Annotated in this window: 70 protein-coding genes and 2 tRNA genes (1 of these 72 running past the window's edge); 61 read left to right on the top strand and 11 right to left on the bottom strand. The window is 31.9% G+C overall.

The annotated features are described in order from the left end of the window. Positions 1 to 35 precede the first annotated feature (35 nt). Complete coding sequence (locus tag L8X24_RS03765) at positions 36 to 734, top strand: class I SAM-dependent methyltransferase (RefSeq protein WP_263663701.1); 699 nt, start codon at positions 36 to 38, stop codon at positions 732 to 734. A 9-nt stretch (positions 735 to 743) separates the two neighbouring features. On the opposite strand, the gene pyrC is transcribed toward L8X24_RS03765, so the two are convergent. From pyrC to L8X24_RS03785, 4 genes are read right to left on the bottom strand one after another with little or no spacing between them, the layout of a single operon-like run. Further along, positions 744 to 1736 carry a dihydroorotase gene (gene pyrC, locus L8X24_RS03770; RefSeq protein ID WP_263663703.1) on the bottom strand — a complete coding sequence of 331 codons (993 nt, stop codon included), beginning with the start codon at positions 1734 to 1736 and terminating at the stop codon, positions 744 to 746. Between the two features lie 8 nt (positions 1737 to 1744). After that, positions 1745 to 1975: a helix-turn-helix domain-containing protein gene (locus L8X24_RS03775; protein ID WP_263663705.1), complete on the bottom strand. Its 231-nt coding sequence runs from the start codon at positions 1973 to 1975 to the stop codon at positions 1745 to 1747. Further along, positions 1960 to 2331: a diacylglycerol kinase gene (locus L8X24_RS03780; protein ID WP_263663706.1), complete on the bottom strand. Its 372-nt coding sequence runs from the start codon at positions 2329 to 2331 to the stop codon at positions 1960 to 1962. Before L8X24_RS03780 ends, L8X24_RS03775 begins: the two co-directional genes overlap by 16 nt. After that, positions 2331 to 3863, bottom strand: a complete 1533-nt coding sequence (locus tag L8X24_RS03785) for a phosphoethanolamine transferase (RefSeq protein WP_263663707.1) — start codon at positions 3861 to 3863, stop codon at positions 2331 to 2333. The genes L8X24_RS03780 and L8X24_RS03785 overlap by 1 nt, the downstream gene beginning before the upstream one ends. A 98-nt stretch (positions 3864 to 3961) precedes the next feature. On the opposite strand from L8X24_RS03785, the gene L8X24_RS03790 reads away from it, so the two are divergent. The 7 genes from L8X24_RS03790 (at position 3962) to dcuC (ending at position 10735) form a co-directional block, all read left to right on the top strand. Next, entirely contained in the window at positions 3962 to 4720 is a 759-nt protein-coding gene (locus L8X24_RS03790; protein WP_039640473.1) for an exodeoxyribonuclease III, read from the top strand. Between the two features lie 69 nt (positions 4721 to 4789). Further along, positions 4790 to 4864 (top strand) — tRNA-Glu (locus tag L8X24_RS03795). Positions 4865 to 5074: 210 nt separating this feature from the next. Then, positions 5075 to 5689: a BspA family leucine-rich repeat surface protein gene (locus L8X24_RS03800; protein ID WP_263663709.1), complete on the top strand. Its 615-nt coding sequence runs from the start codon at positions 5075 to 5077 to the stop codon at positions 5687 to 5689. A 131-nt stretch (positions 5690 to 5820) separates the two neighbouring features. Next, complete coding sequence (locus L8X24_RS03805) at positions 5821 to 8100, top strand: anaerobic ribonucleoside triphosphate reductase (protein ID WP_263663710.1); 2280 nt, start codon at positions 5821 to 5823, stop codon at positions 8098 to 8100. Beyond that, positions 8072 to 8581: an anaerobic ribonucleoside-triphosphate reductase activating protein gene (nrdG, locus tag L8X24_RS03810; protein ID WP_263663711.1), complete on the top strand. Its 510-nt coding sequence runs from the start codon at positions 8072 to 8074 to the stop codon at positions 8579 to 8581. The genes L8X24_RS03805 and nrdG overlap by 29 nt, the downstream gene beginning before the upstream one ends. A 67-nt stretch (positions 8582 to 8648) precedes the next feature. Continuing rightward, complete coding sequence (gene sodB / locus L8X24_RS03815; protein ID WP_263663712.1) at positions 8649 to 9302, top strand: superoxide dismutase [Fe]; 654 nt, start codon at positions 8649 to 8651, stop codon at positions 9300 to 9302. Between the two features lie 59 nt (positions 9303 to 9361). Continuing rightward, positions 9362 to 10735 (top strand): C4-dicarboxylate transporter DcuC, encoded by a 1374-nt coding sequence (gene dcuC, locus L8X24_RS03820; protein WP_263663713.1) that lies wholly within the window; start codon positions 9362 to 9364, stop codon positions 10733 to 10735. Between the two features lie 25 nt (positions 10736 to 10760). Here dcuC and purM read toward each other — a convergent pair whose 3' ends face one another. Continuing rightward, positions 10761 to 11750, bottom strand: a complete 990-nt coding sequence (gene purM / locus L8X24_RS03825) for a phosphoribosylformylglycinamidine cyclo-ligase (protein ID WP_263663714.1) — start codon at positions 11748 to 11750, stop codon at positions 10761 to 10763. 58 nt (positions 11751 to 11808) lie between these two features. Between purM and coaE the strand changes: the two genes are divergently transcribed. From coaE to L8X24_RS03840, 3 genes are read left to right on the top strand one after another with little or no spacing between them, the layout of a single operon-like run. After that, a complete protein-coding gene (coaE, locus tag L8X24_RS03830) occupies positions 11809 to 12402 on the top strand; it encodes a dephospho-CoA kinase (protein WP_263663715.1) in 594 nt (197 codons plus the stop codon). Next, on the top strand, positions 12399 to 13148 hold the full coding sequence (gene dapF / locus L8X24_RS03835; protein ID WP_263663716.1) for a diaminopimelate epimerase: 750 nt from the start codon (positions 12399 to 12401) through the stop codon (positions 13146 to 13148). Before coaE ends, dapF begins: the two co-directional genes overlap by 4 nt. Then, on the top strand, positions 13123 to 13830 hold the full coding sequence (locus tag L8X24_RS03840) for a glucosaminidase domain-containing protein (protein ID WP_263663717.1): 708 nt from the start codon (positions 13123 to 13125) through the stop codon (positions 13828 to 13830). Before dapF ends, L8X24_RS03840 begins: the two co-directional genes overlap by 26 nt. Here L8X24_RS03840 and L8X24_RS03845 read toward each other — a convergent pair. Beyond that, positions 13827 to 14888, bottom strand: coding sequence for an ATP-binding protein (locus L8X24_RS03845; RefSeq protein WP_263663718.1), 1062 nt, complete (start codon positions 14886 to 14888; stop codon positions 13827 to 13829). The two genes, L8X24_RS03840 and L8X24_RS03845, sit on opposite strands and share 4 nt — an antisense overlap. A gap of 18 nt (positions 14889 to 14906) precedes the next feature. Next, a tRNA-Ala gene (locus L8X24_RS03850) sits at positions 14907 to 14982 on the bottom strand. A gap of 226 nt (positions 14983 to 15208) precedes the next feature. Between L8X24_RS03850 and rpsJ the strand changes: the two genes are divergently transcribed. From rpsJ to map, 30 genes are all read left to right on the top strand, one after another. Continuing rightward, positions 15209 to 15520: a 30S ribosomal protein S10 gene (rpsJ, locus tag L8X24_RS03855; protein ID WP_012660810.1), complete on the top strand. Its 312-nt coding sequence runs from the start codon at positions 15209 to 15211 to the stop codon at positions 15518 to 15520. 9 nt (positions 15521 to 15529) lie between these two features. Then, entirely contained in the window at positions 15530 to 16105 is a 576-nt protein-coding gene (gene rplC / locus L8X24_RS03860) for a 50S ribosomal protein L3 (RefSeq protein ID WP_012660811.1), read from the top strand. Beyond that, positions 16102 to 16716 carry a 50S ribosomal protein L4 gene (gene rplD / locus L8X24_RS03865; RefSeq protein ID WP_039617137.1) on the top strand — a complete coding sequence of 205 codons (615 nt, stop codon included), beginning with the start codon at positions 16102 to 16104 and terminating at the stop codon, positions 16714 to 16716. Before rplC ends, rplD begins: the two co-directional genes overlap by 4 nt. Before the next feature lies 1 nt (position 16717). After that, positions 16718 to 16999: a 50S ribosomal protein L23 gene (locus tag L8X24_RS03870; RefSeq protein ID WP_039617139.1), complete on the top strand. Its 282-nt coding sequence runs from the start codon at positions 16718 to 16720 to the stop codon at positions 16997 to 16999. A 1-nt stretch (position 17000) separates the two neighbouring features. Further along, the gene (gene rplB / locus L8X24_RS03875) at positions 17001 to 17831 is read left to right on the top strand and encodes a 50S ribosomal protein L2 (RefSeq protein WP_039617141.1); all 831 of its coding nucleotides are present in this window, start codon (positions 17001 to 17003) and stop codon (positions 17829 to 17831) included. Position 17832: 1 nt separating this feature from the next. Next, positions 17833 to 18114: a 30S ribosomal protein S19 gene (gene rpsS / locus L8X24_RS03880; protein ID WP_039617142.1), complete on the top strand. Its 282-nt coding sequence runs from the start codon at positions 17833 to 17835 to the stop codon at positions 18112 to 18114. A 9-nt stretch (positions 18115 to 18123) separates the two neighbouring features. After that, positions 18124 to 18498, top strand: a complete 375-nt coding sequence (gene rplV / locus L8X24_RS03885) for a 50S ribosomal protein L22 (protein WP_039617143.1) — start codon at positions 18124 to 18126, stop codon at positions 18496 to 18498. Position 18499: 1 nt separating this feature from the next. After that, entirely contained in the window at positions 18500 to 19201 is a 702-nt protein-coding gene (rpsC, locus tag L8X24_RS03890; RefSeq protein WP_039617145.1) for a 30S ribosomal protein S3, read from the top strand. A gap of 2 nt (positions 19202 to 19203) precedes the next feature. Further along, entirely contained in the window at positions 19204 to 19629 is a 426-nt protein-coding gene (gene rplP, locus L8X24_RS03895; RefSeq protein ID WP_012660818.1) for a 50S ribosomal protein L16, read from the top strand. Then, complete coding sequence (rpmC, locus tag L8X24_RS03900; RefSeq protein WP_012660819.1) at positions 19616 to 19801, top strand: 50S ribosomal protein L29; 186 nt, start codon at positions 19616 to 19618, stop codon at positions 19799 to 19801. The genes rplP and rpmC overlap by 14 nt, the downstream gene beginning before the upstream one ends. 9 nt (positions 19802 to 19810) lie before the next feature. Then, positions 19811 to 20062 (top strand): 30S ribosomal protein S17, encoded by a 252-nt coding sequence (rpsQ, locus tag L8X24_RS03905; RefSeq protein WP_039617148.1) that lies wholly within the window; start codon positions 19811 to 19813, stop codon positions 20060 to 20062. Continuing rightward, positions 20062 to 20430 carry a 50S ribosomal protein L14 gene (rplN, locus tag L8X24_RS03910; RefSeq protein ID WP_012660821.1) on the top strand — a complete coding sequence of 123 codons (369 nt, stop codon included), beginning with the start codon at positions 20062 to 20064 and terminating at the stop codon, positions 20428 to 20430. The genes rpsQ and rplN overlap by 1 nt, the downstream gene beginning before the upstream one ends. Next, positions 20430 to 20657, top strand: coding sequence for a 50S ribosomal protein L24 (gene rplX / locus L8X24_RS03915; protein WP_012660822.1), 228 nt, complete (start codon positions 20430 to 20432; stop codon positions 20655 to 20657). Before rplN ends, rplX begins: the two co-directional genes overlap by 1 nt. A gap of 1 nt (position 20658) precedes the next feature. Next, positions 20659 to 21204: a 50S ribosomal protein L5 gene (gene rplE, locus L8X24_RS03920; protein ID WP_039617150.1), complete on the top strand. Its 546-nt coding sequence runs from the start codon at positions 20659 to 20661 to the stop codon at positions 21202 to 21204. Between the two features lies 1 nt (position 21205). Then, entirely contained in the window at positions 21206 to 21391 is a 186-nt protein-coding gene (locus L8X24_RS03925; RefSeq protein ID WP_012660824.1) for a type Z 30S ribosomal protein S14, read from the top strand. A gap of 12 nt (positions 21392 to 21403) precedes the next feature. Beyond that, on the top strand, positions 21404 to 21799 hold the full coding sequence (gene rpsH, locus L8X24_RS03930; RefSeq protein ID WP_039617152.1) for a 30S ribosomal protein S8: 396 nt from the start codon (positions 21404 to 21406) through the stop codon (positions 21797 to 21799). Positions 21800 to 21877: 78 nt separating this feature from the next. Beyond that, positions 21878 to 22414: a 50S ribosomal protein L6 gene (gene rplF, locus L8X24_RS03935; protein WP_039617154.1), complete on the top strand. Its 537-nt coding sequence runs from the start codon at positions 21878 to 21880 to the stop codon at positions 22412 to 22414. Positions 22415 to 22423: 9 nt separating this feature from the next. Continuing rightward, positions 22424 to 22780, top strand: a complete 357-nt coding sequence (gene rplR, locus L8X24_RS03940) for a 50S ribosomal protein L18 (protein WP_039617157.1) — start codon at positions 22424 to 22426, stop codon at positions 22778 to 22780. 16 nt (positions 22781 to 22796) lie between these two features. After that, the gene (rpsE, locus tag L8X24_RS03945; RefSeq protein WP_039617161.1) at positions 22797 to 23240 is read left to right on the top strand and encodes a 30S ribosomal protein S5; all 444 of its coding nucleotides are present in this window, start codon (positions 22797 to 22799) and stop codon (positions 23238 to 23240) included. A gap of 3 nt (positions 23241 to 23243) precedes the next feature. Beyond that, entirely contained in the window at positions 23244 to 23636 is a 393-nt protein-coding gene (gene rplO, locus L8X24_RS03950; protein ID WP_039617163.1) for a 50S ribosomal protein L15, read from the top strand. Further along, a complete protein-coding gene (secY, locus tag L8X24_RS03955; protein WP_263663719.1) occupies positions 23636 to 24898 on the top strand; it encodes a preprotein translocase subunit SecY in 1263 nt (420 codons plus the stop codon). Before rplO ends, secY begins: the two co-directional genes overlap by 1 nt. Positions 24899 to 24939: 41 nt before the next feature. After that, complete coding sequence (murI, locus tag L8X24_RS03960; protein ID WP_263663720.1) at positions 24940 to 25680, top strand: glutamate racemase; 741 nt, start codon at positions 24940 to 24942, stop codon at positions 25678 to 25680. 115 nt (positions 25681 to 25795) lie between these two features. Then, positions 25796 to 26827 (top strand): type II asparaginase, encoded by a 1032-nt coding sequence (locus L8X24_RS03965; protein WP_256374651.1) that lies wholly within the window; start codon positions 25796 to 25798, stop codon positions 26825 to 26827. 83 nt (positions 26828 to 26910) lie between these two features. Beyond that, a complete protein-coding gene (locus tag L8X24_RS03970; RefSeq protein ID WP_012660833.1) occupies positions 26911 to 27558 on the top strand; it encodes a ferritin family protein in 648 nt (215 codons plus the stop codon). 54 nt (positions 27559 to 27612) lie between these two features. Further along, on the top strand, positions 27613 to 28086 hold the full coding sequence (locus L8X24_RS03975; protein ID WP_263663721.1) for a DNA-deoxyinosine glycosylase: 474 nt from the start codon (positions 27613 to 27615) through the stop codon (positions 28084 to 28086). Beyond that, entirely contained in the window at positions 28086 to 28637 is a 552-nt protein-coding gene (locus L8X24_RS03980) for a ribonuclease HII (RefSeq protein WP_263663722.1), read from the top strand. Before L8X24_RS03975 ends, L8X24_RS03980 begins: the two co-directional genes overlap by 1 nt. Before the next feature lie 226 nt (positions 28638 to 28863). Next, the gene (locus L8X24_RS03985) at positions 28864 to 29892 is read left to right on the top strand and encodes a tRNA-dihydrouridine synthase (protein WP_263663723.1); all 1029 of its coding nucleotides are present in this window, start codon (positions 28864 to 28866) and stop codon (positions 29890 to 29892) included. A 99-nt stretch (positions 29893 to 29991) separates the two neighbouring features. Further along, positions 29992 to 31275, top strand: a complete 1284-nt coding sequence (locus L8X24_RS03990; protein ID WP_412175141.1) for an aromatic amino acid transport family protein — start codon at positions 29992 to 29994, stop codon at positions 31273 to 31275. An 11-nt stretch (positions 31276 to 31286) separates the two neighbouring features. Next, positions 31287 to 32654, top strand: a complete 1368-nt coding sequence (locus L8X24_RS03995) for an L-serine ammonia-lyase (RefSeq protein ID WP_263663725.1) — start codon at positions 31287 to 31289, stop codon at positions 32652 to 32654. A gap of 90 nt (positions 32655 to 32744) precedes the next feature. Next, complete coding sequence (gene map / locus L8X24_RS04000; protein WP_263663726.1) at positions 32745 to 33500, top strand: type I methionyl aminopeptidase; 756 nt, start codon at positions 32745 to 32747, stop codon at positions 33498 to 33500. 16 nt (positions 33501 to 33516) lie between these two features. Here the strand turns inward: map and L8X24_RS04005 are convergent, their stop codons facing one another. The 3 genes from L8X24_RS04005 to L8X24_RS04015 are packed head-to-tail and all read right to left on the bottom strand — an operon-like array spanning position 33517 to position 37569. After that, positions 33517 to 35319 (bottom strand): methyl-accepting chemotaxis protein, encoded by a 1803-nt coding sequence (locus tag L8X24_RS04005; protein ID WP_263663727.1) that lies wholly within the window; start codon positions 35317 to 35319, stop codon positions 33517 to 33519. Then, positions 35303 to 36226: a cytochrome-c peroxidase gene (locus L8X24_RS04010; RefSeq protein ID WP_412175326.1), complete on the bottom strand. Its 924-nt coding sequence runs from the start codon at positions 36224 to 36226 to the stop codon at positions 35303 to 35305. The genes L8X24_RS04005 and L8X24_RS04010 overlap by 17 nt, the downstream gene beginning before the upstream one ends. A gap of 53 nt (positions 36227 to 36279) precedes the next feature. Beyond that, positions 36280 to 37569, bottom strand: coding sequence for an MFS transporter (locus L8X24_RS04015; RefSeq protein ID WP_263663729.1), 1290 nt, complete (start codon positions 37567 to 37569; stop codon positions 36280 to 36282). A 132-nt stretch (positions 37570 to 37701) separates the two neighbouring features. Between L8X24_RS04015 and infA the strand changes: the two genes are divergently transcribed. The 18 genes from infA (at position 37702) to flgE (ending at position 51463) form a co-directional block, all read left to right on the top strand. Beyond that, positions 37702 to 37920 carry a translation initiation factor IF-1 gene (gene infA, locus L8X24_RS04020; protein ID WP_012660842.1) on the top strand — a complete coding sequence of 73 codons (219 nt, stop codon included), beginning with the start codon at positions 37702 to 37704 and terminating at the stop codon, positions 37918 to 37920. 173 nt (positions 37921 to 38093) lie between these two features. Beyond that, a complete protein-coding gene (rpmJ, locus tag L8X24_RS04025) occupies positions 38094 to 38207 on the top strand; it encodes a 50S ribosomal protein L36 (RefSeq protein ID WP_002781429.1) in 114 nt (37 codons plus the stop codon). Between the two features lie 3 nt (positions 38208 to 38210). Further along, positions 38211 to 38576 carry a 30S ribosomal protein S13 gene (rpsM, locus tag L8X24_RS04030; RefSeq protein ID WP_012660843.1) on the top strand — a complete coding sequence of 122 codons (366 nt, stop codon included), beginning with the start codon at positions 38211 to 38213 and terminating at the stop codon, positions 38574 to 38576. A gap of 9 nt (positions 38577 to 38585) precedes the next feature. Further along, the gene (gene rpsK, locus L8X24_RS04035) at positions 38586 to 38978 is read left to right on the top strand and encodes a 30S ribosomal protein S11 (RefSeq protein ID WP_012660844.1); all 393 of its coding nucleotides are present in this window, start codon (positions 38586 to 38588) and stop codon (positions 38976 to 38978) included. A gap of 30 nt (positions 38979 to 39008) precedes the next feature. Further along, positions 39009 to 39635 carry a 30S ribosomal protein S4 gene (rpsD, locus tag L8X24_RS04040; RefSeq protein WP_039617184.1) on the top strand — a complete coding sequence of 209 codons (627 nt, stop codon included), beginning with the start codon at positions 39009 to 39011 and terminating at the stop codon, positions 39633 to 39635. Positions 39636 to 39649: 14 nt separating this feature from the next. Then, positions 39650 to 40663 (top strand): DNA-directed RNA polymerase subunit alpha, encoded by a 1014-nt coding sequence (locus tag L8X24_RS04045; protein ID WP_263663730.1) that lies wholly within the window; start codon positions 39650 to 39652, stop codon positions 40661 to 40663. Between the two features lie 3 nt (positions 40664 to 40666). Beyond that, positions 40667 to 41020, top strand: coding sequence for a 50S ribosomal protein L17 (rplQ, locus tag L8X24_RS04050; RefSeq protein ID WP_012660847.1), 354 nt, complete (start codon positions 40667 to 40669; stop codon positions 41018 to 41020). A 118-nt stretch (positions 41021 to 41138) separates the two neighbouring features. Then, complete coding sequence (hisG, locus tag L8X24_RS04055; protein WP_039667846.1) at positions 41139 to 42038, top strand: ATP phosphoribosyltransferase; 900 nt, start codon at positions 41139 to 41141, stop codon at positions 42036 to 42038. A 9-nt stretch (positions 42039 to 42047) separates the two neighbouring features. Next, positions 42048 to 43328 carry a histidinol dehydrogenase gene (hisD, locus tag L8X24_RS04060; protein WP_263663731.1) on the top strand — a complete coding sequence of 427 codons (1281 nt, stop codon included), beginning with the start codon at positions 42048 to 42050 and terminating at the stop codon, positions 43326 to 43328. Then, positions 43325 to 44392, top strand: a complete 1068-nt coding sequence (gene hisB / locus L8X24_RS04065) for a bifunctional histidinol-phosphatase/imidazoleglycerol-phosphate dehydratase HisB (protein WP_263663732.1) — start codon at positions 43325 to 43327, stop codon at positions 44390 to 44392. Before hisD ends, hisB begins: the two co-directional genes overlap by 4 nt. Next, positions 44389 to 44970 carry an imidazole glycerol phosphate synthase subunit HisH gene (hisH, locus tag L8X24_RS04070; protein ID WP_263663733.1) on the top strand — a complete coding sequence of 194 codons (582 nt, stop codon included), beginning with the start codon at positions 44389 to 44391 and terminating at the stop codon, positions 44968 to 44970. The genes hisB and hisH overlap by 4 nt, the downstream gene beginning before the upstream one ends. Positions 44971 to 44976: 6 nt before the next feature. Next, the gene (gene hisA, locus L8X24_RS04075; protein WP_263663734.1) at positions 44977 to 45711 is read left to right on the top strand and encodes a 1-(5-phosphoribosyl)-5-[(5-phosphoribosylamino)methylideneamino]imidazole-4-carboxamide isomerase; all 735 of its coding nucleotides are present in this window, start codon (positions 44977 to 44979) and stop codon (positions 45709 to 45711) included. Further along, entirely contained in the window at positions 45693 to 46460 is a 768-nt protein-coding gene (gene hisF / locus L8X24_RS04080) for an imidazole glycerol phosphate synthase subunit HisF (RefSeq protein WP_263663735.1), read from the top strand. Before hisA ends, hisF begins: the two co-directional genes overlap by 19 nt. A gap of 10 nt (positions 46461 to 46470) precedes the next feature. Continuing rightward, complete coding sequence (gene hisIE, locus L8X24_RS04085) at positions 46471 to 47097, top strand: bifunctional phosphoribosyl-AMP cyclohydrolase/phosphoribosyl-ATP diphosphatase HisIE (RefSeq protein ID WP_263663736.1); 627 nt, start codon at positions 46471 to 46473, stop codon at positions 47095 to 47097. A gap of 5 nt (positions 47098 to 47102) precedes the next feature. Next, complete coding sequence (locus L8X24_RS04090) at positions 47103 to 47975, top strand: ATP-binding protein (protein WP_263663737.1); 873 nt, start codon at positions 47103 to 47105, stop codon at positions 47973 to 47975. A 9-nt stretch (positions 47976 to 47984) separates the two neighbouring features. Further along, the gene (locus tag L8X24_RS04095) at positions 47985 to 48332 is read left to right on the top strand and encodes an STAS-like domain-containing protein (RefSeq protein ID WP_263663738.1); all 348 of its coding nucleotides are present in this window, start codon (positions 47985 to 47987) and stop codon (positions 48330 to 48332) included. Beyond that, positions 48332 to 48847: a type II toxin-antitoxin system VapC family toxin gene (locus L8X24_RS04100; protein ID WP_263663739.1), complete on the top strand. Its 516-nt coding sequence runs from the start codon at positions 48332 to 48334 to the stop codon at positions 48845 to 48847. Before L8X24_RS04095 ends, L8X24_RS04100 begins: the two co-directional genes overlap by 1 nt. A gap of 234 nt (positions 48848 to 49081) precedes the next feature. Beyond that, a complete protein-coding gene (flgE, locus tag L8X24_RS04105) occupies positions 49082 to 51463 on the top strand; it encodes a flagellar hook protein FlgE (protein ID WP_263663740.1) in 2382 nt (793 codons plus the stop codon). Positions 51464 to 51808: 345 nt separating this feature from the next. Here flgE and L8X24_RS04110 read toward each other — a convergent pair whose 3' ends face one another. Beyond that, complete coding sequence (locus L8X24_RS04110) at positions 51809 to 53050, bottom strand: multidrug effflux MFS transporter (protein WP_263663741.1); 1242 nt, start codon at positions 53048 to 53050, stop codon at positions 51809 to 51811. A gap of 123 nt (positions 53051 to 53173) precedes the next feature. On the opposite strand from L8X24_RS04110, the gene L8X24_RS04115 reads away from it, so the two are divergent. Together L8X24_RS04115 and L8X24_RS04120 are read left to right on the top strand one after the other, a co-directional pair. Then, positions 53174 to 53443 carry a NifU family protein gene (locus tag L8X24_RS04115; protein WP_041570315.1) on the top strand — a complete coding sequence of 90 codons (270 nt, stop codon included), beginning with the start codon at positions 53174 to 53176 and terminating at the stop codon, positions 53441 to 53443. Next, positions 53430 to 53851: the 5' portion of a histidine kinase gene (locus L8X24_RS04120; RefSeq protein ID WP_263663742.1), read on the top strand. 118 nt of this gene lie beyond the right edge of the window; 422 of the gene's 540 nt are visible here — the first part of the coding sequence; the start codon lies at positions 53430 to 53432; its stop codon lies off the right edge, out of view. The genes L8X24_RS04115 and L8X24_RS04120 overlap by 14 nt, the downstream gene beginning before the upstream one ends.

Below are 53851 nucleotides of genomic sequence, written 5' to 3' on the forward strand. Positions count from 1 at the left end.
ATATTATACTATATTAGAAAAAATAAGGAGTGAAGATGAATTTATGGAATAAAAAAGCAAAAAGCTATGCAAGGTATAATCCTAGTTTAAACGAAATTCAAAAAGCTACTTTTGCAAAACTTGGATCTTTACAAGATAAAAGCGTGGTAGATATAGGCTGTGGGAGCGGTGTTTGGACTTTGCATTTAGCACAAAAAGCAAAAAGTGTTTTAGGTATAGACAGCTCTAGTGCTATGCTTGAAATTTTACAAGAAGATGCAAAAACTCATGCCATATCAAATGTAAAAACACTAAATTTAGACTTTGAAAACTTTTATAAAAACAATAACACAAATTTTGATTTAGCCTTTTTAAGTATGTCTCCTGCTTTGCAAAATGAAAAAGACTATAAAGCTTTTTTAAACTTAGCTTCTAAAAAGGTGTATTTAGGCTGGGCAAGTAGGCGTAAAAGTAGCTTTTTAGATCCTATATTTGAGCGTTTTAACACGCATTTTAAAGGTTTTTATGAAAGCGACTTACAAAGTTTTTTAAATGCGCAAAATATCCCTTACGAGGTTGAAATTTTTAACGAAACTAGAGTGGTAAAAAGAGATAAAGAAAGTGCGATAGAAAATGCTTTGTGGCATTTGAGTATGAATGGTGTTAATGCAAACAAACAAGAGTTAGAAAGCTTTGTAAAAGATGAGGTAGAAGAGCTTATAGAAGCTAAGATAAAACTTCTGATTATTAATTAAATTTCAAGGCTAAATAACCTTGAAATTTAAAGTTTTTCCCGCCATAAATGGCACTACATCGCCGTATTTTTGCGCTACTTGCCATTCTTGTTTTTCTAAAGTGATGATTTTATCTTTTTCAAATTCAAAATTATGGATTTTGCAAGCATTATCTGAAATAAATTTTTGTAAATTTGCTTCATTTGAGTGTTTTTCAAAAAGTTCAGCCAACACAGGTAAAATCACTGGCGCACTAAATACTCCAGCTGCGCACCCACAGCATTCTTTAGTGTGCAATGGATGAGGTGCGCTATCGCTTCCAAACATAGCCTTTTCATAGCCGCTAAAAGCAAGCTCACATAAAGCGTCTTTGTCTTCATAGCGTTTTGCAATAGGTTTGCAAAATAAATGCGGATCCATCTTACCGCCCACTACATCATCAAGCGTTATTATCAAATGGTGTAAAGTGATAGTTGCGTATAAATTTTCATAATCTTTTAACAAATCGCACAAAACCTTAGTGGTAATATGCTCCATTACGATTTTTAATTTTGGAAAGTTTTTAGCTAATTTTTCATAGATTTTAGCAAAATTTGCTTCTCTATCCATTACAAAATCATTTGTTTCTCCATGCACTAGCAAAGGTATGTTTAATTCACTCATAGCATTTAGTGTAGGTTTTAACTTTTCTATATCAAAGCTTGAAATTCCATTATCTGAGTTGGTAGTGATACCTGCAGGATAAAGTTTTATGGCAAAAAGCTCATCTTTAGCTTTTTCTAAAAATTTCTCATCATAGTCTTTAAAAAATAAAGTCATCAAAGGCGTAAAATCTTCATTTTTACATGCTTTTAAAATGCGTTCTTTATAAGATTTTAATGCATTTGTTTCGGTAAGCGGGGTGATTAAATTTGGCATGATAACTCCCGCTTTAAAGTCTTTTGCACTAAATGGAGCTACAAGTTCAAGCATGCTTTCATCGCGTAAATGTAAATGCATATCCAAAGGGTTTTTAAGTGTCATTTTATCTCCTATTTGAGTTTATATAAGCCGTTTTTGAGTTTTTCAAGCAAAGCTTTTTCTTCTAAAAATTTAAAAGTAGAAATGATGGTAGGTTTGCTGATGTTTAACCTTTTAGAAAGCTCTTCTATATTGACAAAGACAAAGCCATCTTCATTAGCATGAAGGGCTAAAAATTCTAAAATTTCAAAGCGTTTTTTACCAAAGATTTTTTCACATAGTATTTTTACTTTATCATCCATTCTCTAACCAAATCAAAAAGAATAAAACTCCAAGTAATTATAGCTAAAACCACGCTAAAAAACACCCCAGCGCTCGCACAATCTTTTGCTTTTTTAGCTAAGATGTGAAATTCGTTCGTGCAAAGATCCACACAAGCTTCTATGGCAGAATTTAGTGCTTCTACGATTAAAATTAGTACCAAAACAAATACAAGCACAAAATGCTCTAAAAAACTCACAGGTAAAAATAAGCTTGCAAAAATCAAAGGTAAAATAATGGCAAATTCTATCCTAAAAGCCATTTCATTTTGGAGTAAAAATTTAATTCCACTAAAGGCATAGCTTGCATTTTTAAATAAAGAATATTTCGGCTTCATTAAGGATTTTCCTTTAAATTTTTGCTAAATATATCATAATTTGCCTCATATTCTTTGCTATTTACACCAAAATACCCCAGTAAGCTTGAAAAAAGATTATCTTGAGAAAGTTTATAGTCTTTTTTGCTTTGTAAATCTTGGCTTAATTTGCTATCTTTACTCCAAAATATCATCGGTATATGCTTTTGATCTTTTGGTGCTATTAAATAAGGCATACCATGAAGATAAATTCCATTTTCACCTAAACTCTCCCCATGATCTGATAAATAAAGCAAAGAAGCTTCTTTGGTAGGATTTTGCTTAAGCATATCTATAAGGCTTTTTATAATAAAGTCTGTATAAAGTAAAGTATTATCATAGGTGTTGATGATTTGTTTGTGTGAGCAGGTATTTAGCTCATTTGTATCACATGTTGGCATAAATTTTTTAAATGCATTTGGATAACGTTTGTAGTAAGTTGGCCCATGTGAGCCTTGTAAATGTACAACGATGATTTTATTTGAATTTGTATTTTCAAGTTCTTGCTTTACAAGTTCAAGTAAGCTCTCATCATAATCTTTTGCAATGAGTTTGTGTTTTATACGATCGCAATTTCCTTTACAGCCTCCTGAGTTATTACCAAACCAAACGCTTTGTACTCCAACCTTTTGCAAGATATCTAAAACATTTTCTTCGTATAATCCATCTTCAAAATTTACTCTTTTGTGTCTTGAAAACATACAAGGCAAACTTCTTGCAGTAGCCGTTCCACATGAACTTACATCGCTAAAATACACTAAATTTGGTTCATTTTTAGTATAAAAATTCGTATCATTTGTACTATATCCACCTAAAGAATAATTACTCGCTCTAGCAGTTTCACCTATGACTAAAATCATAAGCTTAGTTGTATTGATATCTTTTAAACTTGCATCATTTGAAATGATAGTTAGTTCTTTTTTACCTGCTAGTTTTTTCTTTGTAAATTCTATGCTTGAGTATATTGGATAAAAAGGTAGATTGTACATTCTAACGATATTGTGTGATCTTAAAAAAGGCAAAAGTGTTTTTGAACTAAGAGCTACTAAAGCAAAGCAAAATACCAAAGAAGTCAAAAATAATACACTTTTTTTGAAAAAATATCTTTGATAATCAATCTTAGTAAAAATCACAAGCAAACTAGGAAAAATCACAAAGACTAAAATATACAAAGCAAAGGAAAAATTAAAATAAGAAAAAAATTCCCTATTGTCTGTTTCAACGACATTTTGTATCATATGATCATCGATTAAAACCCCATAATTGCTAACAAAATAACTACAAATAGCACAAGTACTAAGTAAAAATATGCTTAAAATTTTGGTGATATAGGGAAAATATACCAAAGATAAAACGCCCAAAACCAAGAAAAAATAAATTCCAAAAAACACACTAAAAAGCATAGTGTTTTGATCTATCTTTTCATATACAAACTCAAACAACGGGAAATTAAACGCCATGATAAAAATCGTATTAAGCAAGGTAAATTTTGTCCATGAAAGTTTTAGGTGCATTTTTTTCCTTTGGAATAAAATAAAAACTTAGTCTATTTGAATAAAATTAATAAATCACATATAAAATAGCAACAAAAGAAGATTGGTAAAGGTATTTTATGAAATTATTATCATGGAATGTAAATGGCCTAAGGGCAATTTGTGATAAAAACGCACTGGATTGGATTGAAAAAGAAGAAATCGATTTTATAGGTTTTCAAGAAATCAAAGCACACGAGGATAAATTTCCAAAAAGAATTTATGAGTATCCTTTTAAACATATGTATTCAAATAGTGCTAAAAGAGCAGGGTATTCTGGTGTAATGAGTTTGTGTAATTTTGATAGTGAAGTCAAAAAATGTGAATTTTTTGATGATGATGAGGGTAGGGTTTTAGAACATAGTTTCAAAAATGTAGTTTTGTTTAATATTTACTTTCCAAATGGTCAAAAAGATGAAGAGCGTTTAAACTTTAAAATGAAATTTTATAATGATTTTTTAGTGTATTTAGATAAGCTTTTAAAAGAAGGTAAAGAAATCATAATATGTGGAGATGTAAATACTGCTCACCGCGAGATAGATTTAACTCATCCAAAAGCTAATGAAAAAACTTCAGGCTTTTTACCGATTGAGCGTGCTTGGATAGATGATTTATTAAAATTAGGCTTTATAGATACTTTTAGACATATAAATGGCGATATTAAAGAAAAGTATTCGTGGTGGAGTTATAGAATGAAAGCAAGAGAAAGAAATGTAGGCTGGAGGATTGATTATTTTTTCATTTCTAATGGCTTAAAAGATAAGCTCAAAAATGCCTTTATAAGAGATGATATTTTTGGTTCAGACCATGCTCCTGTAGGGATAGAAATAGATATTTAAGGCATTTTTTGATGTCTTAAATAATTATTAAGTAAAAATTGCTATAATTTTGTCTTCAAACTGCAAATTGGCCCATTCGTCTAGCGGTTAGGACATCGCCCTTTCACGGCGGTAACACGAGTTCGAGTCTCGTATGGGTCACCACTCTATATTTTTCTCCACAGTATTATTTTTTTCATTTTTTATCAAAATTCATCTATTTATTTATAATTATTTATTATTTTGTAAATATATGTTTATATTAAGTTAATTTTAAATTAATAATTATTAATATTCCAAATCTTTTGTTTAATTTCATTAAATTTATATTGACTTCACACTTGTTTTTTAAAATATACAAAAAGGAGGGACAAAATGTATAAAGTTAAAAACAAAAATGAGTTGATGAATTTGGTGCACAATGAAAGAATTTCTCTAAGAGATATTGATGTTTCTTTGATAGAAGATTTTTCATTCGTTTTTTATTGTTCTACTAGAAAAGATTTTTTGGGTATTGAGCGTTGGGATGTATCTAAGGCTAAAGATATGTCTTATATGTTTTATTGTTGTGAAAGTTTTAATGCAGACTTATCACGCTGGGATGTTTCAAATGTCGAAAATATGGCAAGTATGTTTTTTAACTGCAAAAATTTCAATAAAGACTTATCAAAGTGGAATACACAAAATTTAAAAGATATGTCTTATATGTTTTTTAATTGTGTTAAATTTAATCATTCTTTATTGCACTGGAAAACCTCTAATGTAATCAGAATGGCACATTGTTTTGAAAACTGCCATGCGTATGAGCATAATGTGGCAAGCTGGGATGTGCAAAATGTAATTACCATGGCCTATCTTTTCCATAATTGTAAAAATTTTCACCACGAGCTAGATGAGTGGAATATCCAAAGAGATTGTAATACTGATAAAATGTTTGGAAATCGTGGTATTGATAAACTTTATGCTGTAAAAGGCGTGGAGTTAAAATAATCAAATTCACACATTTTTTGTGTGAATTTTTCTTTTATTTCTTTAAGTTTTTCATCAAGTTTTTGTACTAAACTTATCTTTTAAAAGTGCTATTTTATAGTGCTTAGAGATTATTTTTTAGGAAAATTTCCATGAGAATAAAATTTATTATAAAAAGAGATAAAAGCCAAGTTGCATTTGATATTTTTAAAATCAAAAATGCTATTTTCAAAGCCAATATAAATTCCACAGATGAAAAATTAAATAATGATTTTTTAGATAAACTTTGCGATGAGGTTGTAGCTTTACTGGATGAAAAACACATACAAGTAGAACAAATTCAAGATAAAGTTGAAGAAGTTTTAATCAAAAATGCCTTAGTCAATACTGCAAAATCTTATATTTTATACCGTCAAAAAAGAGCACAAATTCGCAATGGTAGCTATGATTTGCTAAGTTTGTATGATGATTTAACTTTTAAAGATTCTAAAGAAGCTGATTTAAAAAGAGAAAATGCAAATATTAATTCAGATAGCGCTATGGGTATGATGTTAAAATATGGCTCAGAAGGTGCAAAATACTATGTAGATGAGTGTATTTTGCCAAAACATATCGCAAATGCACACAAAAACGGCGATATACACATACACGATAAAGACTTTTATATGCTAACACAAACTTGCTGTCAAATAGACTTATTAAAGCTTTTTGAAAATGGCTTTAGCACAGGACATGGAAGCTTGCGTGAGCCAAATGATATCAGATCTTACGCTTCTTTAGCTTGCATTGCCTTGCAGGCTAATCAAAATGAAATGCATGGAGGCCAGTCTATACCCAATTTTGATTTTGCTATGGCAAAAGGCGTGGCAAAGACTTTTCAAAAAGAGTATAAAAAGGCTATAAATGCTTTTTTTGAAATAAAATTAGAACAAAGTTTAGATGAGCAATGCTTTAAAAATGCTAATTTTCAAGCTTTTAGCGAAAAAGAATGCTTCAAAGAGCTTTTAAGGCTTGATTTAAATAGTGATGAGAATTTTTTAAAACAAGCAAATGCTTATGCTTATAAAAGAGCATTAAAGCAAACCCAAGATGCGACTTTTCAAGCTATGGAGGCTTTAGTGCATAATCTTAATACTATGAATTCAAGAGCAGGAGCCCAAGTACCTTTTAGCACGCTAAATTATGGTACCGATACATCTTTTGAAGGGCAAATGGTGATAGAAAATTTACTAAAAGCCACGATGAAAGGTTTAGGAAATGGCGAAACGCCAATTTTCCCTGTGCAAATTTTTAAAGTAAAAGAGGGTGTTAATTATAATGAAACAGATCCAAATTATAAGCTTTTTAAACTTGCTATAGAATGTGCTTCTAAAAGACTTTTTCCAAATTTTAGCTTTTTAGATGCGAGTTTTAACGCAAAATACTATAAAAAAAATGATTACAATAGTGAAGTAGCTTATATGGGTTGTAGAACTAGGGTTATGGCAAATGTTTATGATGAGAGTAAAGAAATCACAAGTGGCAGGGGAAATTTAAGCTTTACAAGTATAAACCTTGTGCGTTTAGCCATAGAAGCCAAAGGAAATTTAGAGCTTTTTTACTCACTTTTAAAAGAAAAATTAGAACTTGTGTATGAGCAATTGCTCCATAGATATAAAATTCAAAGTCTAAAAAAGGCTAAAAATTTCCCATTTTTAATGGGCGAGGGAATTTGGATAGATTCAGATACTTTAAAAGAAAATGATAGTGTAGAGAAAGTTATCGCACATGGGACTTTGGCTATAGGTTATATAGGACTTTGTGAGAGTTTAATAGCTTTGATAGGTTCTCATCATGGACAAAGCCAAGAAGCAAGAGAACTTGGCTTACAAATAGTGCGTTTTATGCGTGAATTTGTCGATGAAAAAGCACTCAAAGATAAGCTTAATTTTTCACTCATAGCTACTCCAGCTGAGGGTTTAAGTGGAAGATTTTTAAAGCTAGATCAAAAAAAATACGGCATTTTAAAAGGCATAACTGATAAAGATTTTTATACCAATTCTTTTCATATTCCTGTAGATTTTCCTATTAGTATATATGAAAAAATTCAAATAGAAGCCCCATATCATGAGCTAAATAATGGTGGTCATATTACTTATGTAGAATTAAACGGCGATGTGAGTAAGAATTTAGAAAGTTTTGAACGCATTATAAAATGTATGAAAGAAAGCAATATAGGCTATGGCTCGATTAATTTTCCACTAGATAGGGATCCAGTGTGTGGTTATAGTGGTGTGATAGATGAGTTTTGTCCAAAGTGCCATAGAAAAGAAGATGATATTAAATTTGAACGCATAAGAAGAATCACAGGCTATTTAGTAGGAACGCTTGATCGTTTTAATGACGCTAAAAAAGCTGAAGTTCATGCAAGAATTAAACACGATTTTTCTTAGATTAGCTGGTGTTATAAAAGAATCCATAGTCGATGGCTATGGTTTGCGTTATGTGATTTTTACTCAAGGTTGCCCCCATCATTGCAAAGGCTGTCATAACCCACAAACGCATGATTTTAACAAAGGATATTTGCAAGATTTAGCGAGTTTATATGATGAGATTTGTAAAAATCCTTTGCTTCAAGGTGTTACTTTTAGTGGTGGAGAGCCTTTTATGCAAGCAAAAAATTTAAGCATTCTAGCAAAATACATTAAGGCTTTAGGGCTTGATCTTATCATATATACAGGCTTTACTTATGAAGAGCTATTACAAGAGCAAGCTATGAAAGAATTACTTATCTTAGCTGATATTTTGGTAGATGGGAAGTTTATTTTAGAGCAAAAAGACTTATCTTTAAAATTTAAAGGTAGTAAAAATCAACGCATTATCGATGTAGCAAAAAGCTTAGAGCAAGGCAAAGTAATACTTTTTGAAAAATAAAGACTCATTTAGTCTTTTTTAATTTAACTATGTTAGAATATCCATAAATTTAAAAAAGGAGAACAATATGTTTGAATTAAGAAAACTACCTTATGAAGCAGACGCTTTTGGAGACTTTTTAAGTGCAGAAACTTTTGCATTTCATCATGGCAAACACCACCAAACTTATGTAAATAACCTAAACAATCTTATCAAAGATACTGAATTTGCGGGAAAAGATTTAGTTTATATCATACAAAACTCAAATGGTGGAGTTTTTAACAACGCTGCTCAAGTGTATAATCATGACTTTTATTTTGATTGCATTAAGCCAAAAACATGCTGTGGCTGTGGCTGTTCTTTGAGTGATGAGTTTAAAGCAGCAGTTGAAAAAGACTTTGGCTCTATGGAAAATTTAAAAGAAGAATTTATCAAAGGAGCTACAGGGGTATTTGGTTCTGGTTGGTTCTGGTTAGTTTATAACACTCAAAATCAAAAATTAGAACTAGTAGCTACAAGCAATGCTGCTACACCTATCACTGAAGGTAAAGTTCCGCTTTTAGTAGTTGATGTATGGGAGCATGCTTACTATGTAGATCACCGCAATGCACGCCCTGCGTATTTAGAAAAATTCTACGCGCACATTAACTGGGAATTTGTAGCAAAAGCTTATGAATGGGCTATTAAAGAAGGTATGAACTCAGTAAGCTTCTATGCAAACGAACTTCACCCTGTAAAATAATCAAGTTTTTTTAAGAAAAACCCCGTAAAATAGACTAAATACAAAAATTAGGAGGTTTTATGGAGGTTTTTCTTTCTGTCGTGGCTACTTTATTTTGTGTATTTTTAGTAGCCTATTTTATTCTTAAAAAATACAATCCTATCTTTACTTTTTTTCTCTCAGGTATTATTATCTTAATCATCATTTCTTTAGCAACTGGTGAGTCTGTGCTAAAACAAAGCTTAGGAAATCCTGTTTTTGATGTCTTTGGTTTTGTAACTCAAACTTTTAAAACTAATTTAGCTGGTGTGGGGCTTATTATAATGTCTGTTGCAGGTTTTGCAGCTTATATGAAGCACATTAATGCTTCGGCAAAGTTAGCTTTTGTAGCAAATAAACCACTAGGCAAGATTAAAAATAAATACCTAGTTTTAAGTGGAACTTTTGTAGTGGGTATGGCTTTAAAAATAGTTATTTCAAGTTACACAGGATTGTTACTTTTATTGCTTGCTTCGATTTATCCTGTTTTAATCGCCATAGGAATTCGTCCTATCACTGCTGTATCGGTTTTATCATTAATTGCACTTGATTATGGTCCTAAAGATGGAAATTCTATAAATTTAGCAGATATGGTAGGCATTGAAAATGTTGTTGCTATGTTTTTTGAATACCAAATTTATCCTGTTATAGCTTATGTTGTTGTGATAGCTTTGCTTATTCCGTTTTATTATAGTTATATGGATAAAAAAGACTTAGCAAAAGGCGTTGTGGATAATATCGAACACATGGAAATAAAAAACCCAAATTGTCCTTTATTTTATATTTTCTTGCCTTGGCTTCCTATAGTGTTTTTATTTGGTGCTTATTTTGCAAATTTATATGGATATAAAGTGAAGCTAGATGTGGTGAGCGCCAATTTTTTAAGTATAAGTTTGGTTTTTATTTTAGAGTATGTTAGACATAAAGATGCAAAAAAACTTGCAGATGATTTGATGGTGATACTAAAAGCTATGGCAGAAATTTTTGTAAGTGTTGTTTGTATTATCATTGCAGCTTCTATTTTTGCAGAAGGTATTAAAGCATTAAAGGGTATAGAACATTTAGCCTTAGCAGTTTCTTCTATGGGGGCTTCTGCTGTGTTGCTTACTATTATAGTTTTAAGCTTTATTGTGTATTTTGCAAGTGTGATTATGGGTAGTGGGATTGCTGCTTTTAATGCTTTTGGAAGACTTGCTCCAGATATTGCTCAAAAACTAGGGATTAATCCTATCTCACTAGCTTTGCCACTTGAGATTGCTTCTTGTTTGGGGCGTGCTGCCTCGCCAATATCGGGTGGAATTTTAGCCTTAGCAGGCTTTGCAAAATTAGATCCTATAGCCATTGTTAAAAGATCTACTCCTATGTTGCTTGTAGGAATGGCTTTAAATATCCTAATAGCTTGGTATTTTGCATAAATTTAGAGTGATAGCTTTTAAGCTATCACTCTAAAACAACCCCTTCATTTAGCACAACTTCGCCTATTACATAAGCGTCTGAGCTTTCTAAAACTTTTCCTACATTAGATGGATCTACCACCATAACTAAACCCACACCCATATTAAAGCTTCTATACATTTCAGCCTCTTCTACACTTTGGCCTATTTGGTAAAAAATTTCAGGAGTTTTTAGATGATGTTTTCTGATGATTGCGCCTATTCCTCTTGGGAAAACTCTAGGTAAATTTTCCACCAATCCACCACCTGTTATATGAGCTAGTGCATTAATGAATGGTTTTAATTTTAAAAAGTCTTTTACATAAATTCTTGTAGGTTCAAGTAAAATATCGATTAAATTTTTACCATTTATTTTATCATCAAACTTAAGCTTTTGTGCTTCAAATAGTACTTTTCTAGCTAAAGAATATCCATTAGAATGAAGCCCGCTACTAGGTAGAGCTAGTAAAATATCTCCATTTTTTACAAAATTTCTTCTATCGATTTCATCTTTTTCGGCCATACCCACTGAAAAACCTGCTAAGTCAAAATCATTGCTATGATACATTCCAGGCATTTCGGCAGTTTCTCCGCCTATTAAGGCACAATTTGCTTTTTTACAACCATTAGCAATCCCTGCTACGACTTTTTTAGCTACTTCTACATCTAATTTTGCAGTTGCATAATAGTCTAAAAAAAACAAAGGCGTAGCAAAATTACAAATTAAATCATTCACACACATTGCTACTAAATCTTCACCTATGGTGTCAAATTTTTGACTATCAATAGCAAGGCGCAACTTTGTACCTACGCCATCAGTTGCTGCTAGCATAACAGGATTTTTAAAACCACTTGGCATAGCAAAAGCACCCGAAAAAGAGCCTATGCCACCTAAAACATTTTCATTAAAAGTTTCTTTTACTAAAGGCTTGATTGCTTCTACAAAAGCATTGCCATTGTCTATACTTACGCCCGCATCTTCATAGCTTATATTCATTTATCTTCCTTTAAGAATTTAAAAGGTATTTTAACTAAAAATGTTTTAAGGCTAAATTATGCAAAATGCTTATTTTGTAACTTCAAGTATAGCGGGTGGAAAGTCAAGCTTTATAAAAATAGTTCAAAATTTGGGTTTTGATACTTTAAGCGCAGATGTGATAGCTCATGAGCTTTTAAATGAAAATGCAAATTCCATAGCTAAGCTTTTTGATAACGATGATTTAATCATAGCGGGAAAAATAGATAGAAAAAAACTTGGAGCTATTGTATTTAATGACTTAAATGCTAAAAAAAAGCTAGAAGATTTTTTACATCCTAAAATCAAAGAAGTTATTTTACAAAAAGCTCAAATTTTAGATAAAAAAAACAAGGCTTTTTTTATAGAACTGCCTTTATTTTTTGAAAACAATCACTATCAAAATTTAGGAAAAAGTATATTAATTTATACTCCAAAAGAACTTTTGCTTCAAAGACTAATGCAAAGAGATAATTTAGATGAAAACGAAGCTTTAAAAAGAATTAATTTACAACTTGATATAGAAGAAAAACTAAAAAAAGCAGATTTTGTGATAAAAAATACCTCAGGTTATGAAAATTTTGAGAAAAATGTGCTAAATTTTTTAAAACACACTTTAAAGGTTGAAAAATGAAATTTTACAAGTACTGTGCTAGCGGGAATGATTTTGTGGTGTTTGCAGATAGTGAAAAAAAAGATCGTAGCGAATTAGCTAAAATTCTTTGTAATCGTTATGAAGGCATAGGCGCTGATGGGCTTATAGTAGTTGTGCCTCATGATAGATATGATTTTGAATGGGAATTTTATAATTGTGATGGGAGCAAGGCAAGTATGTGCGGTAATGGCTCACGCGCAGCAGCTCATTTTGCTCATCATTATTTAAAAAAGTCTCAATATTTAAATTTCTTAACCGGCGCAGGACTTATAAAATCTTTTGTTGATGATGATATAGTTGAAATCAAACTTAGCGGGGTAAAGGATATTAAAGAAGCTTTTGAGTATAAAGGTAGAATTTGGCAAGGCTGTAATACTGGTGTCCCGCATATAGTAACCTTTGTTGATGATTTAAACGAATTTGATGTAAATTTATGTAAAGAAGTGCGTAAAAGATACAATGCAAATGTTAACTTTGCTAAAGTAGAAGATGATGAATTTATAAGAGTTAGAACTTATGAACGCGGGGTAGAAGATGAGACTTTGGCTTGTGGTACGGGTATGGGGGCTTGTTTTTATCTAGCGTATTTAAATCAAGAAGTAAAAGATGATATTTTGGTAAAGCCAAAAAGTAATGAAAGTTTGTATTTTAGATTAGAAGAGGATCAAATATTTTTTAGAGGAAAGGTAAAGTGCTGTTTTGAAGCTGATTATAATTTTGCTTAGTAGTGTTTTATTTTTAAAAGCTGAATTTATAGCAGGTTTTGATGAGCAATATTATGCTTTAAGTATAAAAGAAAAGCGTGAAGTTTTTATCAAAAAAATCAATGCTTTATTGGATATTTCTTTTAAAGAGATAGAAAAGGAAAAAGAATTTATAGAATTTTTCTTTAAAGAAGCTATAAAGAATAATTTTAGAAAGCTAAATACTAATGCTGTGCAAAAATTATGGTCTTTAAAAGAAAAATACCGTGTTAAAAATTTATACGATCACAAAGAATATCAAATGCGTATCCAAAAGGTGCCAAAGTCTTTAGCCATAGCTCAAGCTATTATTGAAAGTGCAACTGGTACAAGTCGTTTTGCTAAAGAGGCAAATAATTTATTTGGAGAATGGACTTGGGGTGAAAAAGGTTTAGTGCCAAAGGAAAGAGGCGAGGGTAAAACTCACAAAATTCGTATATTTGATAGCTTACAAGAAAGTGTGGATTCATACTTGCTTAATTTAAATCGCCACGATGCTTATAAGGAATTTAGAGCTTGGCGGTGGGATGTGATAAGCGAAAATGAAAAACTTGATGGTAAAGAAGCGGCAAGCCACTTAGAAAAATATTCAGAGATTAAAAGTAATTACACTAAGCTTATTTTATCTATCATCGAGCAATATAAGCTTGATGAGTTAGATTAATTACCCAAAGCCCACTCATCAAAAGGTAAAATCATCACGCGCACCCCCTCAACGAAAAACTCATCTCTTTGTGAAAGCGTGATGATATAAATAGTCGAAAGTGCAAGTTGATTTTTGCTAAGGATTTTTTTGACCTTTAAGCTAAGTAAATCTTTATCTTTAAAGGGCGAGCATAAAAATGCATTTTTAAGACTTGGTAAGTAAAAATCAAAATGCTTAGTATAAAAAATTTCTTGTTTAAATTTAAACAACTCACTTAAAATTAAATTTTCAAACAAAGTACTAAAGTCTTTTTGTATGCTTAGAGAATTTTTTAGTGAAAAGTCCCAAAAATATACTTTTTTTAAATTCTTTTCAAGATTTTTTACAAAATACAAAGTGTAGTTTGATTCTAGTTTTTCTATGCTTTTATATAAGGTATCTTTGGAAATTTTTATACTATTTTTTAGAGTTTTTAATAACTCATTAACGCTAAATTCACTCCCAAGTTCTAAGGCGATTTGTTTGAGTATAGTAAGCTCTAATGGGGTATAAAAGCTTTTTAAGTATGATGAGTTTGTGTTAAAGTTGTGATTTAAAATCACATTGCGTCCCGTGTGTAAAAAATAACTTACCATGGTTTTAGTATCAGCATATTTTTTGTTTAGGCTTAAAAATTCTTCAAAGTCTAAATAATCTAAATGAAGTTCTTCAAACTGATCTAAGCAAAAATTACTATCACAAACGCTTATTATGATTTGCAAATTAAGATGTTTTAAACTAGCAAAGTCAAAATCATGAGTAAAGTTACAAAGTGCTAAAAATTTAATTTGTGGATTATAAGTTAAAAACGAATTTAAACTTATTAAAGCACTTGCTTGAAATTTTAAATCATCACAATCAATAAAGAGTATATTTTCACTTTTATACAAAGATAAAAAATTTAAAATCAAATTTTTCTTACCACTTGCAAAACCACCTTTTATGATGATGTTTTTATGGGTTTGGATTTGAATTTTTCTTTCATCAAATTTTTGAAATTTTGGGTAATTATCGTAAAAAAATTGTAGTGATTTCATAGATTTCTTTATACTAAATGGTGGAGCATAGCGGGTTCGAACCGCTGACCCCAACGCTGCCAGCGTTGTGCTCTCCCAGCTGAGCTAATGCCCCTTTAGATTTTGAAATAATACTATATTTTTTCTTAGATTTTCTTAATGCATAAAAAATCTGATAAATTTTATAAAATTTAATTTTTATCCTTTTTAAAAGGAAAATAATTAAAAAAAATGCATAAATTTCTTGACATAGCAAAGTGTGTTTTTATATAATCTCAACATCATTTTATATGGTGGTTAGATTCTTATGGGTCTAACGAGTTCTTTACAAAGGAAAAAATATGGAAAGAATCAGGCTTAAGCTAAAAGCTTATGACCACAGAGTTCTAGATCGCACAGTTGCAGCAATTGTAGAAGCTGTTAAAAGAACAGGTGCTGACATCAGAGGTCCAGTGCCAATGCCTACAAAAATCAAAAGATACACAGTTTTGAAATCTCCACACATCAATAAAGATTCACGCGAACAATTTGAGATGAGAATTCATGCTCGTATGCTTGATATTGTAGCAGCTACTCCAGATACAGTAGATTCACTCACTAAGCTTGACTTGGCTCCAGAGGTCAATGTTGAAGTAAGAGCTATGGGTAAATAAGGATAGAATATGGAATACATTGTAGAAAAAATTGGTATGAGTAGAACAATCAGCACACCAAGCATTCCTGTAACCTTACTTAAACTTGTTCAAACTAAAGTATGTGAAGTAGAAAATGGAAAAGCTTTGGTTGCTTATGTAAAAGGCAAAGCAAATAATAAATGCATTGCAGGTCAGCAAAAAAAATACAATCTTTCAGCTGAATATAATAGATTTGCTTCTTTAGAAGTAGCAAACACAGAAGCAGGCGATATTGATCTTAATCCTTTAAAAGAAGCTTCTATTTTAAAAGTAAGCTTTAATTCTAAAGGTAGAGGTTATAGTGGGGTTGTTAAAAGACACGGATTTGCCGGAGGTCCTGCAAGTCACGGTTCAAGATTCCACAGACGTCACGGATCAATCGGTAACCGCGAATGGCCAGGTCGTGTTCAACCAGGTATGAAAATGGCAGGTCATTATGGTAATGTAAAAGTTACTGTTAAAAATGAAGTAGTTTCATTTGATGAAGAAAATGGCATCTTAGTAGTAAAAGGTGCGGTACCAGGATTTAATGGTGCTATGGGTAAAATAAGGATTGCAAAATGAGTAAAGTAACTGTTTTAAATGATAAATTTGAAAAAGCTAGTGAACTCGATCTTCCAGCAAAATATGCAGAAGTTAATCCTCACAACCTTTATTTATATGTAAAATCTTATCTTGCTAGCCTTAGAGCAAACACAGCTCATACTAAAGGTAGAAGCGATGTAAGCGGTGGTGGTAAAAAACCATGGAGACAAAAAGGTCGTGGTGGTGCAAGAGCAGGTTCAACAAGAACGAATGTTTGGGTTGGTGGTGCTGTGGCATTTGGTCCTACAAACAATCGTAACTATTTCCAAAAAGTTAATAAAAAACAAAAACGCTTAGCGCTTGAAAGAGCATTGGCTGATAAAGCACAAAACAATGCATTATTCTCAGTAGATAGTTTAAGCATTGAAAGCGGTAAAACAAAAGATGCAAATGCAGTTATTAAAAAGCTTGGTTTAAAAGATGCTTTAATTGTAAAAGATTTACTAGATGAAAAAACACTTCTTGCTTTTAGAAACTTAGCAAATTGCTATGTAGTTGATATTAGCGAAGTAAATGCTTATTTAGTATCTGTATTTAATGCTGTTATCATTGAAAAAGCAGCGCTTGAATCTATCGTAAAAGAGGGTTAAAATGGCAGATATTACTGATATAAAAACAATACTTTACACTGAAAAAAGCTTAAACCTTCAAGAGCAAGGTGTTGTAGTTATTCAAACTTCTCCAAAAATGACTAAAAATGGTCTAAAAGAAGTTTTAAGAGAATATTTTGGTGTAACTCCAGTAAGAATTAATTCTTTAAAAATGGATGGAAAAGTAAAGCGTTTTAGAGGTCGTGAAGGTCAAAGAAATAGCTTTAAAAAATTCTATGTTAAGCTACCAGAAGGTGTGAGCTTAGAAAGTTCGGAGGCATAAGATGGCAATTAAAACTTATAAACCATATACTCCAAGTAGAAGATATATCACAGGTGTAAGCTCTGATGATATCACAGCAAAAGCTAGTGTGCGTTCATTACTTGTAAAACTTCCAGCTCATGCAGGTCGTAACAATAATGGTAGAATCACAAGCCGTCATAAAGAAGCAGGTGCTAAAAAACTTTACAGAATTATAGATTTTAAAAGAAGAAAATTTGGTATTGAAGGTAAAGTTGAAGCAATCGAGTACGATCCATACAGAAATTGTCGTATTGCATTAATCTCTTATAGAGATGGTGAAAAAAGATACATCTTACAACCAAAAGGTTTAAGTGTTGGCGATGTTGTTTGTGCTGCTGAAAGCGGACTTGACATTAAACCAGGTAATGCAATGAAATTAAGAAATATCCCAGTGGGTACTATCGTACACAATATCGAGTTAAAACCAGGCAAAGGCGGTCAAATGATCCGTTCAGCAGGTGCTTATGCTCAATTAATGGGTAAAGAAGAAAAATACGTTATCTTAAGACTTGCAAGTGGTGAAATGAGACAAGTTTTAGCTGAATGTATGGCAAGTATCGGTGAAGTTGGTAATGAAGAATGGTCAAACGTGACTATTGGTAAAGCTGGTAGAAATCGCCATAGAGGTATTCGTCCTCAAACAAGAGGTTCTGCGATGAACCCAGTTGATCACCCGCACGGTGGGGGTGAAGGTAAGAAAAATTCAGGCCGTCATCCAGTTACTCCATGGGGTAAACCAACTAAAGGTGCTAAAACTCGCCGTAAAAAAGCTAGCGATAAGCTAATAATTTCAAGAAGAAAAGGAAAGTAAGATGGCTAGGTCACTAAAAAAAGGTCCTTTTGTTGATGACCATGTAATGAAAAAAGTCATCGCTGCTAAAAAAGCTAACGATGGTAAGCCAATTAAAACTTGGTCAAGACGCAGCACTATTATACCTGATATGATAGGTTTAACTTTTAATGTTCATAATGGAAAAAGCTTTATCCCAGTATATGTTACTGAAAATCATATCGGTTACAAATTAGGTGAATTTGCACCTACTAGAACATTCAAGGGTCACAAAGGCTCTGTTCAGAAAAAAATAGGTAAGTAAGGGAGATTTATGAGTAGAGCGTTAATTAAATTCATAAGATTATCTCCAACTAAAGCGAGATTGATTGCTAGAGAAGTTCAAGGTATGAATGCAGAGCTTGCATTAGCTAGTTTGAAATTTATGCCAAATAAAGGTGCTAAATTTATAGCAAATGCTATTTCAAGTGCTGTAGCAAATGGCGGATTTGAAGCAAATGAAGTTGTTGTTTCAAGTTGTCGTGTTGATGCTGGTGCGGTTTTAAAAAGATTTAGACCAAGAGCTAGAGGAAGTGCTAGTCGTATTAGAAAGCCAACTTCACACATTTTGGTAGAAGTTAGTAAAGTAGAAGCAAGTGCTGAAAAAACTACAAAAGCTAAAAAAGCATCAGTGAAAAAGGAAAGCTAATATGGGACAAAAAGTAAATCCGATTGGTTTAAGACTAGGAATTAATAGAAATTGGGAATCAAGATGGTTTCCTACAAAAGCTAATTTAGCAGAAAATATTGGTGAAGATTATAAAATCAGAACTTTTTTAAAAAGAAAACTTTATTATGCAGGAATTAGCCAAATTCTTGTAGAAAGAACAGCGAAAAAATTAAGAGTAACTGTTGTAGCTGCAAGACCAGGGATTATTATTGGTAAAAAAGGTAGTGATGTTGATATTTTAAGAAAAGAACTTCAAGATTTAATCAAAAAAGAAGTTAATATCAATATCAAAGAAGAAAGAAAAGCAGGTGCTTCAGCTCAGCTTGCAGCTGAAAGTGTTGCTACTCAACTTGAAAAAAGAATTGCTTTTAGAAGAGCAATGAAAAAAGTAATTCAAGGAGCGCAAAAAGCAGGTGCTAAAGGGATTAAAGTTTCAGTTTCAGGCCGTTTAGGTGGTGCTGAAATGGCAAGAACTGAATGGTACTTAGAAGGTCGTGTTCCACTTCATACTTTAAGAGCAAAAATCGATTATGGTTTTGCAGAAGCACATACTACTTATGGAAACATAGGTATTAAAGTATGGATCTTCAAAGGTGAAGTTTTACAAAAGGGTGTTCAACCTGAAAAAACCGAAGAAAACGCTCCAGCTAAAAAAACTAGAAGAGCAAGAAGAGGTAAATAATCATGTTAATGCCAAAAAGAACAAAATATCGTAAAATGATGAAAGGGCGTAACAGAGGTTATGCCAACAGAGGGACTGAATTTACTTTTGGTGATTTTGCCCTAAAAGCAACTGAAGCTGGCCGTATCAATTCACGTCAAATCGAAGCAGCTCGTATTGCTTTAACTCGTTTTGTAAAAAGACAAGGTAAAACTTGGATTAGAGTTTTCCCAGATAAACCTCTAACTAAAAAACCTTTAGAAACTCGTATGGGTAAAGGTAAAGGTGCAGTTGAGGAATGGGTAATGAACATTAAACCAGGTCGTATCATTTATGAAATGGCAGGGGTTAATGAAGAAATGGCAAGACAAGCTTTAACTTTAGCGATGCACAAATTGCCATTTAAAACTAAGTTTGTTACAAGAGAGAGCCAAAATGAAATATACTGAGATTAAAGATAAAACAGCAGGTGAGCTTGCAACAATGCTAAAAGAAAAAAAGGTGCTTTTATTTACTTTAAGACAAAAGCTAAAAACAATGCAGCTAACTAATCCTAAAGAGATTAGCGAAGTTAAAAAAGACATCGCTAGAATCAATACTGCAATTAGCGCTTTAAAATAAGGATAGAAAATGGCATTTAAAAGAGAAATTCAAGGCGTTGTTGTTCAAATTGCTGGAGATAAAACAGCAACAATTTTGGTTGAAAGAAAAGTGGTTCACCCAAAATACAGAAAAATCGTAAAACGCTTTAAAAAATATTTAATTCATGATGAAAGAAATGAGCTTAAAGTGGGAAATACTGTAGTTGCTATTGAATGTAGACCACTTTCTAAGAGAAAATCATTTCGCTTAAAAACTATAGTATCAGCAGGAGTTGAGTAATGATTCAAAGTTTTACTAGGCTTGCAGTTGCTGATAATAGCGGTGCAAAAGAATTAATGTGTATTAAGGTTTTAGGTGGTAGTAAAAGAAGATACGCTACTGTTGGTGATGTAATCGTTGCATCTGTAAAAAAAGCTCTACCAAATGGTAAAGTTAAAAAAGGTCAAGTAGTAAAAGCAGTTATCGTTAGAACTAAAAAAGAAATTCATAGAGATAATGGTTCTTTAATTCGTTTTGATGAAAATGCGGCAGTTATTCTTGATGCTAAAAGAGAGCCTATCGGAACGCGTATTTTTGGACCAGTAGGTCGTGAAGTAAGATATGGTGGCTTTATGAAAATTGTTTCACTAGCACCGGAGGTGTTGTAATGAAATTAAAAATTAAAAAGAATGATATGGTAAAAGTTATCGCAGGCGATGACAAAGGTAAAACAGGTAAAGTTTTAGCAGTATTTCCTAAAACAAATAAAGTAATTGTTGAGGGTTGTAAAATCGCTAAAAAAGCTGTTAAGCCAAGTGATAAAAATCCAAACGGCGGTTTTATCAATAAAGAAATGCCAATGGATATTTCAAATGTAGCAAAGGCAGGAGAATAAGATGATGAGATTGAAAGAAAAATATGATCAAAATATCAAACCTGCTTTAGTAAAAGAATTTGATATCAAAAATCCTATGCTTATTCCTTTTATTGAAAAAGTTGTAATCAGTGTAGGTGCTGGGGAATTAGCAAAAGATCAAAAAGTATTACAAAATGTTGCAGATACTATTTCATTGATCGCTGGACAAAAAGCAGTTATCACAAAAGCTAAAAAATCAGTTGCTGGTTTTAAAGTGAGAGAAGGCTTCCCAGTAGGTGTAATGGTAACATTAAGAAAAGACAATATGTATGCTTTCTTAGATAAGCTTATTACTATAGCTCTTCCTCGTGTTAAAGACTTTAGAGGTCTTCCAAGAGATGGTTTTGATGGAAGAGGAAACTATAACTTTGGTTTAGATGAGCAGTTAATGTTCCCAGAAGTTGAATATGATAAAATCTTAAGAACTCATGGTATGAACATTTCTATCGTTACAACAGCAAAATCAGATAAAGAGGCACAAAAATTATTAGAATTATTTGGCGTGCCATTTGCAAAAGGAAAGTAATATGGCTAAAAAATCAATGATTGCAAAAGCTGCCCGCAAACCTAAATTTAGCGTTAGAGGGTATACTAGATGCCAAATTTGTGGAAGACCACATTCAGTTTATAGAGATTTTGGAATTTGTAGAGTTTGCTTAAGAAAAATGGCAAATGAAGGTTTAATTCCTGGTCTTAAAAAAGCAAGTTGGTAAGAGGAAAGAACCATGATAAATGATTTAATTTCAGATTCACTAACAAGAATTAGAAATGCAGGGATGAGAAGATTAGAAACTACTCAACTTTTGCATTCTAAAGTTATCGAAGCTTTACTTGGAATTTTCCAAGCTAAAGGCTATATTGAAAGCTTTAATGTTATTGAAGAGGATAAAAAGAAATTCATCAATGTAGTTTTAAAATACGATGAAAAAGGTAAAAGCGTAATTAACGAAGTTAAGCGTATTTCTAAACCTGGTCGTCGTGTTTATAAAGGCAAAGATGAGATCAAAAGATTTAAAAACGGTTATGGTACTATCGTAGTAAGCACTTCAAAAGGTGTTTTAGCTAACGACGAAGCTTACAAAGCGGGCGTTGGCGGCGAAGTTTTATGTACTATTTGGTAAGAGTTTCTACTTTTTATGGTATTCGGTATCCATTCTTATAAAGTAGTCATATCGTAGACAAGTAAAAAGGAAAAATGAATGTCTCGTATAGGTAAACAACCAGTTGCTATTCCAAGTGGAGTAGAAGTAAAATTAGAAGGTAACTTGCTAAAATTCAAAAAAGGAAATTTAGCAAAAGAGCTTGATACAAAAGCAAATGTTAATGTTGAGATTAAAGAAGGACAAATTCTTTTCTCTCCTAAAGGTGAAGATAGACAAAGTAGAGCTTATTGGGGAACTTATAGAGCTTTAGCTCAAAACATCATCATCGGTTTAACTGATGGTTTTAGCAAAACTTTAGAAATCAACGGTGTTGGTTATAAAGCTGCGTTAAAAGGTAAAGTTCTTGAACTTGCTTTAGGTTTTTCTCATCCTATCAACTATGCTATTCCAGAAGGCATAGAAATTACTGTTGATAAAAACAATGTTATTATCAAAGGTAGTGATAAACAAGTGGTAGGTCAAGTTGCTGCTCAAATTCGTGAATTTAGACCACCTGAGCCTTACAAAGGAAAAGGTGTTAAATATTCAGATGAGCGTATTATCCGCAAAGCTGGTAAGACATCTAAGAAGTAAGGATAGAATATGAGAGCAAATGTATTAAAAAGAAAAATATCTTTAAGAATTAAAAGAAAAAAAAGAATTAGAGCAAAAATTTCAGGAACACAAGCTCTTCCAAGAGTTTCTGTTTTCAAATCAAACAGAACTTTATATATCCAAGCTATCGATGACGTTAAAGCAGTAACTTTAGCAGCAGTAGATGGAAGAAAAATTGGTGTTAAAGCAAATAAAGAAGGCGCTAAAAAAATAGCAGCTGAATTTGCAAAAGTTTTAAAAGCTAAAAACATAGAAGAAGCAGTGTTTGATAGAAATGGTTATTTATACCATGGTGTGATTGCAGCTTTAGCTGAAGCACTAAGAGAAAACGGAATCAAACTATAACCCAAAAGGAAGATCGATGGAAAAATATAATAGAGAAGAATTTGAAGAAGTAATCGTCGATATCGGCAGGGTTACTAAGGTTGTTAAAGGTGGTAGAAGATTTAGATTTACTGCTTTAGTTATCGTTGGAAATAGAAAAGGTTTAGTTGGTGTGGGCTATGGAAAAGCTAAAGAAGTTCCAGATGCTATAAGAAAAGCAGTTGATGATGCTTTTAAAAACATTGTTGAAGTTAAAACAAAAGGTTCAACTATCCCTCATGATGTAGAAGTAAAATACAACGCAAGTAGAATTTTACTTAAACCAGCAAGCGAAGGTACAGGGGTTATTGCAGGTGGTTCAACACGTCCTATCGTGGAACTTGCAGGTATTAAAGACATTTTAACTAAGTCTTTAGGTTCAAATAATTCAGCAAATGTTGTGCGTGCTACTATCAAAGCACTTACAATGCTTAAAGGATAATCAATGAATTTAACAAAAGCACCAGGTTCAACACATAAAACCAAAAGAATAGGCCGTGGTCAAGGTAGTGGTATGGGTAAAACTTCTACTAAAGGTGGAAAAGGCCAAACTGCTAGAAAAGGTTATAATGAAAAAAGAGGTTTTGAAGGGGGTCAACAACCACTTCAAAGACGTTTACCAAAGGTAGGCTTTACTTCTAAATTTGAAAAACCTTATGTGATTAATGTTGAAAAAATCACAGCAATCAAAGAGCTTAGCGAAATTACATTTGAAACAATCAATAGCATTCATAAGCTTTCAAAAAATGTAAATAAAGTTAAGCTTATTGGAGCAAGCGCTAAAGATCTTGCTAGTAAAATTAAAGACGAGAAGATTACTTTTAGCGGACAAAAATAATGAATAAAACATTGACAAATAAAATTCTCATAACATTAGCTTTTTTATTCGCTTATAGAATATTAGCTTATGTTCCAGTTCCGGGGGTTAATGTCAGTGTTATCAAGGAATTTTTTGATTCTAATGCATCTAATGCATTAGGCTTGTTTAATATGTTTAGTGGAGGTGCTGCTGAAAGACTTAGCATCATCTCTCTAGGCATTATGCCTTATATTACTGCTTCGATTATTATGGAGCTTTTAGCGGCAACTTTTCCTAACATAGGAAAAATGAAAAAAGAACGCGATGGTATGCAAAAATATATGCAAATTATCCGTTATGCTACTATAGCTATCACTTTGATACAAAGTATAGGCGTTTCTATAGGCTTACAAAGTCTTCATGGAAAAGCAGGTCAATCAGCCATTATGATTGATATGAATACTTTTATCGCACTTTCTGCTATTTCTATGCTTGCAGGTACCATGCTTTTGATGTGGATAGGTGAGCAAATCACTCAACGCGGTATAGGAAATGGTATTTCTTTAATTATCTTTGGTGGTATTGTTTCTACAATTCCAGGTGCAATTAGTGGAACAGTAAATTTGGTAAATACAGGTGAGATGAATTTCTTGACTATCATTGCCATTTTAGTTGTAATTTTACTTACTATTTGGGCTATTATAGTAGTAGAACTTGGAGAAAGAAGAATTCCTATTTCTTACTCAAGAAAAGTAATCATGCAAAATCAAAACAAACGCATTATGAACTATATACCTATTAAGATCAACTTAAGTGGTGTTATTCCTCCTATTTTTGCAAGTGCGATTTTGATGTTTCCAAGTACTATTTTACAAACAAGTACAAATGAATATGTGTTAAAAATTTATGACTTTTTAAATCCAAATGGATTTTTCTTTCATATTTTAACATTCTTACTTGTTATTTTCTTTGCGTATTTTTATGCATCAATTGTATTTAATGCGAAAGATATAGCTGAAAATCTTAAAAGACAAGGTGGTTTCATACCAGGTATTAGACCAGGTGAAGGAACTGCAAATTATCTTAATGAAGTAGCGTCAAGACTTACCTTGTCAGGTTCTATTTATTTAGGGCTTGTAGCTACATTACCATGGCTTATTGTGAAGTTGTTTGGTGTGCCTTTTTATTTTGGTGGAACTTCTGTTTTGATTGTAGTTCAAGTAGCACTTGATACAATGAGAAAAATTGAAGCCCAAATTTATATGAATAAATACCAAACTTTAAGTGCAGTAGGCTTATAAGAAAGTAGATTTTCTACTTTCTTCCTTTTTAAAGGATTTTGATGAGACTAGGCGTTTTTGATAGCGGTGTAGGCGGGCTTAGTGTTTTAAAATCTTTACTTCAAGCAAAACTTTTTAAAGAATATATCTACTATGGGGATACTGCAAGAGTGCCTTATGGGGTTAAAGATAAAGAAACCATCATTAAATTTTCTCTAGAAGCTTTAGAATTTTTCAAAGAAAAAAAAGTAGATATGCTTATCATTGCGTGCAATACAGTTAGTGCGCATGCTTTAGAAATTCTAAAAGCAAATGCACCATTTCCGGTTCTTGGGGTTATAGAAGCAGGAGTTTTAGCGGTTAAAAACTCTTTAGAAGATAAAAACTCTAATATATTAGTCATTGCAACACAAGCTACTGTGGATTCTCACGCTTATAAACAAGCTTTAATTAAAGAAGGTTTTTTAAAAGTGGAAGAAAAAGCAACTGGGCTTTTTGTACCTATGGTTGAAGAAGGGATTTTTCAAGGAGATTTTTTAAAAGCTGCTTTTGAGTATTATTTTAATAAGCTCAAATTTCATCCTAATGCTTTAATCTTAGCATGCACACATTTTCCCTTAATCGCCCATTCTTTGGAAGAGTATTTTGGTAAAAACACAAAACTTATTCATTCAGGTGAAGCTATAGCTTTGCAATTACAGCAAGAATTTAACTTAACATCAATCCAAGAAGAAGCTAATATTGAATTTTATGCTTCAAGTGATGTAGAAAAACTAAAAAAAATTGCAAATTTATGGCTTTAAATTAATGGTTATTTACTAAAGTATTTTTTATATTTATAATTTATTTTTATTTAAACATAGTTGCATTATAATCTTTATCATTTCTAATGAAAGGACTAACATGAAAAAAATGTTAATGTGTGCAGCTATGGCACTAAGTTTAGGAGCAGGAATTTTGGAAGCAAAACCAAAAGTTGCGATTTTAGCTACAGGTGGAACCATCGCTGGTTCGATTGATAGTTCAGTAGCTACTACAGGTTATACAGCTGGAGTTTTGGGGGTTGATGCTTTGATTAAGGCAGTGCCTCAAATTCAAGATTTGGCAGTAATTAGCGGAGATCAAATTGCTAATATTGATAGCAAAGATATGACAAATGAAATTTGGCTAAAACTTGCTAAAGAAGTTAATAGACTTTTAAAATCTGATGTAGATGGAGTTGTAATTACTCATGGTACTGATACTATGGAAGAAACTGCATATTTCCTAAATTTAACCGTAAAAAGCGACAAGCCTGTTGTTTTGGTTGGTGCAATGCGCCCATCAACTGCAATTAGTGCAGATGGTCCTAAAAATCTTTACAACGCTGTAGCATTAGCAGCAAATCCTCAAGCAAAAAATAAAGGCGTAATGGTGGCTATGAATGATAGAATTCAAAGTGCTAGAGGCGTTATGAAAACTCATAGTTTAAATGTAAATGCATTTAGCTCACCAGATATGGGTGATATGGGTTATATAGTAGATGGAAAAGCATTTTTCTATAATACTAATACAAAATTACACACCAAAAAATCTCCATTTGATGTTAGCAAACTAAAAGAATTGCCAAAAGTAGATATTCTTTATAGTTATGCAAATGATGGTAGCGGTGTTGCAGCAAAAGCTTTGTTTGAAAATGGAACTAAAGGTATAGTTGTAGCTGGAACAGGTGCTGGTAGTATTCATGATTATCAAAAAGATGTGTTAAAAGAGTTGCTTAAAAAGGGTCTTAATGTAGCGGTAAGCTCACGCGTAGTAGCTGGTAGAGTTGCAGTAAGTGATGCTGATGCAAAACTTGGTTTTATTGATACAGGTGATATGAGTCCTCAAAAAGCTAGAGTATTATTAATGCTTGCTCTAACTAAAACAAGCGATCCTAAGAAAATCCAAGAATATTTCTTAAAATACTAAAACCTTTAACACCCAAATGCTAAAATAACATTTGGGTGGATTTTTCAATAAAAATCTTACTTAATTAATCACAAGGATATTAAATGAAACAATATGAAAGTTATAAATGCCAAAAATGTGGCAATGAAGTAGAAGTACAAAATGTAGGTGGTGGAAAGCTTAGTTGCTGTGGTCAAGAAATGGAGTGTATTACTAAAGATTTAACAGCTGTAAATTTAATGAAAGCTTTTGCTGGCGAATCTATGGCAAGAAATAAATATGATTTATTTGCAGATATTGCTCAAGAAGAAGGTTGGCATGCTATTGCAAAACATTTTAGAGAAGCTGCAGAAAATGAAAAATGGCACGCAAGAGCTGAATTTAAAGCTTATCATGAATTAGTAGATGGTAAAGCTTTAGAAGAAACTGCTAAAAATTTAATCTGCGCAGCAGAGGGCGAAAACTATGAGCATACTACTATGTATCCAAATTTTGCAAAAATCGCAGAAGATGAGGGCAAAAGAAATATAGCAAGATTATTTACAGCTATAGGCAAAGTAGAAATTGAACATGAAAGAGAATATCTAGCGCTTAAAAAAATGCTTGAAGAAGAAGATTTCTTTAATTCAGAAGTAGAAGAATTATGGGTTTGTGAAGTTTGTGGGCATATACACCGTGGTAAAAAAGCACCAAATGCCTGTCCTTTATGTAAAGCTCCAAAAGAATACTTCAAACGCGAATTTTTAGGATAATTTTAAAAACCTTGATAAAAATGATAAAATATTTTATTTTTATCAAGGTCTAATATGCAAATTCTAACTCATCCTTTCAAACCTTTTTTTGATGAAAACTCAAAAGTTTTAATACTAGGCTCTTTCCCATCTATTAAATCAAGAGAAGAAAATTTTTATTATCAACATAGCAAAAATCGTTTTTGGCGTATTTTTGAAATATTATTTGAGTGTGAGTTAAAAACAGTACAAGTTCAAAAAGCTTTTTTAAAAGCAAATCATATAGCACTTTGGGATGTTATAGCAAGTTGTAAGATAAAAAATTCAGATGATAAAACTATTTCTTATGCTAAAGCAAATGATATAAATATTATTTTAGATAAGGCAAATATAGAAAAAATTTGTGTATTAGGTAAAGTTGCAAGTAAATATTTTGCTAAATTTTATCCTGAACAAGAATTTTTTGAACTCCCTTCAAGTTCACCTGCTAATATGAATTATTCTTTAGAAAATTTAGTAGAAAAATATAGCATTATAAAGGAAAGATAATGGCTTTAGTTGGAGTAGATGAGGCTGGACGCGGGGCTTTGGCTGGAGATATGCACATAGGAGCTTGCAAGCTTTTAAAAAATATTGATGGTTTGGCTGATTCTAAAAAATTAAGCGCAAAAAAAAGAGAAGAATTATATGAGCAAATTCTTTCTAACTCAAATTTTTTAATCCTTGCTTTTTCGCCTTTGCAGATTGATACTTTAGGACTTAGTCAGTGTTTGCAATTAGCTTTAAAAATCATAAAAAAACACTTTAATCAAGATGAGATTTTATATGATGGAAATTTAAATTATGGGGTTTTAGGTATAAAAACCATGATTAAAGCTGATATGAAAGTACAAGAAGTTTCAGCAGCTAGTATATTAGCCAAGGTAAGTCGTGATCAAAAAATGTGTTATTTTTCTAAATTATATAATCATTATGATTTTGATAAACACAAAGGTTATGGTACAAAAGCTCATATAGAAAAAATTAAAGCATTTGGTTATTCGCCCTTGCACCGCAAAAGCTTTATGCTAAAGTGTTTTGAGAAAAGCTTATTCGATTAAAATGTGTGGTTTTTACACTTTTTTATTTTAAATTTTCATTTTCTTTGACAAAAAATAGAAAAATTAACATTTGAAATATTATTATTAAGATAAAAAAATATATTCAAAAAATATTTTTTTGATAATTAATTATTAAAATTTACAATATCAATTAAAAATACAATGTATTTTAAGAAAAATTAATTTTTTTCTATTATAGTAATATAAAAATATTTCAAGGGGTATTATGTCTTTACTTTTAAGCGAGCTAAAGATTGGAAATTTTTATGTAAAAAATCGCATTGTAATGCCCCCTATGGATATGTATGAAACACAAGTTTTAGATGGTAAGATGAATCAATTTCACCTGATACATTATGGAGCCAGAGCTTTGGGTGGTGTTGGGCTTATCATAGTTCAAGCTTGTGCGATTAATGAAAATGCAAAAATAGCTGATAATGATATTGGTCTTTGGGGAGATTTTCAAATTCAAGGACATAAAGAGCTTGTTGAGCTTTGTCATCATTTTGGTGCTAAAATTGCCATTCAGCTAAATCACAGTGGCCGTAAAAATTCGTGTAAAGAAGCCATATCAAAAGCCCCAAGCAATATAGCTTTTAGTGAAAAATTTTCCAAACTTCATGTTTTAAGCAAAGATGAAATTTTACAAATTGAGCAAGAATTTATTCAAAGTGCTAAAAGAGCTAAAGAAGCAGGTTATGACGCAGTAGAGCTTCATAGTGCTCATGGATATTTGCTTAGTTCGTTTTTATCGCCTTTATCAAATCAAAGAGATGATGAATATGGTGGTAGTTTTGAAAATAGAATACGTCTTTTGTGTGATATTACTAAGCGCATAAAAAAAGAAGTTGATATTGCTTTATTTGTAAGAATTTCAGCTACGGAATGGCAAGAAGGTGGTTGGAATTTAGAAGATAGTAAAAAACTTGCCTTGATTTTAGAAAAATTAGGCGTTGATATGCTAGATGTTTCAGCAGGAGGAAATATCAATAAACCTTCTTTGGTGCCAAACATAGCACCACTTTATCAAGCTCCTTATGCTAAGGCCTTAAAAGAAGCTACTAAAATTCCTATATCTTGTGTAGGTCTTATAAATAGTGCTAGTGAAGGCGAGGCTTTGCTTTTGGGTGGGGTGTGTGATTTGGTTTGTTATGGTAGAAAATTACTAAGAAATCCAAATTTTGCAAATGAAGCCGCAGTTGCTTTAAATGAAAGAGAAAAAATTATGCCAAATTATACTAGAGCATATTTGTAAAATAATACAAAAAGTTTTTTAAGTAAAAGCTTTTTTTATTATTTTTTACAAGGAGAAAATGTGGATAATCTTAAGTGGAATTCTTTTGATACGCGTTGGATGCTTTCTCTTTTTGGGACTGCAGTTGGTGCGGGGATTTTATTTTTACCTATTAAGGCAGGTGTTGGTGGTTTTTGGCCAGTTGTTGTGATGGCTTTGATTATTTTTCCAATGGTGTATTTAAGCCATAGAGCCTTAAGTCGTTTTGTGTGTCAAGCAAATGGTAATGATAAAGACATTACTCATGCGGCTGAAGAGTATTTTGGTAGAAAAGTAAGTATTTTTATTTCTGTGCTTTATTTCTTTGCAATTTTCCCAATTTGTTTAGCATATTGTGTAGGTATAACTAATACTTTTGAGAGTTTTATTTATAATCAATTCTTACCACTTTTAGATCCAAATGGTTCTTTTGCAAGTGCAATTAGTGCTATGTATCAAACAAGTGTTAATGAGCAAGGAAAAACTATAGCTAATTTACTTCCTTTTTATAGAGCAGTTTTTGCTTTTGTTTTGGTAAGTATTTTTATGCTTATTATGCTTTTTAGTGAAGAATTAATCACTAAAGTATGTGAATGGCTTGTATATCCTTTATGTGCTATTTTGTTTTTATTTTCTTTATATCTTATTCCACAATGGTCATTTGAAAGTTTTAGTGCTATTCCTGGTACGAAAGAATTTATCACTATAGTGTGGCTAACTTTACCAGTTTTAGTGTTTTCGTTTAATCACTCACCGGCTATTTCTACTTTTTCTCTAAGTGTAAAAAGAGAATATCCTGAAAATTCGGTACAAAAAGCAAATCAAATTTTACTTAGAACCTCTGTAATGTTGCTTGCTTTTGTTATGTTTTTTGTGGTATCTTGTGTGCTTTCTTTAACTCCAGCTGAACTTGCTGAAGCTAGAGCGCAAAACATACCTGTGCTTTCTTATTTTGCTAATAAGCTTGATAATCCATTTATTTCTTATGGTGGTCCATTAATCGCATTTTTAGCAATTTCTAGTTCGTTCTTTGGGCATTATTTTGGTGCTAGAGAAGGTGCTTATGGTATAGTTAGAAAATGTTGCAAATTAGCAGGTAATGAAAACCCTGATTTGAAAAAAATCGCAGTTTATTCTACTTTAGTAATGTATATTGTTATGTTAATTACTGCTTATGTAAATCCAAGCATTTTAGGTTTTATTGAAAGCTTAGGTGGTCCAATTATTGCTGCAATCTTATTCTTAATGCCTATGATTGCAATTTATACTGTATCTAAAATGAAAAAATTCCAAAATAAAGCTTTAGATGCATTTGTATTTATCACAGGTATTTTGACAATTATTACTGTAATTTATACTTTTTAAGGTGTTAGTGAATGAGTAGTAATTTAAGTATATTTAAAGTTGGTGTTGGTCCTTCATCTTCTCATACCTTAGGACCAATGCTAGCGGGTAATATGTTTTGTGAAAAGATTAAAGATAAAATCACACAAATTACAAAAATTCAAATCAGACTTTATGGCTCTTTATCACTTACTGGTAAAGGCCATTTAAGTGATAAGGCTATTATATGGGGTTTGAGTGGCTTAAGAGCAAAAGAACTCAACGCTGCTTTGCAAGATCGTGTGTTTAATAAAATTTTACAAGATAAAATTTTGGTTTTAAATGCTCAAAAAGAATTAAATTTTGATTATGATAAAGATTTGATTTTCGAAAAAGACTTTTTACCTTTACATGAAAATGGGTTAAAAGTAAGCGCTTATGATGAAAATGGAGAAATCATTGCTGAAGAAATTTATTATTCAGTGGGTGGTGGTTTTGTTATGAGTGAAGCTGAGCTTCAAAAACACAAAGATGGAGCTTGTGAGCAAAAACATACTAAATTAGAACTTGATGTTAACAATGCAAGTGATGCTTTAAAAATTTGTGAAGAAAAATCATGGGATCTAGCAAAACTTTCTTATGAATATGAGCTTCAATTTCATACCAAAGAAGAAATTAGAGCTTATTGTTTAGAAATTTGGGAAGTAATGCAAGAAGTTTATTATAATGGTATTCATCCAAGTTCAGATTTTCTTCCAGGAAATTTGCACTTAAAGCGCCGTGCTAAAGGGCTTAATGAGCGTTTGGCTATGACAAGCGATCCTTTGGGGATTATTGATTTTATTTCTTTGTATGCTATTGCTATTGCAGAGGAAAATGCAAGTGGAGCTAGAGTAGTAACTGCTCCAACCAATGGAGCTTGTGCTGTTGTGCCTGCTGTAATGCTTTATCTTAAAAACCATACGGTTGGTTTTAATGATGAAAAGGCTATTAATTTTTTACTAACTGCTATGTTAATAGGCTCTTTTTATAAGAAAAATGCAAGCATAAGTGGTGCTGAAGCTGGCTGTCAAGCTGAAATTGGTAGTGCAAGTTCTATGGCAGCAGGAGCTATGGCTACTGTGATGGGTTTTGATGCAAAGATAGCTTGTAATGCTGCTGAAATTGCAATGGAACATCATTTAGGATTAACTTGTGATCCGGTAAGTGGTTTGGTGCAAATTCCTTGTATAGAAAGAAACGCCTTTGGGGCGATCAAAGCTATTTCAGCTGCTAGAATGGCAATGAGTAGAAAATCAACTCCAAAAGTAAGCCTTGATGATGTTATAAAAACCATGTATGAAACTGGCAAGGATATGAACTCAAAATACAAAGAAACTTCTTTAGGTGGCTTAGCTACTAATCTTACAAGTGTATGTTAAAACCTTAAGTTTTAGAACTTAAGGTTTTTTCCTTAAAGCTTTTAAAAGCGCATAAATGCTAAATTTTTAAAAATTTTAAGGAAAATATAAATGATAGAAATCAAAAAACCAGCAGAAATAGAAAAACTACGCAAAGCAAATGAACTTGTAGCTAGAACGCTTGATTATCTAGAGGGTATTATAGTTCCAGGTATGAGTTTAAAAGAAATTGATATTAAAGCGGAAGAATTTATACTTGATCATGGTGCAAAACCATCTTTTAAAGGTTTGTATGGTTTTCCAGGCAGTATTTGCATCTCGCTTAATCAAGCTTGCATTCATGGTGTAGGTGATGAGCGTATTTTAAAAGAAGGTGATATTTTAGGTCTTGATGTGGGTACTTGCATAGATGGATATTATGGAGATGCAGCAAGGACTATACCTATAGGTAAAATTTCAGCTACTGATGAAGCATTAATTGCTTGCGCTAAAGATGCTTTGTATTATGCTATAGATATTATCAAAGAGGGTATGCGTTTTAAAGAACTTTCTTGTGAGCTTGGTGAGTTTATTACTAAAAGAGGTTTTGTGCCTTTGAAGGGTTATTGTGGTCATGGTATAGGCAAAAAGCCACACGGTGAGCCTGAAATTCCAAATTATTTAGAACCAGGTGCTAGTGCAAAAAGTGGCCCTAAAATAAAAAATGGCATGGTATTTTGCATAGAGCCTATGGTATGTCAAAAAGATGGTACACCGGTGCATTTAAAAGGTAATTGGGAAGCAGGAAGTAAAGATGGTTTAAATGCGGCTCATTATGAGCATTGTGTTGCTATTATAAATGGTAAGGCAGATATTTTATCTAAGTAAGAAAGTTTAATCTTTCTTACTCGAATGTTTTTAATTTTTCTGAAAGTTTGGAAGCATTTTCTAAAACATCTTGTGAAATTTGCGTTAAATCAAGGGAGTAGTTTTTAACACAATTTGCAAGCTCAGTTACTTTTTCTATGTTTTGTTCTAACTCATTCATTTTAGCTTTTGATTCATCGCTTTTTTCTTCCATGATTTTAGTAGAATGGATACTTGTTTTTAATTTTTCTATAGAAGTTCCAACCTCACCTTGTAAGATATTAGCTTTGTTAGAGGTATCATTCATGGACTGATGAATTCCATCCATCAAACTTTTATTGTCATTGATTTGTTGCACTATAGTTCTTACAGTAGTTTCTATAGCAACTAAAGATTTTGTGGTTTTATCTGCTAGATTTCTAACTTCATCAGCAACTACAGCAAAGCCACGTCCGTGTTCACCTGCACGCGCTGCTTCAATAGCTGCATTTAGTGCAAGCAAATTGGTTTGATCGGCTATGTCTTTTATGGTTGTAGTAACTTCTACTATGCTATCAGCACTTTGTACTAGCATATCCATAGCGCTTAAAACACTTTGTTCTTTTTCGCCGCTTAATAATATAAGCTCTACTAATTCTTTAAGTGTAAGCTCAACTTTAGCCATTACTTCTTGCATACCATGCATATCATTTATAGTGTTTTTAGCTAAATTTTGTGTTAAGTCTATATGACTTTCTAAGATAGAACTTATTTCATGGACATTAGAAATTTGTTCATGTTGTAAAAGTGAGCTTTGCTGTAAAACTTCAGCATTTTGAGAAAGCTTTTGTGAGCTTTTGTGACTTGAATTTGCAGTTTGTATAGCTTCTAAAACCGAATTTTGCACTATTTGTATAAAAGAGTTTATATAGCCAGCACTTGTGGCCAATTCACTTTTTTTATCAATATCTAATCTTGCACTTAAATTCGCATGCTCGCCAGCTAAGTTTGCACTTAGTTTTTCAAGTAAAGATATAGGTATGATTACTTTTTTTAATGTTAAAAGTATGAAGAAAATCAATACAGCTAAGGTGAATAAGAAAATTCCTATAGCGGTGTAAAGATTGTATTTGTTGTTAAGATTAATTTCTTGAGCAATGAAATTTTTATGAGATATGATTTCTTTTTGTAATTCTTGATCAAGAAAACTTTGAGAATTATCTTTTAAAATTTTAATCTGACTTAGTATCATTTTACAATGTGTGCTAAAAAGTTCAAATAATTCTTGTGGAAGCTGTGGATCTTTTGTGTTTAAATTTGCTACTAAACTTTGGAGACGATTTTGTGCTAAAGGTTCTAGTATATCCATAGTTCCTATGATGCTTAATATATCCCCGATAGATTCTATTTGTCTAGCTTCTTGAGTAGTAAGTGCTAGCTTGTTTGTTTGTTTAATGATTTCTTGTTGAATTTCATAAAGATAAAGTTTTGAATTTATAGCAATAGAATTAGCTGATTTAAAATGCTGTAATTGAGCATTTTTTTTCTCAAAAATCGTTTGTATTTTTTTCGTGTCTATTTTATTGGCTTTTAAAATTGTTAAAGTATTTTCAAAATCTTGTATTAAAGCAACACTAGTGTCATAATTTTGCAAATTGAGTTTGTTTTTAAAAATCTCATCTATTTTGGTATCTAGAATTTCTAATTTTTGAAAAGAACCCATGATGAGTGAATTTCTCTTTGTGGTGTTGTAGGTATTAAAGATAAATAAAGTCAAAGTTAAAAGTAATACCAAAACCACTATAGACAAAGTGATGAATTGTTTTAAAAAAGAAAAAGATTTTTTATTTGAGTGGGTCATGGTATTCTCCTGTTAAAGAATTTAAAAAAGCAACTATATCATCAACCACATCTTGTTCTAAAAATTTACCAAGTTGATAGTAAGCCATAAATTGCACACAAGCATCAAGTGTTGGCATGGAGCCATCATGAAAATAAGGAGCAGTTTTGGCTATATTTCTAAGGCTTGGCACTTTTACTACAAATTGATCATGAGGATCTTGGGTAATCTCATAGCGCCCTTTCCAGTTTGTTCCATTATCATAAGGCACAAATACTCCCATTTTTTGATACATATTGCCACCTATATTTTGACCTTGATGGCATGCTATACAACCATTTGATAAAAAAGCATTATAACCTCTTTTTACTTGCTCGCTTATTGCATTTTTATCACCTTTTAAGTAGCGATCAAAAGGAGAATTTGGAGTGAGTAAGGTTTTTTGAAACTCAGCTAAAGCGTGTGTTATATTTTCAAAGCTAATTTCTCCATAAAGTTTTTTAAATTCTTTTTCATAAATTGGGTTAGCTTTTACAATTTGTACTACTTCATTTTCATCTTTTAAACCCATTTCTTTGGGATTTAATAAAGGATGTTTGGCTTGATCTTGTAAGTCTTTTGCATTGCCTCTCCAAAATTGAGATAGATTAAAAACAGCATTGAAATTTGTAGGTGTATGAAATGGTTCGTCTATTATGCCATTAATACCTGTTGAAAAGGTTTTATTATCAACTCCAAATTTTGTAATATCATGACAAGTATTACAAGATACTTTTATATCTTTTGATAAACTTGTATCCATGTAAAGCTTTTTGCCTAAGATAGCTTTTTCTTTATCATAAGGAACGCTTTCAGGCAAAGGGGTAATCATTTCAAGTGCTAAAAGTGGTAGTAAAGAAAATATTAAAATAATAAAAGTTTTCATAATCATTTTCCTTTATTTTATAAATTTTTAGTTAATAATTTTTATTAATTATAGCACTAAAATCTTAATCTTTTATAAGTAAATACAGTGGTTAGAAGTGTTATAAATGATAAAAATAAAATATAAATAAAAATTCCATAAACAAAAGGATTCTCAGGTCTTATAGCTAAAGAATGCAACATAAATACAAGCTGAGGTGTAAAACCACCTGCTATAGCATAGGCTATATTATAAGAAAAAGAAATTCCACTAAAGCGAATACTTGGTTTAAAAATTTTACACATTAAAATAGGCGCTAAGGCATTAATACCACCAAAAAAACATGCAATAAAATAAAAATATATACTTAAATGTAAAATTTGAGCATAGAAAAAATAAAAATAAAAAAAGCAAGAAAGACTAAAACCTATTGTAAATATCAAACTAGTGATTAAAAAGCCAAATTTATCTACCCAAATTCCAGCAAGCAAGGTTCCACAAGATAAAATTATTATCGCAATCATTTGTATTAAAATAGCATCTGTTTTATCAAGAACCAAAACCTCAGGTATAAAATTTGGCATAAGTAAAATGAGTATGATCACGCAAGCTGTAAGCATCCATGTTAAAAGCATAGAGGCGATGATGTCTAAAAAAATATTTTTTTCTTTAAAAAGTGTCTTTAGCGGAAATTTTTCTAAATTATTTTCTTGATGCATTTTTTGAAAAATCGGTGTTTCTTCTAGAAATTTTCTAAGATATATAGAAATAATGCCAAAAAATCCACCAATAGCAAAAGGAATACGCCAAGCATAATCATAAATTGACTCTTGCTCAAAACAATGATTAATTACCAATGCAACAGCACATCCTAAAAGAATTCCAAAAGCCATAGAAGCATTAATAGCGCTAACACAAAAACCATCTTTCCCATCAGGCGTATGTTCTTTTACAAATACCCAAGCACCAGGTAATTCTCCGCCTATAGCTACACCTTGAGCTATTCTAACAAGTAGTAAAAATACCGGAGCTAGATAACCTATGCTTTCAAAAGTAGGTATAAAAGCTAAAGAAAAAGTTGGAAGCACCATGAGTAATATGCTTAGCATAAACATTTTTTTACGGCCAAATTTATCACCAAAATGCGCCATAACTATACCACCAAGCGGCCTAGCTAAATATCCTGCTGCAAAGGTTCCATAAGTATTTAAAAGTTTCCAAAAATCACTCATATCGCTTGGAAAAAAATTTCTTGAAATATAATTAGCAAAAAAGACAAAAATCACAAAATCATAAAATTCTAAAGCTCCTCCCAAAGAAGATAAGGAAAGTGTTTTATAATCTTTTCTTTTTAAACTTTTTAACATTTAAATACTTTCTTTTATAGTGTTTTGATAATTATAATAAAAAATGCCGTAGTTTGTAAAAAATATTAAAAATTTAACAAGAAAAATTGTGATAAAATAATAGTTTTGTATTTTGTAGAAAGGAGAAAAGCATTGGCAAAAGATGATATTATCGAAATTGATGGTAATGTAATCGAAGCTTTACCTAATGCAACTTTTAAAGTTGAATTAGATAATAAACATGTGATACTTTGCCATATTGCAGGTAAGATGCGTATGCATTATATTAGGATTATGCCTGGCGATAGAGTTAAAGTGGAACTAACACCTTATAGCCTTGATAAGGGTCGTATTACATTTAGATACAAATAAGTCTAAGTTGTTTAAAAGCAAAAGTAAAGTATAATTAGCACTTTTGCAGAAATTGCAATAAAACTGTATGAAGAAGTATTTTCAAAATCACCACTTATTTTGAAAATAGTTGGTTGTTCTAAAAACCTGGTGCAGTTGTAAAAAAGTGGAATTTACAATAACAGGAGTAAAGCATGAAAGTTAGACCATCTGTTAAAAAGATGTGTGACAAATGCAAAGTAGTTCGTCGTAAAGGCGTAGTTCGCATTATTTGCGAAAATCCAAAACACAAACAAAGACAAGGATAATTTATGGCTCGTATTGCAGGTGTGGATTTACCAAAGAAAAAAAGAATTGAATATGGTTTGACTTATATTTATGGTATAGGTTTGCATACTTCAAGAAAAATCTTAGATAAAACAGGAATTTCTTATGATAAAAGAGTTCATGAACTAAGTGAAGATGAAGCAGCAGCTATCCGTAAAGAAATTCAAGAAAACTATATGGTTGAGGGTGATCTTAGAAAACAAGTTGCTATGGATATCAAAGCATTAATGGATCTAGGAAGCTTTAGAGGCTTAAGACATAGAAAAGGCTTACCGGTTCGTGGTCAAAAAACAAAAACAAATGCCAGAACTAGAAAAGGTAAGAGAAAAACCGTTGGTGCAAAATCATAAGGATAGAAAATGGCAAAAAGAAAAGTAGTTAAGAAAAAAGTAGTTAAAAAAAATATAGCTAAAGGTATAGTTTATATCAGTGCAACATTTAATAATACTATGGTTACTGTAACTGATGAAATGGGAAATGCTATCGCTTGGAGTAGTGCAGGTGGTTTAGGATTTAAAGGTTCTAAAAAATCAACTCCTTATGCAGCACAACAAGCAGTAGAAGATGCTTTAAATAAAGCAAAAGAACATGGTATTAAAGAAGTAGGTATTAAAGTACAAGGACCAGGAAGTGGTCGTGAGACAGCGGTTAAGAGTGTAGGTGCTATGGAAGGTATTAAAGTAACTTTCTTAAAAGATATTACCCCATTAGCTCATAATGGTTGTAGACCACCAAAACGTCGTCGTGTCTAAGAATAAGATATAAGATTTAGGAGAATTATAATGGCAAGATATAGAGGACCAGTAGAGAAATTAGAAAGACGACTTGGCGTAAGCTTGGCAATGAAAGGCGAAAGAAGATTAGCAGGTAAAAGTGCTTTAGATAAACGCCCTTACGCACCAGGTCAGCATGGACAAAGAAAAGCTAAAATCAGCGAATACGGACTTCAATTAAGAGAAAAACAAAAAGCTAAGTTTATGTATGGAGTTAGCGAAAAACAATTTAGAAGATTATTTAGCGAAGCTGCTAGAAAAGATGGCAACACCGGTGCGCTTTTAATCCAGCTTTTAGAACAAAGACTTGATAATGTTGTTTATAGAATGGGTTTTGCTACAACACGCCGTTTTGCTAGACAACTTGTAACTCATGGACATATTTTAGTAAATGGTAAAAGAGTGGATATTCCTAGTTATAGAGTAGAAGCAGGTCAAAAAATTGAAGTGATTGAAAAAAGCAAAAACAATCCTCAAATTTCAAGAGCGATCGAACTTACTGCTCAAACTGGTATAGTTGCTTGGGTTGATGTAGAAAAAGATAAAAGATTTGGAATTTTTACAAGAAAACCTGAAAGAGAAGAAGTTATCATTCCAGTTGAGGAAAGATATATCGTTGAGTTGTACTCTAAATAATAAAGGTTTTTGATATGAGACATATTACAACTTCTGCTTATACACCGACAGAGTTTAGTATTGAAAATATCAGTGATACAGTAGCAAAAGTAAGCGCATGGCCTTTTGAAATTGGCTATGCTATTACTTTGGCGCATCCTTTGCGTCGTTTGCTTTATTCAAGCACAGTAGGTTTTGCCCCAACAGGAGTTAAAATCAAAGGCGTAGCACATGAATTTGATAGTATGCGTGGTATGCTTGAAGATGTAGCATTGTTTATTATCAATCTAAAAAAATTAAGATTTAAACTAAAAACAGATTCTGAAAAAGAAGTTATAACTTTTAGTTTTAAAGGACCAAAAGAAATTTGCGGAAAAGACTTAGATAACGATGTTGTTGAGGTTGTGAACGCAGATAGCTATCTTGCAACGATCAATGAAGATGCAGATTTAGAATTTACCTTAATCATTGAAAAGGGTATAGGTTATGTACCTTCTGAAGAAGTGCAAAATTTCTTAGATCCTGAATTTATAGCACTTGATGCATTCTTTACTCCGGTAAAACATGCAGTTTATGATATAGAAAAAGTGCTTTTTGAAGATAACCCAGATTATGAAAAAGTTGTTTTCACAATCACAACTGATGGTCAAATTTCACCAAGTGATGCTTTTAAAAATGCTTTAGAAGCAATGTATAAACAATTATCAGTGTTTGATAAAATCACTAATGCTCAAAGCGTTGTAAGAAGCCAAACACAAAATAATGAAGTAGAACATGTAAAATTACTTCAAAATATAACTGAGTTAAATTTAAGTGCAAGAAGCTTTAATTGCCTAGAAAAAGCAAATGTGGTTTATATCGGTGAGCTTGCTTTAATGAGTGTAGGCGAACTTGCAGATTTAAAAAATCTAGGTAAAAAATCTTTAGATGAGATTAAAAGTGTGATGGAATCTATAGGTTTTCCTATAGGAAATTCAAAACTCAGTGATAGTGCAAAAGAAACGCTAAAAAGAAAAATTACAGAATTAAAAGCACAAAATGAAGGATAATCAATGAGACATAGACATGGATATAGAAAGTTAGGTCGCACTTCTACTCACCGTGCAGCCTTATTAAAAAACCTTACCATTGCTATTATTAAAGCAGGTAAAATAGAAACAACATTACCTAAAGCAAAAGAATTAAGAGGTTATGTTGAAAGATTAATTACTCGTGCAAGAAAAGGTGATTTCAATGCTCACAGAGCAGTTTTTGCTAGCTTGCAAGATAAGGAAGCTACAAATAAACTTGTAACAGAAATCGCACCTAAATTTGCAGATAGAAACGGTGGTTATACAAGAATTATCAAAACAAGAATCCGCCGTGGTGATGCTGCAGAAATGGCTTTCATCGAATTCGTAGCTTAATTTTTAGCCTTTTTAAAGGCTAAAAACTTCTTAATTTTTATTTATTTACTTACTATTTTTTGTATTTTTATCCATTTTTTGCTACTATTAATCTTTTTAACTACAAAAAAGGAAAAAAATGCAAGAAAATTCAAGATTACGCATAGCTATACAAAAATCAGGTCGTTTAAGCAAAGATTCTATCGCTTTGCTTGAATCCATAGGCGTAAAACTTCGTATACACGATCAAAGCTTGATTGCTTTTTCTACAAATTTACCTATTGATTTACTTAGAGTAAGAGATGATGATATACCAGGATTAATTTTTGATGGAGTGGTAGATCTTGGTATAGTTGGAGAAAATGTTTTAGAAGAAAATGAGTTAGAAAGAAAATCAAAAAACGAAAATGCAGATTTTATAATGCTTAAAAAGCTTGATTTTGGTGGGTGTCGCCTGTCTTTAGCATTGCCAGAAAATAGCGAGTATAAAGGTATAGAAAGTTTTAAAAATTTACGCATAGCAACTTCTTATCCACAGCTTTTAAAGCGTTTTATGGAAGAAAATAACATTCCTTATAAAACTTGTATGCTAACAGGCTCAGTTGAAGTAGCGCCAAGTGCAAATTTAGCTGATGGAATTTGTGATTTAGTTTCAAGTGGTGCTACTTTAAAAGCAAATGGACTTAAGGAAGTTATGGTGATTTATAAATCAAAAGCTTGCATTATCCAAAGAAAAGAAAGTTTAGCTTCACATAAACAAGAATTAATCGATAAATTACTCATTAGGATTAATGGAGTTATGCAAGCAAGAGAGTCAAAATACATCATGTTGCATGCTCCTATTGAAAAGCTAGAAAAAATTACAGCCTTGTTACCAGGTGTTGAAAAACCTACGATTTTGCCTTTAGAAAATGATAAAGCTAGAGTGGCGCTACATATGGTAAGTCAAGAAAATTTATTTTGGGAAACTATGGAAGCTTTGAAAAAAGAAGGCGCAAGTGCGATTTTAGTTTTACCTATTGAAAAAATGCTCTCTTAAAGGATAAAAATGCAAATACTTGATTTTGAAAAATTAAACCAAAACGAACAAGAATTAGCACTCAAGCGTCCTGCTATGAGTGCTAATGCGCATGTTAAAACCATAGTAGAACAAATCATTGAAGATGTTAAAACAAATGGCGATGAAGCTTTAAAACAAATGGCTATAAAATTTGATAAAGTAGAGTTAAATTCCATTAAACTAAGCGATGAAGAGCTTAGTAATTTAGCAGAGCAAATTGATGATGAGTTAAAACAAGCTATTAAAATAGCTTATGAAAATATCTATAAATTCCACAAAGCTCAAGAAAGTAAAACCATAGAAGTTCAAACCTTTGAAGGGGTAACTTGTAAGGTGCTAACAAGAGCTATTGAAAAAGTAGGGCTTTATATACCAGGAGGCTTAGCACCACTTTTTTCAACTGCACTCATGTTAGCTATCCCAGCTAAAATTGCAAAATGTAAATTTATAGCCTTAGCTTCCCCAGCGCCACTTCATCCCGCCATTGCTTTTGTAGCAAAACTTTGCAAAGTTGATGCAGTGTATCAAATAGGTGGAGCAGGAGCCATAGCAGCGCTTGCTTATGGAACGCAAAGTGTGCAAAAAGTAGATAAAATTTTTGGCCCAGGAAATGCCTTTGTAACTGAAGCCAAAAAGCAAGTTAATAATCATGGAGTGGCTATTGATATGCAAGCAGGACCTTCAGAGGTATTAGTTTTAGCAGATGAGTTTGCTAGTGCTAAATTTATAGCTTCAGATTTACTCTCGCAAGCTGAGCATGGAGCAGATTCTCAAGCGATTTTAGTTTGTACAAGTGAAAAATTAGCCAAAGATGTAGATAGTGAAGTTGCTTTACAGCTTGAAAAACTCTCGCGTAAAGAAATTGCTTCAAAATCTTTAGCACACTCTAAAATCATTCTTGCAAAAGATATAAAGCATGCTATAAGTATTTCAAATGACTATGCACCAGAGCATTTGATCATTCATACACAAAATCCATCTAGCTTGCTTGATGATATTATGCATGCAGGTTCGGTATTTTTAGGCGAGTATTCTCCAGAATCCATGGGAGATTATGCAAGTGGAACAAATCATGTATTACCAACTTATGGTTTTACTAAGTCTTATTCTTCATTAGGGCTTGCTGATTTTATGAAAAGAATGACCGTACAAGAACTTAGTAAAGAAGGCTTTAAAAAGCTTGGGCCTGTGGTGGAAATTTTAGCAGCAGCTGAAGGGCTTGATGGGCATAAAAATGCCGTGAGTTTAAGATTAGAAAGTCTAAAATGAGTGCAAAAATTTTATTTATTGATAGAGATGGCACGCTCATTGATGAACCAAAAGATGATTTTCAAATCGATTCTTTAGAAAAGCTTGAGTTTGAAAAAGGTGTCATCAATGCACTTTTAAAGTTAAAAAATTTTGGTTTTAAATTTGTTATGGTGAGCAATCAAGACGGCCTAGGCACAAATTCTTTTCCTAAGGAAAATTTTGACAAGGCTCATGAAAAAATGCTAAGTGTTTTTCAAAGTTGTGGTATAGAATTTGAAGATATTTTTATATGTCCACATTTTGAGCATGAAAATTGTGCCTGTAGGAAGCCAAAAACTGCCATGCTTGAAAACTATATCAAAAATAAACTTTATGATAAAAATAAAAGTTTTGTTATAGGCGATAGAGACAGCGATATGCTTTTGGCACAAAATCTTGGAATTCAAGGTTTAAAATATGATAAAAATGATTTTAATTGGGAGCAAATCGCTGATTTTATCTTGCAAAATTACCGCAGTGCCTGTATAGAGCGTAATACCAAAGAAACTCAAATTCAAGTTAAAATAGCTTTTAATGAAAAAGCAAAAGCTGATATAAAAACAAATATCGCATTTTTTGATCATATGTTAGAGCAAATTGCTACGCATGCAAATATATCTTTAGAGATAAAATGCAAAGGGGATTTAGAAGTTGATGAACATCACAGCGTAGAAGATGTTGCACTTGCTTTGGGAGAGGCTATCAAAAGCGCACTTGATCAAAAAATAGGCATTGCAAGGTATGGCTTTGTTTTGCCTATGGATGAGTGCTTGGCAAGTTGTGCGATTGACTTTTGCAATAGACCGCATTTAGTTTATAAGGCTAAGTTTAAAAAAGAAAAGCTTGGAGAATTAAGCACAGAAATGATAGAGCATTTTTTCTACTCACTAAGTTATGCTATGGGTGCGAGTTTGCATTTAAAAGTTAAAGGCAAAAACGATCATCACAAGGCCGAAGGACTTTTTAAAGCCTTTGCAAGAGCTTTAAAAATGGCTATAAAAATAGAAAATGAAAACCTAGCAAGCTCTAAAGGAGTGATATGAAACTAGCTATTATAGATACAGGTTGTGCGAATTTAGCTTCTCTTGCTTTTGCAATTGAGCGTTTAGGACAAAAAAGTATCATCACGCATGATTTAAAAGAACTTTCACAAGCAGATAAGCTTTTGCTTCCTGGAGTTGGCACAGCAGCTAAAGCAATGGAAAATTTACAAGCACTTAATTTAGAAAATTTTATCCAAACTACCACAAAACCACTTTTAGGTATTTGTCTTGGTATGCAAATTTTGGGTAAATTTTCAGAAGAATTACACCAAAAAACACTTGGCATTATGCCTTTTGAGACACAAAAATTCCAAGAAAAAGCAAATTTTACTTTCCCACATATGGGGTGGAATCAAGTCTTTAGCTCGCACGAGCTTTTTAAAGACTTAGATGGGGCTTATTTTTATTTTGTGCATAGTTATTGTGTGGGCTTAAATGAATACACCATCGCAGAGTGTGAGTACTCTACTAAATTTAGTGCAAGTTTAAACAAAGACAATTTTTATGGTGTGCAGTTTCACCCTGAAAGAAGTGGCGAAGTGGGTGAAGTATTATTAAAAAATTTCATAAATATGTAGGTAAAAATGCAAACTCAAATCATTCCAGCATTAGACTTAATAGATGGCAAAGTAGTAAGGCTTTATAAAGGTGATTATGCTAAAAAGCAAGAATACAGCTTTGATCCTTTAGCTAAATTTCAAGAGTATGAGGCTCAAGGCATTGCTTGGCTTCACTTGGTGGATTTAAGCGGTGCAAAAGATCCTAGTAAAAGACAACTAAAACTCATAGAAAACCTAGCTTCTAAAATCAAAGTAAATCTTCAAGTAGGTGGGGGAATTCGCACTAAAGATGAGGTTAAAGTTTTGTTTGATAGTGGTGTTAAACGCGTAGTTATAGGCTCTTTAGCGGTTAAAAACAAAGCCTTTACACAAGAGCTTTTAAATGAATTTGGCGTAGAAAATATAGTCTTAGCGCTTGATAGTATTTGCGTTAAAGATGAGTTTTTTGTGGCCATTGATGCATGGAGTAAAACAAGCGATGAAAAATTATTTGAGCTTTTAAATTTTTACAAAAATGTAAAGCACATTTTATGTACAGATATTTCCAAAGATGGCACGATGAGTGGGGCAAACATCACTTTATATAAAGCTTTATATGAGAAATTTCCACATTTACAAACTCAAGCAAGCGGAGGTGTGGCAAGCTTAGAAGATTTTAAAAAGTTAAATGGCATAGTAAGTGGTATCATCGTAGGCAAAGCCTTGCTTGATAAAGAATTTAGCATAAAGGAGGCTAAAGAATGCTTGCAAAACGCATAATCGCATGTTTGGATGTAAAAGATGGTAGAGTAGTTAAAGGGGTGCAGTTTAAAAACCATGAAGATATGGGCGATATCATTGAGCTTGCTAAATTTTACTCACAAAATGGCATTGATGAGCTAGTATTTTATGATATAACCGCTTCAGCTAAAAATGAGCGCATTGATAGAACTTGGGTAAGCAAAGTAGCACAAAATATCTCTATACCATTTTGCGTCGCAGGGGGTATAAAAAGCGAAGATGACGCAAAAGAGCTTTTAGCAAATGGTGCTGATAAAATTTCTATTAATTCCCCTGCTTTAAATGACCCTGATTTAATCTCACGCCTTGCAAAAAGCTTTGGAGTGCAATGCGTAGTTGTAGGTATAGATACTTTTAAAGATGAAAACAACGAGCTTTTAGTCTATAAATACACCGGAGATGAGAGCAAATCTCATCATAGTGGTAAAAAAACACTAGAGTGGGTAAAGCAAGTATGCGAGCTAGGAGCGGGTGAAATCGTGCTAAATATGATGAATCAAGATGGCATGAGAAAGGGGTATGATCTTGATCAACTTGCTAAAGTTAGACAGATTTGTCCTGTGCCTTTGGTAGCAAGTGGTGGTGCAGGATCTAAAGAGCATTTTTTAGACGCTTTTAAACTTGGTGTTGATGGAGCTTTAGCAGCTTCAGTGTTTCATAAAAAACTTATAGATATTAAAGAATTAAAACTATTTTTAAAAGATCAAGGCATACAAATTCGTATTTAAAGGAAAAGCTATGAAGATAAATGAAGAAGAATTCATAAAAAGCATTAACTGGCAAAAGGTTAATAACCTTGTTCCTGTGATCATTCAAGATTATCATTCTTGTGAAGTTTTAATGCAAGGTTTTATGAATGAACAAGCTTTAAGAGAAAGTTTTAAGCACAAAAAAGTGGTATTTTACTCACGCACTAAAGAGCGTTTGTGGATGAAAGGTGAGCAAAGTGGAAATTTTTTACATATTATAGATATGGGGCTTGATTGCGATAGAGATTGTATCTTGATTTTAGTTAAACCTAGCGGGGCTACTTGTCACACAGGTGATACTTCTTGCTTTGAAACACTTTCTAAAAAGGCTGATTTTGTATTTTTATCGCGTCTTGAAAGGCTGATTAATTCTCGTAAAAGCACCTGTGCAAGCTCTTCTTACACAGCTGAACTTTTTTCAAAAGGTACTAAACGCATAGCACAAAAAGTAGGCGAAGAAGGCGTTGAAACAGCTTTAGCTGCTACTGTTAAAGACAAAGATGAGCTTATAAATGAAGCAGCTGATTTACTTTATCATTTAGAAGTGTTATTAGCTGATGCGGATTTGAGTTTAAATGATGTGATTGCTAAATTAAAAGAAAGAAATTCAAAATAAACAGTATGAATATCAATAAACAGATATTTATTCATCATCTTTTAAAAGATATCCAAAGTGATTTGAAAGGTTATAATAAAATTCTAAAGTTTGGAAAAATATTTTCCGAATATAATTTTTCAGATAATATTATTATCCAAATTGAAGATTCTTTTGATGTAAGTTTATGCGCTTTGTTGGGTGTTTATATAGAAAAATATTTAAAAACTTATAATATTATTATTAAATCAAGTAATTCAAAATTGCATAATATTGGATTTTTAGAAAATTTCAATTATGAAAGAAATTTCACAAAACATTCTAAACTTAAACAATACTTCCATATAAAAACAAAAGAAGAATCTAAAAGTGAAGTATTTAAGGAGTATGTTAATTCAGTAATATTAGATCATAAAGAATTTCCAAAAATAAGTAAATTGGTAAAAAAAGAAACTGCAAAATCAATTTTTGAAATCTTTGATAACGCAAATATACATAGCGAAAGTGATAAAATTTATATTTGTAGTTTTTTAGATGAGAAAGAACATGAGTTGCATTTTTCTATTGTTGATTCTGGAATAGGATTTGCTAAAAAATTAAATAATTATTTTGGACAAAAATTTTCTTCTGAAAATGCTATTAAATGGGCTATAAAAGAGGGAAATACAACTAAAAAACAAACAGGAGGTCTTGGTTTTAAACTTATAATGGAATTTATAAAGTTAAATAAAGGAAAGCTGCAAATTTTAAGTGGGGATTGTTTATATGAAATGGGTGGCAATAAAGAAAAATATAATATTTTAGATTATGAATTTTATGGTAGTATGGTTAATATGATATTTAAAACAAATGATACTAACTCATATCAGTTAAAAATAGAAGATGATGATTTATTTTAAGGAAAAAATATGCAAACAAAAATAATAAATATAAATCAGCTTACAAACAGCCAATGTATCTTATCTGAAGATGGGGAAAAAGTTTTTGCAGAGATAAAAAAAGTATTAGAAACTGAAGATAAAGTAGTGTTGTCATTTAAGGATATTAATATTTTGACGACAGCCTTTTTAAATTCCGCTATAGGAAATTTATACAATGATTTTCGTGAGGAATATATAAAAGAAAAACTTAGTGTTGAAAATATGAAAGATGAAGATAAGGCAATGTTAAAAAGAGTAACAGATAATGCTAAAAATTATTACAAAAACTCTGGTAAAATCAGCCAATCTATAAAAGAAATTTTAGAAGAAGATTAATGTCTGTTATTTATCATTTAAAGGACATTGCTACACTAGATAATAAAAAAATATTTTTCGATACTAATATTTTGATTTATCTTTTTTATGCAAGTGATAGTAAACTACAAGAAGAATGCGCTAGTTTATATAATGAGCTTTTAAAATCAAAAGCTCTGTGTTATACTAGTTTTTTAAATATTTCTGAATTTTATAGTCGTTGTATGAAAATTGAATTTGAAAAGGCAAAAGAGTTAGATGAGCAACTGAAGTATAAAAATTTTAGAAATAGCGAAGAGGGTTCAGAAATAGAAAAAGATATTACTAATATTGTCAAGTTATTGTTAGCAAAATTTTCTCTTGTGATGGTAGATTTTGATAAAAATTTTGTTGCGAAAATTTTAGATAATGAAACTATTGATTTATGCGATAAAGCTTTAGTAGAAATTTGCAAACAAGAAAATATGATTTTATTCACTAACGATAAAGATTTTAAAAATAAAGATCTTAATATTCTTGCATTAAAAAATTTTTAATAAAAGTTAAGCGTGATTTTTCACGCTTAATTAAGCAATATTTTTGAAAAGATTCACTGACTATATCGAGTAATTTTAAAAAAACTTTACACATTAAAACCTAATTTTTAATTTATTTTCTACTTTTTAATTTCATTTTATTTGTATTTTTGGAACACTTATTGCTTTATATCTGCATAAGCAATAGAAGATTGTGAGATATTCACAAAGCAATATTTTTTAAAGGATTTAATTATGATGAGATCTCTTTGGGCTGGGGTTTCTGGACTCCAAGCACACCAATACGCAATGGATGTAGAAGGTAATAACATAGCCAATGTTAATACATTTGGTTTTAAATATTCTCGTGCGGATTTCTCAACGCTTATGAGTCAAACTTCTAAGATAGCTACAGCTCCAGATGGTAACCTAGGTGGTAAAAACCCTATGCAAGTAGGACTTGGTTCTGGTGTAAATTCTACTACTAGAATTCACTCTCAAGGTAATATCCAAACCACAGATAAAAACACCGATATGGCCATCAATGGTGATGGATTTTTCATCGTTTCAAATGATGGTGGTACTACTCAGTATTATACCCGTGCAGGGGACTTTAAAACAGATGCAGTAGGAAATTTCGTAGATAATAACGGCTATACTGTTCAAGGTTGGAACTATAATCAAGAAACAGGCCAAATTGATTCTTCAACTTCAGTAGGCGATATAGTAATTCCACCTGGCATGAGTATGCCTGCTAGACCAAGTACTTCAGTAAGCCTTACAGCAAATTTAGATAGTGGTAATACTTTAGGTATGAATGCTTCTGCCAAGCGTCCTATCTATGCTCTTGATTCTACTCATGGTTTTAGAGAAGATACAAATAGTCGTGTTGATGAAAATGATACAGGACATACTGAGTTTTATACTACTTCAAAAAGTGGAGCCCAAGTAACTGAAAAAGGTATTGATATGGGCGTGGTGTTTAACGCTCAAGGTGAGGGCTTAAACTTAAGAGATGGACAAGGTATATGGGTAAGTTATAAAGATGCCAAATGGACTAGTGGTCAGGCTTTAAGAAATGATCTTCCTGCCAATCAAGCAGATTTTCAACCGAATACAGATTATACTTTTTGGGGTTACACTCAAGCAGATGGAACAGCAGTAAAAGCAACTCTAGATATTACTATAAATGGTGTTCATATTACTGCAGAAGGAACTGGAAAGGATCATTTTATTAATGCTATCAACGCTAAAACAGCTGAAACAGGTGTGGTAGCTTCTATAGTAGACGGTAGAATGACTTTTACCAATGATAATAGCACAGGAACTACGGCAAAATCCAAGAATTTAGATATATCTTTAGGTGCAAATAATACTGTTGGTGCAAATATTAGAACTGATGGAAATACTCCCCCTAACGTTACTCCTCCTGTTGCTCCAAATAATGATTTAACAGGTGGAGTTGATAGGATCAATGTTGTAACTGCACATGAATATATTTACAGTTCTAGTAATGTCGATTTGGGTCAAAATCCAGATGCTCAAGATCCTGATACTTGGCCTTCTCCTAACGGACAAAGAACATTTCATACAACCGAAGATTTAAGAGAACTTTTACAAAGAGATGCTAGATTTGCAGTTGATTATGATGGAGATATGCAGATTAATGCTGCTGATGCTAATGCTGGGGTAAAAGTTACAGTTGAAAGTGATGGTAGATTTAAGATAGTTAATCCAGATCAGCCGAATGCTAAAGATATGACTTTTAAAGTTACAGGTTATTCCAACGAAACTAACAAAATAGCCACTAACGATAAATTCACAGCGATGTTTAGTGCCTTAGATGGAAATTTCAATGCAGGTAATAATGAAAAATATTCCCAAGATATGTATTTATCAGCTCATACTGCTAGTATAGAAATTTTTGACTCACTAGGAACTAGACATGAGCTAACTGTGCAATTTACTAAGCAAGCTAAAACAGCAGATGGTGGGGCCGAGTGGTCTATCATCATCTCAGTACCTGAACCCGCAGAGATTAACTTCAGTGGTGATGGAGCTCCAGGAAATATAGTAGTAGGAAATTTAAGATTTGGCAATGATGGCTCGCTTCAAAGCTATACACCAAATGTGCTAAATTTCACTGGAAATAATGGTTCAAAACCTGATCAAGTTATAAAACTTGACTTTGGTACAACAGGTGGTTTTGATGGTTTAACAAGCTATGATAAAGACTCAGCTACCACTAAACAAGAAACTGATGGTTACACAGGGGGTAATCTAAAACCAGATGCATTAAGAACTGATGAGAATGGTTATATTTATGGAGAATTTACAAATGGTAAAACTCTAGCTTTAGCTAAGGTTGCTCTAGCTACTTTCCCAAATAATATGGGGCTTGAAGAAATGGGTAATAACCTTTTCAAAGCGACAGCAAACTCAGGAACACCTACTATAGGCCATGCTGGTGAAGGTGGTAGAGGGGGCTTAAAAGGCTCAGCCATAGAAATGTCAAACGTGGATTTAAGTCGTGCATTAACTGAGCTTATCGTAATCCAAAGAGGTTATCAAGCAAACTCAAAAACGATTACCACAAGTGATCAGCTTTTAAATACTTTGCTTCAATTAAAACAATAATTTTAACCCAAGGTTTTAAAAACCTTGGGATCAAGCTTTACAAGGTTATCGAGGTAGCCTTGTAATACTTGATAGCCTTGAAGCCTTCAATCTATTGCTAACTCACTTCTTTTTTGCCTTAAGGAGTGAGTAGCATGATTTGCATATCGACAAGTTAAAATAAAAATTTATAAAGCTAATCATCTATTAATAGTTTTAATCATTGTAAATTTAAAATATTTTTGTTTGCTATCATGATCAAAAACACTAAAATTATCAAGAAAAATATAAATATTATTTATTGATATAAAGTTTTTAAAAAAAGGTTCGATATAGTTAGTGAATCTTTTCAAAAATATTGCTTAATTAAGCGTGAGAAATCACGCTTAACTTCTTTTTGATTTTATTTAACTTTCTTTTATTGATTAAACTTAGATAAGAAATCAAAGATAAAAATGTACAAGTTCCTAAAATAAGTGATAAAAATATAGGTGTATTAGCATTTAAAAGACTTACTAAAAATGCCATTACTCCTGCCATAGCAAATTGTGCTGCCCCTAAGAGTGCTGAAGCACTACCTGCATTTTGTTTTGATCTTGCCATAGCTAAAGTGGTGGTATTTGGCAGGATAAAACCCAAACTTGCTATGATTAAACATAAAGGAATTTCAAAAGCCCAAAAACCTAGATCAAAAGTTGCTCCTAAAATAAGTAAAAAAGTTAAAAAGGTAATCATCATAAGCGCTCTTGGTAAAACATAATAAGGCGAGAGTTTAAGAACTATCCTTGCGTTTATATTAGCACATACAACAAAACTTAAAGCATGAGCTCCAAAAAGGGCTGCGTATTGTTGAGGGCTGAGTTCAAAAACACGAGTAAAAACAAAAGATGAACCGGTTAAATAAGCAAAAAATCCTGCAAAAATTAAATTCCCACAAAGCAAATACACCACAAACCGACGATCTTTTAAGATTTTTTTGTAACTTTTTGCAACTTCTTTGTGATTAAATTTCTTACCTTGGGTGTTGAGGTTGCTTTCTTTTAAGGCAAAAATAACAAGTAAAAATAAAATAAAACCTAAGATAAATAATGTCAAAAATATACTACGCCAAGAAAAAAACTCAAGTAAAATTCCACCAAAAGTAGGGGAAAGCATAGGAGCTAAAGAAGTAAAAACCATCATCAAAGCATAAACCCCCGCTGCTTCTTTAAGCTCAAAAACATCATTTACTATAGCTCTTGCTACAACTACACCCACACAACCTCCCAAAGCTTCAAAAAAACGCAAAGCTATAAAAGCATGAATGGAATCAACTAAAACACAAGCAATACTTGAAGAAATAAAAAGAAAAAGTCCTATATACAAAGGTTTTTTTCTACCATATACATCACTTAATGGCCCATAAAAAAGCTGACCCAAAGAAAAGGCTATAAAAAAACTTGCAAGGGAAAGTTGAGTGTAAAAAGAATTTGTTTGAAAGCTTTTTTCTACTTCATTTAAAGCAGGTAAATACATATCAGTCGAAAGTGGTGCTATGGCAGATAAAAAGCCTAGTATGAAAATGAGTTTGAGTTTTTCAAAACCTTTTATTTGAGTGCGTTTTTGCATACAAAATCCTAAAATATTTTTACCATTGTATAGCAAAAAGTCTAAAATAAACAATAATTTACATTTTTTAAAGGCAAATAAGATAAAATTAAATTAAAAAACAATCAAGGAAAAGTTATGAATATGCCTTTTAGTGATGAGGAATTAATCGAACCTGTAAAAGCAAGTTTGGCTAAAACTATGCATATTTTAGAAAATGATGGTGGTGGGCTTGATTTTTTAGGGGTTAAAAATGGTGTGGTTTATGTGAAATTAACCGGAGCTTGTCATGGTTGTCCTTCAAGTGGAACGACTTTGAAATATGGCTTAGAAAAACAGCTTAAAATCGACATACACCCAGATATAACTATAGTAAATTTAGCAGGCGGGGAAAGCGAATTTGCAAAATTATAAAAAAATAGCCATAGAATGCTTTTATAAAAAAGATTTTAAAAACGCTAAGATGTATTTTTCTCTTGCTTATGAAAAGCGTAAAAATAAAAGACTCTTAACTTTTATCAACATTTGTGATTTAGCTTTAAAAAGCCCTGAAGAAGCCTTTGTGTTTTTTGAGTTTTTTATGCAAAATTATAAAAATACTAAAGTAGATAAAGATATTGAAAAACTCATTAGTCTTAGTCAAAGTGTGCAGTATGAAGAAGAAAGTGAAGACTTTGAGGGGTTGAGTTATCAAGATTTTTTACTTAGTGAAGCAAAAGTTGGGTTTAAACAAGCCTTAGAAAATGTTATAATATCAAATAAACTTATCATTAATGATAAAGAAGATTTTGTGGATTTTTTGGAAAAACTTTTAGAGCATGG

Source organism: Campylobacter sp. CNRCH_2015_0814 (assembly GCF_025772765.1).
Lineage (GTDB): Bacteria > Campylobacterota > Campylobacteria > Campylobacterales > Campylobacteraceae > Campylobacter_D.

What these genes read in the sequence shown, in the direction of transcription:
- L8X24_RS03765 (WP_263663701.1), top strand. Translation starts at nt 36, where the DNA reads ATGAATTTATGGAATAAAAAAGCAAAAAGCTATGCAAGGTATAATCCT.
- pyrC (WP_263663703.1), bottom strand. Translation starts at nt 1,736, where the DNA reads ATGACACTTAAAAACCCTTTGGATATGCATTTACATTTACGCGATGAA.
- L8X24_RS03775 (WP_263663705.1), bottom strand. Translation starts at nt 1,975, where the DNA reads ATGGATGATAAAGTAAAAATACTATGTGAAAAAATCTTTGGTAAAAAA.
- L8X24_RS03780 (WP_263663706.1), bottom strand. Translation starts at nt 2,331, where the DNA reads ATGAAGCCGAAATATTCTTTATTTAAAAATGCAAGCTATGCCTTTAGT.
- L8X24_RS03785 (WP_263663707.1), bottom strand. Translation starts at nt 3,863, where the DNA reads ATGCACCTAAAACTTTCATGGACAAAATTTACCTTGCTTAATACGATT.
- L8X24_RS03790 (WP_039640473.1), top strand. Translation starts at nt 3,962, where the DNA reads ATGAAATTATTATCATGGAATGTAAATGGCCTAAGGGCAATTTGTGAT.
- L8X24_RS03800 (WP_263663709.1), top strand. Translation starts at nt 5,075, where the DNA reads ATGTATAAAGTTAAAAACAAAAATGAGTTGATGAATTTGGTGCACAAT.
- L8X24_RS03805 (WP_263663710.1), top strand. Translation starts at nt 5,821, where the DNA reads ATGAGAATAAAATTTATTATAAAAAGAGATAAAAGCCAAGTTGCATTT.
- nrdG (WP_263663711.1), top strand. Translation starts at nt 8,072, where the DNA reads ATGCAAGAATTAAACACGATTTTTCTTAGATTAGCTGGTGTTATAAAA.
- sodB (WP_263663712.1), top strand. Translation starts at nt 8,649, where the DNA reads ATGTTTGAATTAAGAAAACTACCTTATGAAGCAGACGCTTTTGGAGAC.
- dcuC (WP_263663713.1), top strand. Translation starts at nt 9,362, where the DNA reads ATGGAGGTTTTTCTTTCTGTCGTGGCTACTTTATTTTGTGTATTTTTA.
- purM (WP_263663714.1), bottom strand. Translation starts at nt 11,750, where the DNA reads ATGAATATAAGCTATGAAGATGCGGGCGTAAGTATAGACAATGGCAAT.
- coaE (WP_263663715.1), top strand. Translation starts at nt 11,809, where the DNA reads ATGCAAAATGCTTATTTTGTAACTTCAAGTATAGCGGGTGGAAAGTCA.
- dapF (WP_263663716.1), top strand. Translation starts at nt 12,399, where the DNA reads ATGAAATTTTACAAGTACTGTGCTAGCGGGAATGATTTTGTGGTGTTT.
- L8X24_RS03845 (WP_263663718.1), bottom strand. Translation starts at nt 14,888, where the DNA reads ATGAAATCACTACAATTTTTTTACGATAATTACCCAAAATTTCAAAAA.
- rpsJ (WP_012660810.1), top strand. Translation starts at nt 15,209, where the DNA reads ATGGAAAGAATCAGGCTTAAGCTAAAAGCTTATGACCACAGAGTTCTA.
- rplC (WP_012660811.1), top strand. Translation starts at nt 15,530, where the DNA reads ATGGAATACATTGTAGAAAAAATTGGTATGAGTAGAACAATCAGCACA.
- rplD (WP_039617137.1), top strand. Translation starts at nt 16,102, where the DNA reads ATGAGTAAAGTAACTGTTTTAAATGATAAATTTGAAAAAGCTAGTGAA.
- L8X24_RS03870 (WP_039617139.1), top strand. Translation starts at nt 16,718, where the DNA reads ATGGCAGATATTACTGATATAAAAACAATACTTTACACTGAAAAAAGC.
- rplB (WP_039617141.1), top strand. Translation starts at nt 17,001, where the DNA reads ATGGCAATTAAAACTTATAAACCATATACTCCAAGTAGAAGATATATC.
- rpsS (WP_039617142.1), top strand. Translation starts at nt 17,833, where the DNA reads ATGGCTAGGTCACTAAAAAAAGGTCCTTTTGTTGATGACCATGTAATG.
- rplV (WP_039617143.1), top strand. Translation starts at nt 18,124, where the DNA reads ATGAGTAGAGCGTTAATTAAATTCATAAGATTATCTCCAACTAAAGCG.
- rpsC (WP_039617145.1), top strand. Translation starts at nt 18,500, where the DNA reads ATGGGACAAAAAGTAAATCCGATTGGTTTAAGACTAGGAATTAATAGA.
- rplP (WP_012660818.1), top strand. Translation starts at nt 19,204, where the DNA reads ATGTTAATGCCAAAAAGAACAAAATATCGTAAAATGATGAAAGGGCGT.
- rpmC (WP_012660819.1), top strand. Translation starts at nt 19,616, where the DNA reads ATGAAATATACTGAGATTAAAGATAAAACAGCAGGTGAGCTTGCAACA.
- rpsQ (WP_039617148.1), top strand. Translation starts at nt 19,811, where the DNA reads ATGGCATTTAAAAGAGAAATTCAAGGCGTTGTTGTTCAAATTGCTGGA.
- rplN (WP_012660821.1), top strand. Translation starts at nt 20,062, where the DNA reads ATGATTCAAAGTTTTACTAGGCTTGCAGTTGCTGATAATAGCGGTGCA.
- rplX (WP_012660822.1), top strand. Translation starts at nt 20,430, where the DNA reads ATGAAATTAAAAATTAAAAAGAATGATATGGTAAAAGTTATCGCAGGC.
- rplE (WP_039617150.1), top strand. Translation starts at nt 20,659, where the DNA reads ATGATGAGATTGAAAGAAAAATATGATCAAAATATCAAACCTGCTTTA.
- L8X24_RS03925 (WP_012660824.1), top strand. Translation starts at nt 21,206, where the DNA reads ATGGCTAAAAAATCAATGATTGCAAAAGCTGCCCGCAAACCTAAATTT.
- rpsH (WP_039617152.1), top strand. Translation starts at nt 21,404, where the DNA reads ATGATAAATGATTTAATTTCAGATTCACTAACAAGAATTAGAAATGCA.
- rplF (WP_039617154.1), top strand. Translation starts at nt 21,878, where the DNA reads ATGTCTCGTATAGGTAAACAACCAGTTGCTATTCCAAGTGGAGTAGAA.
- rplR (WP_039617157.1), top strand. Translation starts at nt 22,424, where the DNA reads ATGAGAGCAAATGTATTAAAAAGAAAAATATCTTTAAGAATTAAAAGA.
- rpsE (WP_039617161.1), top strand. Translation starts at nt 22,797, where the DNA reads ATGGAAAAATATAATAGAGAAGAATTTGAAGAAGTAATCGTCGATATC.
- rplO (WP_039617163.1), top strand. Translation starts at nt 23,244, where the DNA reads ATGAATTTAACAAAAGCACCAGGTTCAACACATAAAACCAAAAGAATA.
- secY (WP_263663719.1), top strand. Translation starts at nt 23,636, where the DNA reads ATGAATAAAACATTGACAAATAAAATTCTCATAACATTAGCTTTTTTA.
- murI (WP_263663720.1), top strand. Translation starts at nt 24,940, where the DNA reads ATGAGACTAGGCGTTTTTGATAGCGGTGTAGGCGGGCTTAGTGTTTTA.
- L8X24_RS03965 (WP_256374651.1), top strand. Translation starts at nt 25,796, where the DNA reads ATGTGTGCAGCTATGGCACTAAGTTTAGGAGCAGGAATTTTGGAAGCA.
- L8X24_RS03970 (WP_012660833.1), top strand. Translation starts at nt 26,911, where the DNA reads ATGAAACAATATGAAAGTTATAAATGCCAAAAATGTGGCAATGAAGTA.
- L8X24_RS03975 (WP_263663721.1), top strand. Translation starts at nt 27,613, where the DNA reads ATGCAAATTCTAACTCATCCTTTCAAACCTTTTTTTGATGAAAACTCA.
- L8X24_RS03980 (WP_263663722.1), top strand. Translation starts at nt 28,086, where the DNA reads ATGGCTTTAGTTGGAGTAGATGAGGCTGGACGCGGGGCTTTGGCTGGA.
- L8X24_RS03985 (WP_263663723.1), top strand. Translation starts at nt 28,864, where the DNA reads ATGTCTTTACTTTTAAGCGAGCTAAAGATTGGAAATTTTTATGTAAAA.
- L8X24_RS03990 (WP_412175141.1), top strand. Translation starts at nt 29,992, where the DNA reads ATGCTTTCTCTTTTTGGGACTGCAGTTGGTGCGGGGATTTTATTTTTA.
- L8X24_RS03995 (WP_263663725.1), top strand. Translation starts at nt 31,287, where the DNA reads ATGAGTAGTAATTTAAGTATATTTAAAGTTGGTGTTGGTCCTTCATCT.
- map (WP_263663726.1), top strand. Translation starts at nt 32,745, where the DNA reads ATGATAGAAATCAAAAAACCAGCAGAAATAGAAAAACTACGCAAAGCA.
- L8X24_RS04005 (WP_263663727.1), bottom strand. Translation starts at nt 35,319, where the DNA reads ATGACCCACTCAAATAAAAAATCTTTTTCTTTTTTAAAACAATTCATC.
- L8X24_RS04015 (WP_263663729.1), bottom strand. Translation starts at nt 37,569, where the DNA reads ATGTTAAAAAGTTTAAAAAGAAAAGATTATAAAACACTTTCCTTATCT.
- rpmJ (WP_002781429.1), top strand. Translation starts at nt 38,094, where the DNA reads ATGAAAGTTAGACCATCTGTTAAAAAGATGTGTGACAAATGCAAAGTA.
- rpsM (WP_012660843.1), top strand. Translation starts at nt 38,211, where the DNA reads ATGGCTCGTATTGCAGGTGTGGATTTACCAAAGAAAAAAAGAATTGAA.
- rpsK (WP_012660844.1), top strand. Translation starts at nt 38,586, where the DNA reads ATGGCAAAAAGAAAAGTAGTTAAGAAAAAAGTAGTTAAAAAAAATATA.
- rpsD (WP_039617184.1), top strand. Translation starts at nt 39,009, where the DNA reads ATGGCAAGATATAGAGGACCAGTAGAGAAATTAGAAAGACGACTTGGC.
- L8X24_RS04045 (WP_263663730.1), top strand. Translation starts at nt 39,650, where the DNA reads ATGAGACATATTACAACTTCTGCTTATACACCGACAGAGTTTAGTATT.
- rplQ (WP_012660847.1), top strand. Translation starts at nt 40,667, where the DNA reads ATGAGACATAGACATGGATATAGAAAGTTAGGTCGCACTTCTACTCAC.
- hisG (WP_039667846.1), top strand. Translation starts at nt 41,139, where the DNA reads ATGCAAGAAAATTCAAGATTACGCATAGCTATACAAAAATCAGGTCGT.
- hisD (WP_263663731.1), top strand. Translation starts at nt 42,048, where the DNA reads ATGCAAATACTTGATTTTGAAAAATTAAACCAAAACGAACAAGAATTA.
- hisB (WP_263663732.1), top strand. Translation starts at nt 43,325, where the DNA reads ATGAGTGCAAAAATTTTATTTATTGATAGAGATGGCACGCTCATTGAT.
- hisH (WP_263663733.1), top strand. Translation starts at nt 44,389, where the DNA reads ATGAAACTAGCTATTATAGATACAGGTTGTGCGAATTTAGCTTCTCTT.
- hisA (WP_263663734.1), top strand. Translation starts at nt 44,977, where the DNA reads ATGCAAACTCAAATCATTCCAGCATTAGACTTAATAGATGGCAAAGTA.
- hisF (WP_263663735.1), top strand. Translation starts at nt 45,693, where the DNA reads ATGCTTGCAAAACGCATAATCGCATGTTTGGATGTAAAAGATGGTAGA.
- hisIE (WP_263663736.1), top strand. Translation starts at nt 46,471, where the DNA reads ATGAAGATAAATGAAGAAGAATTCATAAAAAGCATTAACTGGCAAAAG.
- L8X24_RS04090 (WP_263663737.1), top strand. Translation starts at nt 47,103, where the DNA reads ATGAATATCAATAAACAGATATTTATTCATCATCTTTTAAAAGATATC.
- L8X24_RS04095 (WP_263663738.1), top strand. Translation starts at nt 47,985, where the DNA reads ATGCAAACAAAAATAATAAATATAAATCAGCTTACAAACAGCCAATGT.
- L8X24_RS04100 (WP_263663739.1), top strand. Translation starts at nt 48,332, where the DNA reads ATGTCTGTTATTTATCATTTAAAGGACATTGCTACACTAGATAATAAA.
- flgE (WP_263663740.1), top strand. Translation starts at nt 49,082, where the DNA reads ATGATGAGATCTCTTTGGGCTGGGGTTTCTGGACTCCAAGCACACCAA.
- L8X24_RS04110 (WP_263663741.1), bottom strand. Translation starts at nt 53,050, where the DNA reads ATGCAAAAACGCACTCAAATAAAAGGTTTTGAAAAACTCAAACTCATT.
- L8X24_RS04115 (WP_041570315.1), top strand. Translation starts at nt 53,174, where the DNA reads ATGCCTTTTAGTGATGAGGAATTAATCGAACCTGTAAAAGCAAGTTTG.